General features: G+C 38.2%; 48 protein-coding genes and 3 pseudogenes (1 of these 51 running past the window's edge). 18 read left to right on the top strand and 33 right to left on the bottom strand.

What is annotated here, in order from left to right:
- On the bottom strand, positions 1-1257 hold the 5' portion of the coding sequence (gene hutU, locus CD126_RS02690) for a urocanate hydratase (protein WP_049407525.1). The gene continues 405 nt to the left of window position 1, outside the view; the window shows 1257 of its 1662 coding nt (coding positions 1-1257); the start codon lies at positions 1255-1257; its stop codon lies off the left edge, out of view.
- Between the two features lie 307 nt (positions 1258-1564).
- Between hutU and CD126_RS02685 the strand changes: the two genes are divergently transcribed.
- Positions 1565-2434, top strand: coding sequence for a LysR family transcriptional regulator (locus tag CD126_RS02685; protein WP_049407707.1), 870 nt, complete (start codon positions 1565-1567; stop codon positions 2432-2434).
- Positions 2435-2638: 204 nt separating this feature from the next.
- Here CD126_RS02685 and hutG read toward each other — a convergent pair whose 3' ends face one another.
- Positions 2639-3574: a formimidoylglutamase gene (gene hutG, locus CD126_RS02680; protein ID WP_049407523.1), complete on the bottom strand. Its 936-nt coding sequence runs from the start codon at positions 3572-3574 to the stop codon at positions 2639-2641.
- 296 nt (positions 3575-3870) lie between these two features.
- Between hutG and sdpC the strand changes: the two genes are divergently transcribed.
- On the top strand, positions 3871-5154 hold the full coding sequence (sdpC, locus tag CD126_RS02675) for a peptidoglycan release complex CPBP-like subunit SdpC (RefSeq protein WP_103369990.1): 1284 nt from the start codon (positions 3871-3873) through the stop codon (positions 5152-5154).
- Between the two features lie 68 nt (positions 5155-5222).
- Here sdpC and CD126_RS02670 read toward each other — a convergent pair whose 3' ends face one another.
- The 4 genes from CD126_RS02670 to CD126_RS12440 form a co-directional block, all read right to left on the bottom strand.
- Positions 5223-5915, bottom strand: coding sequence for a ribose 5-phosphate isomerase A (locus tag CD126_RS02670; protein WP_186312106.1), 693 nt, complete (start codon positions 5913-5915; stop codon positions 5223-5225).
- Between the two features lie 70 nt (positions 5916-5985).
- Complete coding sequence (locus tag CD126_RS02665) at positions 5986-6996, bottom strand: aldose epimerase family protein (protein ID WP_103369989.1); 1011 nt, start codon at positions 6994-6996, stop codon at positions 5986-5988.
- Positions 6997-7270: 274 nt separating this feature from the next.
- Positions 7271-7861 carry a DUF805 domain-containing protein gene (locus CD126_RS02660; RefSeq protein WP_103369988.1) on the bottom strand — a complete coding sequence of 197 codons (591 nt, stop codon included), beginning with the start codon at positions 7859-7861 and terminating at the stop codon, positions 7271-7273.
- Between the two features lie 32 nt (positions 7862-7893).
- On the bottom strand, positions 7894-8388 hold the full coding sequence (locus tag CD126_RS12440) for a DUF805 domain-containing protein (RefSeq protein WP_411912607.1): 495 nt from the start codon (positions 8386-8388) through the stop codon (positions 7894-7896).
- Positions 8389-8627: 239 nt separating this feature from the next.
- Between CD126_RS12440 and CD126_RS02650 the strand changes: the two genes are divergently transcribed.
- Together CD126_RS02650 and gltS are read left to right on the top strand one after the other, a co-directional pair.
- Positions 8628-9236, top strand: a complete 609-nt coding sequence (locus CD126_RS02650) for a DNA-3-methyladenine glycosylase (RefSeq protein WP_002471853.1) — start codon at positions 8628-8630, stop codon at positions 9234-9236.
- Positions 9237-9956: 720 nt separating this feature from the next.
- Positions 9957-11165 carry a sodium/glutamate symporter gene (gene gltS / locus CD126_RS02645; RefSeq protein WP_049406275.1) on the top strand — a complete coding sequence of 403 codons (1209 nt, stop codon included), beginning with the start codon at positions 9957-9959 and terminating at the stop codon, positions 11163-11165.
- 99 nt (positions 11166-11264) lie between these two features.
- On the opposite strand, the gene fni is transcribed toward gltS, so the two are convergent.
- Positions 11265-12305: a type 2 isopentenyl-diphosphate Delta-isomerase gene (fni, locus tag CD126_RS02640; protein WP_049406273.1), complete on the bottom strand. Its 1041-nt coding sequence runs from the start codon at positions 12303-12305 to the stop codon at positions 11265-11267.
- Between the two features lie 62 nt (positions 12306-12367).
- Positions 12368-13312 (bottom strand): magnesium/cobalt transporter CorA, encoded by a 945-nt coding sequence (gene corA, locus CD126_RS02635; protein WP_103369986.1) that lies wholly within the window; start codon positions 13310-13312, stop codon positions 12368-12370.
- Positions 13313-13585: 273 nt separating this feature from the next.
- On the opposite strand from corA, the gene CD126_RS02630 reads away from it, so the two are divergent.
- The 3 genes from CD126_RS02630 (at position 13586) to CD126_RS02620 (ending at position 15227) form a co-directional block, all read left to right on the top strand.
- Positions 13586-14056 carry a thioesterase family protein gene (locus CD126_RS02630; RefSeq protein WP_049406269.1) on the top strand — a complete coding sequence of 157 codons (471 nt, stop codon included), beginning with the start codon at positions 13586-13588 and terminating at the stop codon, positions 14054-14056.
- Between the two features lie 10 nt (positions 14057-14066).
- Positions 14067-14459, top strand: a complete 393-nt coding sequence (locus CD126_RS02625) for a hypothetical protein (protein ID WP_103369985.1) — start codon at positions 14067-14069, stop codon at positions 14457-14459.
- A gap of 132 nt (positions 14460-14591) precedes the next feature.
- On the top strand, positions 14592-15227 hold the full coding sequence (locus CD126_RS02620) for a hypothetical protein (RefSeq protein ID WP_103369984.1): 636 nt from the start codon (positions 14592-14594) through the stop codon (positions 15225-15227).
- A gap of 83 nt (positions 15228-15310) precedes the next feature.
- Here the strand turns inward: CD126_RS02620 and CD126_RS02615 are convergent, their stop codons facing one another.
- The gene (locus tag CD126_RS02615; RefSeq protein WP_049406264.1) at positions 15311-17248 is read right to left on the bottom strand and encodes a DHA2 family efflux MFS transporter permease subunit; all 1938 of its coding nucleotides are present in this window, start codon (positions 17246-17248) and stop codon (positions 15311-15313) included.
- Positions 17249-17260: 12 nt separating this feature from the next.
- Positions 17261-17908: an HlyD family secretion protein gene (locus tag CD126_RS02610; RefSeq protein WP_049406263.1), complete on the bottom strand. Its 648-nt coding sequence runs from the start codon at positions 17906-17908 to the stop codon at positions 17261-17263.
- Positions 17909-18035: 127 nt separating this feature from the next.
- Here CD126_RS02610 and CD126_RS02605 point away from each other — a divergent pair, with 127 nt between their 5' ends.
- Positions 18036-18587, top strand: a complete 552-nt coding sequence (locus tag CD126_RS02605) for a TetR/AcrR family transcriptional regulator (protein ID WP_049406262.1) — start codon at positions 18036-18038, stop codon at positions 18585-18587.
- Positions 18588-19133: 546 nt separating this feature from the next.
- Here CD126_RS02605 and CD126_RS02600 read toward each other — a convergent pair.
- The 3 genes from CD126_RS02600 to CD126_RS02590 all read right to left on the bottom strand — a co-directional run bounded on the left by CD126_RS02600 (position 19134) and on the right by CD126_RS02590 (position 22943).
- The gene (locus CD126_RS02600) at positions 19134-20066 is read right to left on the bottom strand and encodes an ABC transporter substrate-binding protein (RefSeq protein WP_049406259.1); all 933 of its coding nucleotides are present in this window, start codon (positions 20064-20066) and stop codon (positions 19134-19136) included.
- A 146-nt stretch (positions 20067-20212) separates the two neighbouring features.
- The gene (locus CD126_RS02595; RefSeq protein WP_103369983.1) at positions 20213-21412 is read right to left on the bottom strand and encodes a putative multidrug effflux MFS transporter TcaB; all 1200 of its coding nucleotides are present in this window, start codon (positions 21410-21412) and stop codon (positions 20213-20215) included.
- 139 nt (positions 21413-21551) lie between these two features.
- A complete protein-coding gene (locus CD126_RS02590; RefSeq protein WP_232620125.1) occupies positions 21552-22943 on the bottom strand; it encodes a membrane-associated protein TcaA in 1392 nt (463 codons plus the stop codon).
- A 346-nt stretch (positions 22944-23289) separates the two neighbouring features.
- Between CD126_RS02590 and CD126_RS02585 the strand changes: the two genes are divergently transcribed.
- Positions 23290-25782: an MMPL family transporter gene (locus CD126_RS02585; RefSeq protein ID WP_049406253.1), complete on the top strand. Its 2493-nt coding sequence runs from the start codon at positions 23290-23292 to the stop codon at positions 25780-25782.
- A 120-nt stretch (positions 25783-25902) separates the two neighbouring features.
- Here the strand turns inward: CD126_RS02585 and CD126_RS02580 are convergent, their stop codons facing one another.
- The 3 genes from CD126_RS02580 to CD126_RS02570 all read right to left on the bottom strand — a co-directional run bounded on the left by CD126_RS02580 (position 25903) and on the right by CD126_RS02570 (position 28640).
- Positions 25903-26265 (bottom strand): hypothetical protein, encoded by a 363-nt coding sequence (locus CD126_RS02580; protein WP_103369982.1) that lies wholly within the window; start codon positions 26263-26265, stop codon positions 25903-25905.
- Positions 26266-26547: 282 nt separating this feature from the next.
- Positions 26548-27549, bottom strand: coding sequence for a biotin synthase BioB (gene bioB, locus CD126_RS02575; protein WP_002472181.1), 1002 nt, complete (start codon positions 27547-27549; stop codon positions 26548-26550).
- 194 nt (positions 27550-27743) lie between these two features.
- Entirely contained in the window at positions 27744-28640 is an 897-nt protein-coding gene (locus CD126_RS02570; protein ID WP_240626084.1) for a YdcF family protein, read from the bottom strand.
- Positions 28641-29132: 492 nt separating this feature from the next.
- Here CD126_RS02570 and CD126_RS02565 point away from each other — a divergent pair, with 492 nt between their 5' ends.
- On the top strand, positions 29133-29588 hold the full coding sequence (locus CD126_RS02565; protein WP_049406248.1) for a MarR family transcriptional regulator TcaR: 456 nt from the start codon (positions 29133-29135) through the stop codon (positions 29586-29588).
- Positions 29589-30512: 924 nt separating this feature from the next.
- Here CD126_RS02565 and CD126_RS02560 read toward each other — a convergent pair.
- Entirely contained in the window at positions 30513-31181 is a 669-nt protein-coding gene (locus tag CD126_RS02560; RefSeq protein WP_002472132.1) for an ABC transporter ATP-binding protein, read from the bottom strand.
- Positions 31181-32239 (bottom strand): ABC transporter permease, encoded by a 1059-nt coding sequence (locus CD126_RS02555; RefSeq protein ID WP_103369980.1) that lies wholly within the window; start codon positions 32237-32239, stop codon positions 31181-31183. Before CD126_RS02555 ends, CD126_RS02560 begins: the two co-directional genes overlap by 1 nt.
- 254 nt (positions 32240-32493) lie before the next feature.
- Between CD126_RS02555 and CD126_RS02550 the strand changes: the two genes are divergently transcribed.
- Both CD126_RS02550 and CD126_RS02545 read left to right on the top strand, forming a co-directional pair.
- Positions 32494-33171, top strand: a complete 678-nt coding sequence (locus CD126_RS02550; protein WP_049406245.1) for a response regulator transcription factor — start codon at positions 32494-32496, stop codon at positions 33169-33171.
- Positions 33164-34540, top strand: a complete 1377-nt coding sequence (locus CD126_RS02545; RefSeq protein ID WP_049406242.1) for a HAMP domain-containing sensor histidine kinase — start codon at positions 33164-33166, stop codon at positions 34538-34540. Before CD126_RS02550 ends, CD126_RS02545 begins: the two co-directional genes overlap by 8 nt.
- 922 nt (positions 34541-35462) lie before the next feature.
- Here CD126_RS02545 and mqo read toward each other — a convergent pair.
- Entirely contained in the window at positions 35463-36944 is a 1482-nt protein-coding gene (gene mqo / locus CD126_RS02540; protein WP_002472133.1) for a malate dehydrogenase (quinone), read from the bottom strand.
- Between the two features lie 360 nt (positions 36945-37304).
- Between mqo and CD126_RS02535 the strand changes: the two genes are divergently transcribed.
- Together CD126_RS02535 and CD126_RS02530 are read left to right on the top strand one after the other, a co-directional pair.
- Positions 37305-38453, top strand: a complete 1149-nt coding sequence (locus tag CD126_RS02535; protein ID WP_049406240.1) for a glycosyltransferase family 4 protein — start codon at positions 37305-37307, stop codon at positions 38451-38453.
- A gap of 431 nt (positions 38454-38884) precedes the next feature.
- A complete protein-coding gene (locus tag CD126_RS02530; RefSeq protein ID WP_103369979.1) occupies positions 38885-40564 on the top strand; it encodes a CDP-glycerol glycerophosphotransferase family protein in 1680 nt (559 codons plus the stop codon).
- Positions 40565-40642: 78 nt separating this feature from the next.
- Here the strand turns inward: CD126_RS02530 and CD126_RS02525 are convergent, their stop codons facing one another.
- A complete protein-coding gene (locus CD126_RS02525; protein WP_103369978.1) occupies positions 40643-41164 on the bottom strand; it encodes a GNAT family N-acetyltransferase in 522 nt (173 codons plus the stop codon).
- A 186-nt stretch (positions 41165-41350) separates the two neighbouring features.
- Between CD126_RS02525 and tatA the strand changes: the two genes are divergently transcribed.
- Positions 41351-41581 (top strand): twin-arginine translocase TatA/TatE family subunit, encoded by a 231-nt coding sequence (gene tatA / locus CD126_RS02520; protein WP_049406235.1) that lies wholly within the window; start codon positions 41351-41353, stop codon positions 41579-41581.
- A 16-nt stretch (positions 41582-41597) separates the two neighbouring features.
- Positions 41598-42293 (top strand): annotated as a pseudogene (gene tatC / locus CD126_RS02515) (twin-arginine translocase subunit TatC); the annotation flags it as partial.
- 45 nt (positions 42294-42338) lie between these two features.
- On the opposite strand, the gene CD126_RS02510 reads toward tatC, so the two are convergent.
- The 3 genes from CD126_RS02510 to efeO are packed head-to-tail and all read right to left on the bottom strand — an operon-like array spanning position 42339 to position 46106.
- On the bottom strand, positions 42339-44054 hold the full coding sequence (locus CD126_RS02510; protein WP_049406233.1) for an FTR1 family iron permease: 1716 nt from the start codon (positions 44052-44054) through the stop codon (positions 42339-42341).
- A complete protein-coding gene (efeB, locus tag CD126_RS02505; protein WP_103369977.1) occupies positions 44035-45258 on the bottom strand; it encodes an iron uptake transporter deferrochelatase/peroxidase subunit in 1224 nt (407 codons plus the stop codon). The genes CD126_RS02510 and efeB overlap by 20 nt, the downstream gene beginning before the upstream one ends.
- The gene (gene efeO / locus CD126_RS02500; protein WP_049406231.1) at positions 45258-46106 is read right to left on the bottom strand and encodes an iron uptake system protein EfeO; all 849 of its coding nucleotides are present in this window, start codon (positions 46104-46106) and stop codon (positions 45258-45260) included. Before efeO ends, efeB begins: the two co-directional genes overlap by 1 nt.
- A 251-nt stretch (positions 46107-46357) precedes the next feature.
- On the opposite strand from efeO, the gene CD126_RS02495 reads away from it, so the two are divergent.
- Together CD126_RS02495 and glcP are read left to right on the top strand one after the other, a co-directional pair.
- Positions 46358-47347 (top strand): acrylyl-CoA reductase family protein, encoded by a 990-nt coding sequence (locus CD126_RS02495; protein ID WP_049406229.1) that lies wholly within the window; start codon positions 46358-46360, stop codon positions 47345-47347.
- Positions 47348-47778: 431 nt separating this feature from the next.
- A complete protein-coding gene (gene glcP / locus CD126_RS02485; RefSeq protein WP_049406225.1) occupies positions 47779-49143 on the top strand; it encodes a glucose transporter GlcP in 1365 nt (454 codons plus the stop codon).
- A gap of 351 nt (positions 49144-49494) precedes the next feature.
- On the opposite strand, the gene CD126_RS02480 is transcribed toward glcP, so the two are convergent.
- The 10 genes and pseudogenes from CD126_RS02480 to CD126_RS12430 form a co-directional block, all read right to left on the bottom strand.
- On the bottom strand, positions 49495-49896 hold the full coding sequence (locus CD126_RS02480) for a GNAT family N-acetyltransferase (protein ID WP_049406224.1): 402 nt from the start codon (positions 49894-49896) through the stop codon (positions 49495-49497).
- Positions 49897-49923: 27 nt separating this feature from the next.
- Entirely contained in the window at positions 49924-50955 is a 1032-nt protein-coding gene (locus tag CD126_RS02475; RefSeq protein WP_049406222.1) for an NAD(P)/FAD-dependent oxidoreductase, read from the bottom strand.
- Between the two features lie 567 nt (positions 50956-51522).
- Positions 51523-51822: a hypothetical protein gene (locus CD126_RS02470; protein WP_049406220.1), complete on the bottom strand. Its 300-nt coding sequence runs from the start codon at positions 51820-51822 to the stop codon at positions 51523-51525.
- Entirely contained in the window at positions 51822-52148 is a 327-nt protein-coding gene (locus tag CD126_RS02465; RefSeq protein ID WP_049406218.1) for a hypothetical protein, read from the bottom strand. The genes CD126_RS02470 and CD126_RS02465 overlap by 1 nt, the downstream gene beginning before the upstream one ends.
- Positions 52145-53521: a hypothetical protein gene (locus tag CD126_RS02460; protein WP_103369976.1), complete on the bottom strand. Its 1377-nt coding sequence runs from the start codon at positions 53519-53521 to the stop codon at positions 52145-52147. The genes CD126_RS02465 and CD126_RS02460 overlap by 4 nt, the downstream gene beginning before the upstream one ends.
- Positions 53521-54143 (bottom strand): annotated as a pseudogene (locus CD126_RS02455) (Csa1 family protein). Before CD126_RS02455 ends, CD126_RS02460 begins: the two are co-directional and overlap by 1 nt.
- A 201-nt stretch (positions 54144-54344) precedes the next feature.
- A complete protein-coding gene (locus CD126_RS02450) occupies positions 54345-55109 on the bottom strand; it encodes a tandem-type lipoprotein (protein WP_049406210.1) in 765 nt (254 codons plus the stop codon).
- A 315-nt stretch (positions 55110-55424) separates the two neighbouring features.
- Positions 55425-56048 carry a tandem-type lipoprotein gene (locus tag CD126_RS02445; RefSeq protein ID WP_103369974.1) on the bottom strand — a complete coding sequence of 208 codons (624 nt, stop codon included), beginning with the start codon at positions 56046-56048 and terminating at the stop codon, positions 55425-55427.
- A 148-nt stretch (positions 56049-56196) separates the two neighbouring features.
- Positions 56197-56869 (bottom strand): annotated as a pseudogene (locus tag CD126_RS12435) (tandem-type lipoprotein).
- Between the two features lie 252 nt (positions 56870-57121).
- Complete coding sequence (locus CD126_RS12430) at positions 57122-57598, bottom strand: Csa1 family protein (protein ID WP_082143025.1); 477 nt, start codon at positions 57596-57598, stop codon at positions 57122-57124.
- Between the last annotated feature and the right edge of the window lie 73 nt (positions 57599-57671).

The raw sequence follows: 57671 nt of genomic DNA, 5'->3' as shown, positions 1-57671 counted from the left end.
GCGGTTTAATGCTAAGCCCATCTTCGCACGATCGCCGTAACCTAACCATGCGATACGAGATGGTAAACCTTGATATTCGATTTTTTCAGAAGCTAAGTCTAACCAACGATTTAATTTCTCGTCTTCAGGGAATAATTTCTTCATTTCTTCGTCCGCACGTTCGATGTCTTTAGGATCACCACTTAATGCAGCGAAACGGAAAGGACCTTTACCTTCACAGAATAATGGACGAATGTATGCTGGAACGAATCCAGGGAAGTCGAACGCATTCTCTACGCCATTGTTGTAGGCAACTTGGCGGATGTTGTTACCGTAGTCGAATGCGATAGCGCCGCGTTTTTGGAATTCAAGCATGTATTCCACGTGTTTCGCCATAGAAGCTTCAGATTCTTTCACATAGCTCTTAGGATCTTCTTCACGATATTTGTTTGCTTCTTCAACACTGTAACCTTGTGGTACATAACCATTTAATGGGTCATGCGCACTAGTTTGGTCAGTGATGATATCGATGTGGAAGTCACGGTCTAAGATTTCTTTGTGTACATCTACTGCGTTACCTAATAAAGCGATAGAAAGTGGTTCGCCTTTGTCTTTCGCTTCTTGAGCCATACGTAAAGCTTCGTCTAAGCTATCTGTCTTCACGTCACAGTAGCGTGTCTTGATTCGTTTGTCGATACGAGTTTCATCCACTTCAACAGCGATGACTACCCCACCGTTCATTGTAACAGCGAGTGGTTGCGCACCGCCCATACCGCCGAGACCAGCAGTTAAAGTGATTGTACCGTTTAATTTACCATCATAGTTTTGGTTAGCAAGTTCGCCAAATGTTTCGTAAGTACCTTGTACGATACCTTGAGAGCCGATGTAAATCCAGCTACCTGCAGTCATTTGACCATACATCATTAAGCCTTTTTTATCTAATTCGTTAAAATGATCCCAGTTCGCCCATTCAGGTACGAGCACTGAGTTTGAGATTAATACGCGTGGTGCTTCATCATGTGTCTTAAAGACTGCGACAGGTTTACCTGATTGAACAAGCATTGTTTCGTCTTTCTCTAAGTTTCTCAATGTTTCTTCAATCGCTTCGAATGATTCCCAGTTACGTGCTGCACGACCAATACCGCCGTATACGACTAAGTCTTCTGGTCTTTCAGCTACCTCTGGGTCTAAGTTATTGTATAACATACGTAATACTGCTTCTTGTTCCCAATCTTTACATTCGATGTCTAAACCTTTCTTTGCTTGAATCTTTCTCATGATATACACTCCTCATCTAATTGTAATTAACCCTTTGTTCCGTGAGTGAAAGCTGTCTAGTCATCACTGGACAACTCAACTCTCACTCTCCTGCTGCGTTAACTTGATGCTTAGTGACATTAACGTGTTGCGTGAAATGATAAGCGACGAGTACAAATTCATAAATTTCTAACTATTCACTTTTTCTCGTTCACTTATTTTTCAGTGCGTTACGCTTTTATTATATCGCAGTTAGATATAGACTACCAATATAAATAAACTAATCATTTATAAACATAAACTATAAATACTTTAGAGGTGCTTTATGATTAAAATTCTTCAATTAGAATATTTCATCGCAGTCGTTGATAATAATAGCTTTACTAAAGCGGCTGACTTCTTACATATTAGCCAACCTTCTCTTACTGCGACGATTAAAAAAATGGAAGAACGGCTCGGCTATGATTTATTTTACCGAACGACGAAACAAATTCAGATCACAGAAAAAGGCATTCAGTTCTATCATCACGCCATCAAACTCGTTCAGAATTACAAACAAACGATGGAGAAAATGTATGATTTGAACTTGAGTGATACACCCAAGATTAAAATTGCGTTACTAGAGTCGACGAGTCAGTGGATGTCTCAAGTACTCGCACGTCACCACGCAGAATATCAAGATCAACGCTACATGATATCTGAGGTTCACGATATGAATGAAATGACCGACAGCTTGCTCAACTTTGATCATCACGTTGCGATTTCGAATGAAGAAATTAAGCATGAACATATCGTCTCAATTCAGCTCTACAAAGAATCTTACGTCTTGCTTACACCTAAAGATGAATTCCCACGTAAGCAGTCGATATCGATTGAGAATTTGCCGCTCATCGTACCGAATAAAGGTTCACAAGTAAGAAAACATCTAGATGATTATTGTACACGTATCGGAATTCACCCGAATATCATTGTGGAATCTGACCGCTTCGAAACTGCACTGAACTACGTCCATCGTGGCATGGGCTACGCCGTTCTCCCACGCGTATACTATCAATCCTATAATGCCCGCGATTTAGATGCATTTGAGATTAAGCCTAAAATGAGCCGAGCATTATACATCAATTATTTGAAGAAACGTCAGCATTCAGATAACGTCAAATCAATTATTCGATATAGTAAAGAATATTGGGATATATAGTAGAAAGAATCTGCACCATGAAAGTTGAATAAAGGCTAAGAGCGTAGAGCGGGTGAATCATTAATACGGCATAAGATGCTATTTCTCACTTCCTCTCAGCAGTTATTAATAAGTTCACGATATTTTAATAATCGTCGCTGATAAGTTCATCTAAATGCAAAAAAGGAGCAGAAACCCTCATGATTTCTGCTCCTTTTTACTATATTATCTAATAAAGTGATGGAAGAAATTCGCCGTCAACTTCGCCGTACGATTATCCACATCATATGTTGGATTCGTTTCAGCAATACTGATTGTTGACACCTTATCGCTTGGAATGATGCGTTTGGCTAACTCTAATACGATGTGTGGATATAGTCCTAATACTGCCGCTGCACTCACACCAGGTGCAAAGGCACTATCAATAACATCCATACAAATCGTAAACATAATCACATCGTGGTCATGAATATAACGTTCAATCTTGTCCTTAACTGGAGGAGAAACTTGATGTAACAGCTCGTCTACGAAGACGTAAGAGACATCTTTCTCATCTGCGTAATCAAAGAGTCCTTGCGTATTCGCACTTTGTTGAATACCAAGCACGAAATAATCAGCATTATCATCTTGTTCAAGGATCTGTCTAAAGCTCGTACCAGACGTTGAACCAGACTCTTCTCGTGTATCGAAATGCGCATCAATGTTAATCACACCTATTGATTCATCCGGATACGCATCTCTGATTCCTAAATATTGAGCATACGCAATATCATGTCCGCCACCGAGCAAGAATGTCTGACGATGACGTTGAATAGAACGAGAAACGAGTTGCGCAAATTCTTGTTGAGTCTCTTCTAATGGTCGATCATCTTCGTGCTCAACATTACCGTAATCCGTAACTTCAGTGTCGCCAAACATCGGTAGCGAAGCGAAAGCACCTTTAATCGCATTCGGACCTTCTTTCGCACCTACACGACCTTTATTGAGTTTGACACCGTAATCTACTGCGTAACCGATCATTCCAACCCCACTGCGTTGAGATGATGGCGCATCTTCCTTTAGATTACCAAAGTTCACTGTTTGGAAATGACGGAACTGTCTCGGGTTCGTTTCACTGTCTAAACGACCTGTCCAAAGATCTTTTTGTGGTTCTTTATACATAATGCTCCCCCTTTTAATCTTTACATCTCTCATCTCAGTATACGCTTACACCATTGTATTTACAATTTCTAATTTCCCGTCTTCAAGGTGACTAAACCCTGCCACTATTTATGTAGAGAACGACCGTGATAATCGTCATTTAATCCTCTGTCCTCTAAATATTTCATTTAGGTAAAATTTTGTTAACACTATTACATTTCAATGATAAATTCGCTATTCTGTTTTATTTAAAACGCACTGTTATGTATAATTGACAATAAATGAATTTTTTTGAACACCTTATTGGAGGGTACATAATGAAACAGACACGAATATCGGGATTCCAGTGGGCAATGATGGTCTTCATCTTCTTTATTATTACAGAAGTGCTCCATATGATTCTCGGCGATTTCCAACGCGCCATCCATGTGAAGCGCTATCTATTTGATATCCGTTCCATTGCACCACTCGTGGCAGCAATCATTTGTATAATTATTTTTAAACATCGACAAATACAATTACAAAGCATGAAATTTACTTTGAGCTTTAAAGTAATCGAACGCATGATTCTCGCGTTGATACTCCCTGCACTCATCTTTATCTTATGCATGATCAGTTTCAACGTATTCGCAGATAGCTTTATCCTGCTACAGGGAGATGACTTAACTGTATCCGTCACTTCGGTATTAATCGGTCAATTGATTATGGCCTTTATCATCGAACTTGGCTTCCGTTCTTATTTACAGAACGTTTTAGAAACGAAACTCAACACGTTTTTCGCATCTATAGTGGTTGGTATTATTTACGCTATCGTTAACGTGCATTTAGAGTTTAGTTTCACCTACACGCTTTATAGCATACTCTATGCCTTTGCTTTCAGTATGTTAGTAGGTGAACTCATCAGAGCTACGAAAGGCCGTACGATTTATATCGCAACGCTATTCCACGCAGCGATGTCCTTTGGCCTCATCTTTCTATTCAACGAAGAGTTAGGCAACGTCTTCGCCATGAAAGTGATCGCGTTAGCTACTACAGTAGTGGCTGCAGGATATATTCTCTTAACGTTAATCATTCGTGGTGTGACTTACCTCTTCACACGTAAAAGTTTAGACGAAGTTGAAGCCAATAATTACATGGATCATTTAAATGAAGACAGTGACTTAGAAACAGCTGATGATCGTAAAAAGGCGAACGGTAAGAACAAGAAAGCACCGTCTACTGCTGACGAAAAAGATAAGACAACTTCAGTTGATGACCAAGCTAAGACTGCAACCGCAGGCGCCGCAACTGCTGGTGCTGTATCAACAAAATCTAGCAAAGATCAAAACAATAAAGACGCATCAGCTCAAGAACAGTCAAAAGAAACAAAAACACAAGAGAAAGCAGCAACGTCTGAATCGCACAACTCAGATGATGCCGCTACTTCAACTGATTCAGATGCACTCGAACGTGCACAAGCTTCAGTGGAACACAGTGAAGATACGATTCAACGTTCAACTGATAAAGATAGAACTAATCAAGATAAGACTGACAGTACAATAGACACAAACGGTGAACGTACATCTTTCAACTTGAAAAACGAACACGATCATCGCCGCTAATCACACATTTGAAACATATGAAAGCACTCAACCCACGATTTCGAGTTGAGTGCTTTCTTTTCTTCTATTTATTCATCTTTATACTGTATCTTCACACCATCTTGTGTACCGACAATGGCCTCTTCTGCCGTATCTAAGAAGTAGCCTGTTTCTAACACACCAATCAAATGGATAAGATACTCATGCATTTCATAAGGGTTAATCTTGTCATAAAGCACTAAGTCGAGAATGTAATTCCCATTATCTGTAATAAATGGCACATCATCTGCCATTCGACGAATTGCTTTGACATTCTTATCTTTCTCAATTCTTTTCGCTATCAAGAGCCAGTTAAATTTGTCCACCTCAACGGGCAGCTTAAACGTCTGTCCTAAGTAATCGACTGTCTTTGATTCATCCGCTACGACGATGAATTTATGCGCCATAGAATCGATCACTTTCTCTCTAAATAAAGCGCCCCCGCCACCTTTAATCAGATTGAGATGACCATCGATTTCGTCAGCGCCATCAATCGCGACATCGACATGGTCGACATCATTTACATCCACGATCTTCAAACCGCGTTCTTTCGCGATATAAGCCGTCTTATTCGACGTACAAACGCCTATGAGATCTAAACCTTCACGCTCAACTTTGTCCGCAATCTTAGGCACGAGTAACTCTATCGTTGACCCAGAGCCAATGCCCAATACCATATTGTCGTGAATGTGATTCAAAGCATCGTCAAATGTGCTCAATTTCAGTTGTTTCGAATCCATTATGCTTCCCCTTTACCATGCGTTATTTTACCTTTATTGTACATGAGAATGTGCGAAAGTCCTAGACGAAACCTTACTTTTTTGTAATACGATATGACGTTTTTGAGTAAAATGGTTGCTCTGCTTCTAAAATACTTTTAGCTTCCTCACCAAAAATATTAATATCGTTAGGTAAACATTGCGTTTCTAAGGTGAAACCTGAATGCGGCTTATAGATATTGAAACTACTGTGCCAATCTTTACTGTCATTTAAAGTATAAATTACAATATTCGGCATATCTGTTTCTACTTCTAAAGAAAAGTTATTATTCTCTACTGTCATCCGACCTTCTTCTGGAGCAAAGGGATGATCTAAACCACCGAACTGATTAATCTGATCACAAATATTCGCGCCACCGCAATTAAAGATGTCATCTAGTTGAATGCGTGACGTATGAAATTCTTTCGTCAAATCAATGGGTTGCGTAGATTGAACTAAACGTTCTTTATTTAACGGATACATGTTCAATTTATCACTCACAAGATAATGGTTATCAATCACGTTATTATCTCGATTCAAATTGAAATAGACATGGTTTATAGGATTAAATAATGTACGTTCAGTCGAAGTTGCTTTGTACTCTACTGACCATCGATGTTCCATATCATACGTATGGATGACTTGAATATCCATGTCTCCTGGATACCCATCTTCTTCACTGCGTAGTTGCGTCGTAAAAACAATCTTTACGCGGTTAGCTTCCTCTTGAATGTCATAGTCGAAGAAGCGTGTATCCAAGCCGTTCGTACCACCATGTAAATGATGTGCTCCATCATTCTGCTCGAGTTGGTAAGTCGTATCGTTCAGTTGAAACTGACCATTCTCAATACGTCCACCATAGCGACCTACAGTAGCACCAAATTTGAATGGATTCTCTCGATAGAATTCGTCCGCTTCGACGACATTTCCTAGCACGATATTGTTGTCATCGTATTTCCATGACACAATACGCGCACCGTAATTCGTAAAGACAATCTTCGTTTCCTCGTTGTTGATCTTGATCAAATCTAAGCCATCACGTTGGTGTTCAATTTCAGCAAACATAACCTTACTTCCTTTCAATCAAACTCTTCAAACATCTTCTGAAACTTCTCTTTATCTTCAGTATTTAATTGTCAGATTTATTTTACTTACCTTTAACTATATTGTAACAATTTAGTCAAATTTAATTCTAGGCGAACATGCAAATTTTAGTATGCAATTTTTCTATATATCGAACTTATAAAGCGCTTTCTTATCATATACAACAATCCTGAAACCCTAGACTCTCCATTTTTTTAAAATAATCATGGAAAATCTAACATTTCAGGATTGCTAACTAGAAGATACTTAATTTCGAGTCGTCTCCATATTGTGCGGATGGATACTTCGTGCTTTCACCGTATTTATTACGTCCCTTTTTACTATCTAAACAAGCAATAACAATCGTGTAGACACCCATAGCAAGACTAATAACAGACACAATCATTAGAACTATAATGTAGTCTAAAGTTAAATCTGGTCCAGAAAGATTTCCATATACTTGTATAAAAATACTCAAAACTACACTAATAATGAAAATTATGATTGGAAGTACTGTACCGCGTCCTGCATCATGGAATCGTCGTACTAATAAACTTAAATAAGGCACCAAAGTTGCTAGAAAATAGATGAGACCATAAATCCCTGCTATAAATAAAATAATCAATCCAATGGCCATCGGTGCAAGATCCGGGTCGTCTGGATCTGAGATAGCTCCGACGATCATAAACATATAGCCAATTGCCATTAAAACTATTGCGGGAAGCGAAAAGATGAAATTCCATAACATCATCCACCAATATTCACTACGTCTTGCACGTCCTTTAAAGTTAGCATAATTCTTCCAAAAGTTTTTAAATGCTTGGCCAAATCCCACAGTTTTGTTCATATTACCATCTCCTTTTCTGATTATGATTTTTATTAAATTAATCTTATTTTATCCTCATCTTCATATTGAGATGAAGGATACTTCGGACTATCACCGTATTTGTTGCATCCTTTCTTACTATCTAGTGAAATGATGACTATGAAGTATATATTAATACATAATATTATAAACGATCCGATAGAAATATAAGGATTCACCTTCCACACATTTGAAATATTTAATATTATAATGAGCCCTTGTGAAGATATGTAAATTAGCAAGTATAAACTATATAAGATAATAGGGATTATAGTTCGTAATCCTGTATCATGACAACGTCTAATAGTTAGACTGGCTGTGGGTATAAACGTAATGACACTAATAAATATACTGTAATAAAGGATTATATTTAAAAAATATTTTGTGGTTTCTAAAGGATCCAAACTCCAAGTAAGCAAACTTACTATTAATGCGCAAAAAAACGTTACTAACCAAAATATACTAATGATAAATACAGGTGCTATAAAAATAAATTTCCATAGTACCATCCACCAGAATTCACTACGTCTCGCTTGACCCTTAAAATTAAAAGCGTTCTTCCAGTATAGATAGAATGCTTCGCCAAAAGTAGTAGAAGGTGTCATATAACTCAACTCCTCATGATGTTTTTCTCTACAAATCATTAAATTGACTTCTAGCGCAACATTATATTATCATTAACCAACAAACTTTTTAACCATTAATTTAAAATTTTTAAAATAAATACGTTTAAAGAGAGGTTCGTAATATGGACTTTATAAACAACGAAACGATTCAAACGGCTAAAGATTTATTAGGTGTACAAGTGATTTATGAGGATGACGATCAAACTTATACGGGCTACATCGTTGAAACTGAGGCATATCTTGGCTTTCAAGACCAGGCTGCTCACGGTTTCAAAGGCAATCGTACACCTAAAGTTGAATCACTCTACAAATTAGGTGGCACCATTTACGCTCACGTCATGCACACGCATCTGCTCATTAACTTTGTGACACGTACTGAAGGCGTGCCAGAAGGTGTCTTGATTCGAGCAGTCGAACCCGAACAAGGAATAGAACGCATGCGTGAAAATCGCAATAAAGACGGATATGAATTGACGAATGGTCCAGGTAAATGGACGAAAGCTTTCAATGTTCCACGTCGCTTAGATGGCTCAAGATTAAACGAAGGTCGCTTAAAGATTGATATCAAACATCGCAAGCATCCACGTGATATTGTTGAAGATGCACGCATTGGTATTCCGAATAAAGGCGAATGGACTGAGAAGCCTTTGCGCTTCACAGTTAAAGGTAATCCTTTCGTGTCTCGTATGCGCAAGTCAGACATGATGAACCCTGACGAAACTTGGATGTAAAAGAGATAAGTTGCTAGCCAAACTCGCAGTCTGGGACATAAATCAAAGTTGTTTAATTTTCAATGTTATGACTCTCGCTTGCATATGGGACCAAACTCAACTAATTCCTCTCGCTCTTAGAGCTCTAGGAATGGATTTTCGTTGTGGTCTAGCTCCATCATGCGTCTCGAGTCGACATTGAAAATTTAAAAAGATTCATTTTATAAGCGTGATTTTAATCTATCTCAAACACAATTTTCTGTTAGTGTCCCAGACTCTTTTTTATTAAAAATGATAACTCACTTCATTCTAGGAAGATAGCTCCTTCTCTCTACCTCACCCACGCCCTTCAAAGTTAAACCACCCTAATGTTATAAAGCGCTACTATGCCCCACTCACACTACTTATACGCCTTGACATAAAAATTCACATTGTAAAGATATTTTTAATATTATAACCAAAAGTAGATTTATATGATTAATATATGTATAATAGTTATTATGGGTTTTTGTAAGCCCTTACTTATCTTACATACTATGTTTCTAGTATTGAATTCCGTAGCCTTAAGGTGATTAGACATGCGATGATATACAACTCATTGACTTAACTCTAAAGTGCTACACACCGACTAGAACAAACATCTCCTAAGAAGGTGCGTTTTATCACTTACATATCTAGTATCAATATCATGCACTGTCCCTACCTTAACCTACACATTTAATATAAAGGGGGGAATGAATCATGATCGAATTAGATGCGATTACAACACTTGCGCTTGCCGCATTATTATTCTTACTCGGCGTCTTTATCGTTAATCATGTTTCAATCTTACAGCGATTGTGTATCCCGGCACCCGTTATCGGTGGACTGATTTTCGCGATCGTTGTCGCAATACTACAATCTTTAGATATCGTCACAATTAAATTAGATTCAGACTTTATCCAGAACTTCTTTATGATGGCCTTCTTCACGACGATTGGTCTTGGGGCATCATTGAAATTACTACGCTTAGGTGGCAAAGTTCTCATTCTATACTTTATCTTCTGTGGTATTATGGCACTTTGTCAGAACTTTATTAGTGTAGGTTTAGCAAAAGTCTTACATATACCAGGCTTACTCGGTTTAACTGCGGGTTCTATGTCTATGGAAGGCGGTCACGGTAACGCTCTTGCATACAGTCAAACGATTCAAGAAATGGGTATAGACAATGCCGTTACGGCTGCACTTGCCGCTGCTACACTCGGTCTCGTAGCCGGTGGACTCATCGGTGGTCCTGTCGTTAAATTCTTAATTAACCGTTATAATTTGAAACCGAAACATGCTGAAGAGACAACGAAAGACTACAGTGAAGTGGACTACAATGAGAAATTACACGCGAAAATGTCAACGACAAACGTTTTCTTCGTCCAATTCGCAGTCGTGGCAGTATGTATGGCGATTGGTTCTTATCTCGGAGATTTATTTACGAAGTATACAGGACAGAGCTTACCTGTATACGTAGGTTCAATGATTATTGCAGTCATCGTACGTAACATTTCCGAATTTGGTAATTTCGAACTCATCGATATGAAGATAGTGAACTACATCAGTGATATTTCACTCGGTCTCTTCCTATCGATTGCCTTAATGAGTATCAAGCTCACAGAGATTTATCACTTAGCGATTCCACTCATTATCATCGTTGCAGTTCAAGTCATCTTTATCATCCTCTTCTCTATCTTTGTCGTCTTTAGAGGATTAGGTAAAGATTATGATGCAGCAGTTATGATCGGTGGTATCATCGGTCACGGACTCGGTGCGACACCGAATGCGATGGCGAACTTAGACGTGATTACCAAGAAATTTGGTGCGTCTCCGAAAGCCTATCTCGTCGTTCCGATTGTCGGCGCGTTCTTGATTGACTTACTCGCTATGCCGATTATCATGGGCTTCATCAATCTCGTGCATTAATAGTTTCATAATTTCGGTAAAATGCATAAAAGGAAGGTGACAACATCTCGCCACGTTGTCACCTTCCTTTTTATAATGCTTCATTAGTCAACTCAACCACTACAGTTTCAAATCACGCTGTTCGATCCACGTTAATAAATCTGGACTCAATACTTTATCTGCATGCGCCAATGCCTCTACCGTGCGTGCATCCAACATAGTCATAATCTTCTTCATGTGTTGATGGAAAGCATTCACGTACTCAATCGCACCATCCACGCCATGTTCTTCCACTTGATTTAAAAATGGTCGAGACATCCCTACTGCTCGCGCTCCTAATGCCAAAGATTTCACGACATCAAGAGGCGAACGTACACCCCCACTTGCAAGGATATTCATCGAATTCTGATACCCTGTACTTTCAAGTAAGGATTCTACTGTAGACTGCCCCCAGTTAGATAAATAACTCATATCTTTAAGATCACGACGTTCATTCTCAATATTTACAAAGTTGGTTCCGCCACGACCACTCACGTCTACATAGCGCACACCAACTTCATACAACTGTTTCAACGTCTCTTTGCTCATGCCAAAGCCGACTTCTTTAATAATGACAGGGACATCTACCGTTTCAACGATAGCCTTAACATTCTCAATCCATGTAGAGAACGTTCGATTCCCTTCAGGCATCACGAGTTCTTGCGGCGCATTGACGTGAATTTGTAAAGCTTGCGCATCTAACATTCGCACGGATTCCACTGCTTTCTCCACTGGCACATCCGCACCCACGTTACTAAAGATGACACCTTCTGGATTCACCTCGCGAACGACTTTGAAAGACGGCGCCATATCAGGATTACGCAAAGCTGCATGTGTTGAACCTACTGCCATCGCTAAACCTGTTTCTCGCGCCACACTTGCAAGCTTCTCATTAATTTGTTTCGTCCACTCGCTTCCACCTGTCATCGCATTGATATATAAGGGGGAAGAGAGCTTGAAGTCACCGAAATGCGTAGCTAAATCGACATCTTCCACGTCGATAGATGGGATAGAATGGTGCACAAATCGAATCTTATCAAAGTCTGACACAGGCTGATCTTGTTGTGCCATCGCTATCTCCACATGCTCATTTTTACGTTGTTCTCTCTTCAAATCACTCATAATTGCCCTACTTTCCCTCTCGTTATCATAGTTTTCATTTCACACAGGCTATAGGCTTACCTCTAGAACCACTTTTTCTTTTTAAAATAAATCACAAAGCCCACTGCAATTAACAACATCACGCTTAAGACGACGAAATAACTATAATGCCACTTGAGTTCCGGCATATAAGCAAAGTTCATCCCATAAATACCGGTAATCAACGTCAATGGCAAGAATATCACAGACACAAGCGTTAAGACTTGCATCACGCTGTTCATCTTAAACGAGGTATATGACTCATAGTTCGCACGAATTTCGTCCGTCATCTCTTGAGCTAACTGTAGAATGTTGCGTTGCTTAATCAGATGGTCATTAACATGTTGAATATAGAGTTGCTTACGTTCTGTATCACCGAAATCGGCATCTCTCATTACCGTATCGACTAACTCACGCATCGAATACACAATCCGCTTCAACTTTATCATCGTCGACCGTAGTTGAAAGACCCGATCCATCAGTTTCTGATTCGACGTATCATCGACATGTGTCTCCTCAAAGTGATAGACTCTATCCTCAATGTGGTAAACAGGTTCAAAGTAGCGATCCACCATGTCATCGAGCAGATGCAATGCAACTTGCTGATTATCCAAATCTCTCTCAGAAGATTGAAGATCTTTGAGCACCTGCGTCACACTCTCTATCTCATGATGATGATAAGTAACGAGTGCTCGCCCCTTAGTAAAGACGTTTAATGCTCGCGGTGCATATGTCTCTACGTCAATACTATGTAAGACCATGTATTGATAAGTATCATAAGCCTTGAATTTCGCCCGTGGTGTCCCATTCACTGTATCATCAATTTCAAGTTTATTAAAGTTAAAATGCGATTCCAGTATGTGGTTCTCCGAAGCAGTCGGTTGAGCGAAATCATACCAGACAAATTGCTCTTCATCAGGAATATGATTGACGTCATTCGCAACTTGTAAAGACGTCCCGTCACACTGGTAATAAATGGATAGCGTCATGGTCTCACCTCGAGTCATTTCTTTCATTTTACCACGAAATTATTATAATATGTGTACTATGTAGCGTTATCTCTGTGTGTCTGAGGTTAAAGGTAAAATGGAAGTGCGTTGAAGCACGTTCTATATTCATAGACCCGATGCCTCAAATGCTTTTGGATAGCAATTGAAGACATTAATTAGATAAAACGTTACCTACATAAAAAGAATCATTACTTTGGGAATTGAAGGATGCGCTATCCTACTTACATAATAGACTCAATTGAGGTGAAACGAATGACACAACAACCTTTTACGGTACACCAAACGGTGCCACATGACTATATCGACCATAATCATCATATGCATGATGCGTATTACAATGTGATATTCAGTCAAATTATTAATGATTTCAATTACTCCCACGGGCTCTCACTTGAAGAACGCGACGATTATCAATACACGCTGTTTACCGCTGAAGAGCATACTGCTTATTTAGCTCAGCTCACAGAAGACGAACCCTTTGATGTTCAAGTTTGGATTTACAACTTTGATATGAAACGGATCCATTTCGTACTCTTGCTATATAAGGAAGATGGAACGCTTGCCGCAACGAACGAAACGATGATGATTGGTATCAATCGTCAAATCGAACGGACAGCGCCTTTTCCAGAAAGTTATTTACAACAGCTCCGCGATTACTATAATTCCCAACCGAAGATTCAATGGCCGAAACAAATTGGTCATCGACTCAACATTCCGAAATGAGGTGACATGAATGGCTGACAATAGTCTCAATCAAATACAACTCACACTTTACGACGAAATGGACGAGATAAAAGCGCAATTGGGTGAACTCAACGAGACGAAATCATGGATCGTCAATGGTCCGGCAATCGATTTGTTACGACGCACAAAGCAAATCGCAATCTTGCAAGGTCGTCGTTTAACTGTAGATAAAGTTCAGAATCAACTTCAATCGACAACAGACCTCACAACCATTCAAACATGGTTAGAAGAGACTGCCCGTGAGCATCAAACACAATTCGATCAGCTTACTCAAGAATTGAAGCAAGCTGATCCTACCTCTGACCATTATTTACAACTACTCACAGACTATTACCAAGCATATGGGCGCCAACATGTCTTCAACCAGCTCAACACGCACTAACTTTAATGATCGAGTTAGGCGCTAATTAAACACTAACCTGCTAGTAAAAATACATGCATTTCGCAATCTACTTGCGCTATAATACTAACTAAGTCAACATCAACTATCTAGTCACTAAGAAAGGAGCCGAGTATGAATAATCGTCAGGCTTATCATCAGAACTTCGACCGCACCCTCTCGCATGAAGAGCTTCATAGAGGGCGTCGTTACGGAAAGAAACGCAGATCATGGGTGAGTTTAATCATACATATCATCGTGCTCATCTTAACCGCTATCGCAGGATATAGCATGTGGAAAGAACCTATTTTTAAAGTTAAATTACTTAATCAACTCGTAAATTTCCACCAATTCTCAACCTTTTCCGATAAACTTGAAGAATTGAAAAAGTTACCTATTAATGTTGGAGATATCGATAAGATTCAACATCAGTTAGATCAACTCGTCATTGCCTTTGAAGTGTTCTTTGGCATATGCATACTCAGTCTCATCTTGACATTCTTTACGATTCTGTTTAATCGTACTGTCTTAAAGATTGTCAATTTCATCGTTGTGTTGATTCTAATGCTCATGACATTTGGCTTTGCTTACTTAATCGATCATGTCGCGAAGAAAGCCGCAACTGAGATGAGTTCTGCATATCTTAGCTTCAAACCCGACGATATTCTGACACAAGCGGACGCGATTCACAATAACTTTATCTTGCTCGGATGCAGTTTAGCCTTACTATTTATCAGCTTGTTCTTTAGAAATCGTCGTCCACGTCATTAATAGACTTTGACTATTAAAAATATCCCTTCTTCACTTCACTGAATTATTTCAGTGTTGGAAGAAGGGATTTTCTCATTCTATCATTAATTTTCTTTAGAAATATAATGGTCTTTACCTTTAAGGAAGAAACTGAGGATAAAGGCAATCAGACTGATAATTGTAGCGATGATAAAGGCACTATCTACACCTTGAATAGAGGCGAGCTGCTTAACAAATTGAAGAATTTGTTGTGTCGCCATGTGTTCATCGCCTAATTGTTGCGCCATCTCTTGCAATCTATCTTTAATAAACGGATTCGTTTTATCTAAATCCTGACTCGCTGAAGCCACATGTTGAGTCGTTTGCGTCGACATCACTGTGACAAGCAAGGCTGTACCAATAGAACCTGCAAGTTGACGTAACGTATTGGATAACGCGTTGCCGTGTGGGATTAAACGAGCTGGTAACGCATTGATACTTGCTGTCATGATCGGCATCATGATGAAACTCATACCAAATGAACGGATGATATAGATCAACATAATGCTCGCGTAGCTCGTATTCATGTCGAGTTTAGCTAACTCCCATGTCGCATATGTCATGATTCCTGTACCTACAATGGCTAACGGTTTGATACCAATTGTGTCGAGTAATTTACCTGCTACAGGTCCCATGACACCCATGATAAGGGCCCCTGGTAACAGTAATAGACCTGATTGTACTGGCGTGAAATCTCTAAGGTCTTGCAAGTAAAGTGGTAACAGTAGCATACCACCGAAGAGACTCATCATCACGATCATGTTAATGACTGTAGGAAGTGTGAAACCAGAGAATTTCAAGACTTCCATGTTTAACATTGGCACGCGCATTGTAACCTCTCTGATAATGAATGCGATGATAAAGATGACACCAATAATTAGTGAAATCACAACTTGCGGTGAACTCCATGTATTGTTACCCGCTTCACTAAAGCCGTAAAGCAATGCACCGAAGCCAATAGTACTGAAGACGATACCTGGAATATCGGCTTTCGGATTGGTGGTTTGTTGGTAAACTCTGAACCAAACATAAGAAATGGCTAAAGAGATGATACCAACGATAAACATACCGTAGAACATCACGTTCCAGTGGTAATGCTCAACAATATAACCTGATAATGTTGGACCGATGCCTGGTGCTAAGATCATCGCGATACCTAGAACACCCATAGCCGCCCCACGTTTGTGCGGTGGGAAAATCGTCATAAAGACGTTCGTACCTAAAGGCATCAAGATACCTGCACCGATGGCTTGAAGCACACGTCCAACCATCATTACGGTGAAGGAACCAGAAATACCACAGACAAGTGAACCAAGTGTAAACAAGGTCATCGCAATTAAGAATAATTTACGGTAAGAATATTTGTTGAACAAGAATGCACTGACCGGAATCAGTATACCGTTGACCAGCATGAATCCTGTCATCAACCATTGACCTGTATTCGCTGAAATATTAAAGTCCGTATTAATCTTCGGCAAAGCAACGTTCAACAACGTTTGGTTGAGAATTGCGATAAACATACCGAAGACCATTGCGACAAGGACTTTACCTTGTGATGCACCTTTACCAAACATAAAGGCACTATCTTTTTCCTTTAACTTCTCATTAACAATTGCTTCTTCAGAATTAGGATTAATCGGTTCATGATCTTCATCTTGAGTCGAACCTGTTTGATCTGAATTCACATCAGCATAGCCATCATGGCCAGTATTCTGCGCTTCTCGTTCCGCTGAGTCATCATGCGTTTCATGACGCGTACTTTCAGATGATTCTTGATCATCCGCCACACTACGTTGCGCCTTCTCAGCACGAGATGTTTCTGATGCGTCCTCTTTAATACTAAATTTAGATTGATAAGTTTCATTCGAAGCACCAGTTGATTGCTGGGATTGTTCCAGTTGCGCCTTTTTCTTGCCATTCTTTCTCTTAATCACAGCAAAGTTAATCAGCGCAAGCAGAATGACCGTAATTACAATATATATAATAATGAAGGCCGTAGACATTCAAAGACCCCCTTAGTTTTTATGGATTTTAACTTCTGCGTTCATTCCTGGAACAATATTATTAGATGGTTTAGAATCTAATTTAATCTTAACTGGTACAACTTGCGTTACTTTCGTGTAGTTACCATCACTGTTTGATGAAGGCATCATTGAGAAGCTTGAAGCAGTAGCCTTACCTACTTGGTCGACTTTACCTTTCACTTTCGCTTTCTCACCATCGATAGAGATATCTACATCTTTACCTTCTTCAACATCTTTCACATCAGTTTCACCTACATTAGCTGTAACGTATAAATCATCTAAATTATATGCATAAGCAATTGGTGAACCCGCTTGAGCCATGCCACCTTTAGTCGCATCAGTCTTCACGATTGTGCCATCTTGCGGCATCTTGATATCCATATCATGTGATTCACCACTATCACTTTTCGCTGCGATAGATGCTACTTTATCACCTTTCTTAAGGCTATCATTCTCTTTTGCGTCAAGTGACTTAATTTCTCCAGATGCAGGCGCAGCAATCTTGATTTGCTTGCCGTCTACTTTGGCATTGTCAGTACTTACAAAGCTTGTCGCTTGATGGTAAAAGTGGAAACCAACGATACCAATAATGACAAGCACTACGATAGTAATGACATTAATCAATACCAATTTCTTCATATTACTTCCTCCTATTTGCTTTTAAAATTCACCTTATATATTATAGATAGGTGTATCCCAAAAAAACACCGACATCTTAAACAAATGTGTCGGGTAACATTAAAGTTGATAAAATATAGGTGATAAAATGAAGCAAAAGGCGAAACATAAGATTATCCACAACACTATAACTTTGCTCGAAGAATATCCTTTCGAAAGTATCACAATTAAGATGATTTGCGCCTATAGCCAAGTAAATCGTTCTACATTCTACGATTACTTCCTAGACAAATACGATCTATTACACTCAATCCAAAACTATCATTTACAAAAATACAAACGACTCTTAAATGCACTTTACCATTCCGTAGCTGAAGGTAAATCAAACCAAGACTGCATCTTTCAGTTCTTTAAAATTGTCCTACGCTACATCAAACGCAACTTGCGATTCTTTCATGCCATCCTGATTAAATTTCCTAACCGCTCACTGTTCCAAGAATATATCGCTGCTACTCGAGAAACATACGAACTCATACTCGACAACTACAGCAACCGCATCATCAACAAAAAACATTTCGTGACCTACTCACTCGGCGGTCAAATGGGCGTCATTTACTTCTGGATACGAGAAGGTTGTCAAGAACCCTACGAACAACTCGCCCAAATCCTACTCGCAAATACTGTTAAATTGCAGCGATGAGGTAGATAGCCTTCCCGCACATGGTAAAAAGGCTTGAGAATCACTCCCAAGCCTTTAAACTATTGATCATCTATACAGATATAAAATTTGAAACATTAGTCATTTTTCAATGTTATAACTTTCGCTTGCTTATGGGACCACACTCAACTAATTCTTTTCGCTCAAAGAGCTTAAAGAATGGATTTTCGTTGTGGTCTAGCTCCATCAAGCGTCTCAAGTCTACATTGAAAAATTTACTTATAATCCCTAATATATGTATATAAATATTTAGAAAGCACTAAGATATATGGCTGACCAAAACATCTTAGTGCTTATTATTATTGTTTTAAACTTTTATTTGAGCGCTCGCGATAGCTGACTGAATTTGAGAAGGCTTTTCGCTTTCTCAAACTCTAGTCATCCTCGCGGGGGAAGCACTACGAAATCATAGATTTCTGTGCTTCTCCCCTAAGAACTCGAGCCGTTGCTCCCACCCCAATACGCAGTATTGCTAATTAGTAGAAGATATTATGTTCTTACGAACATCAATTAGTAAGAAACATCATATTACTTCTCCATCATCTTATCCTTCAGCTCATCGATCATTTGATTCGCCGACAACACACCACCAGACGTATTCCACACATCATCACTTACCTTATACACATGTCCCTTCTTAGACGCATTTAACTTCTTAAACTCAGGATCATTCAGCCAATCCTTCTCAAGCTGAGTCACCTTCTTATCACCATCCTGATAAGTGAAATAGAACAGATAGTCGCCATCCATCGCTTTAATTCGCTCTTTAGACAACCCTTTCTCAACGAAGTCATTCTTATCCTGACCTTCAGGACGCTTCACACCTAACTCCTTCAAGATCTGACCACTAAACGTCTTCTGATGATAAATTCTCACATCACCCGGCATAAAACGAACCATCGATACCGTTTGATTCTTCTTGTCACCCAATTCATCACTGACTTTCTTCACATGATCATCATAATCCTTAAGCACTTCTTTACCTTTGTCTTCTTTATTAATTGCTTTCGCATACAATTTAAAGTTGTCTTTCCAGTCACCACGTAATTCTTTAGAGAAGACCGTTGGCGCAATCTTAGATAATTTCTTATACTGCGCTTCATCTCTAAACTTATTACCGATAATTAAATCCGGTTTCAACTTCGCAATTTCTTCCATATTAATCTTAAGCTCGTCCCCTACAGGCTTAATACCATCGAACTTATCTTTCAAGTGCGGATACCAAGGGTCGCCATTAGATGAGTTGACCGCACCGACAGGTTTCACACCCATTGCGACAAGCGCTTCAGTTCCTTCATGCGTTAACACCACGATTCGTTTAGGATGTTTCGGCACTTCAGTCGTACCCATCGCATGTTTCACTTCATGCTTGTCTCCCTTTGAACTACTATCTTTACCGCCATTTCCACATGCCGAGAGCACCAGGATAAAAGCAATTAGAATAGGTATAATCTTTTTCATTCCATTCCCTCATTTCATTTAATTTCACCAATTGCGCGACAATTGATACTTATTCTCAATTATACGTAATTGATAACGGTTGTCAATTATACCTTTAATTCTATTTAATTTTTATAAAACGTGAATGGCTCCTCTTTTACGCAAAGTCAGATATTTCGACTGCGAAAGACACGTACGAATAAAAGTTGAAGTACGACTAATATCACGCCTGTAACAATAATAATGATGAGATACGGCTCACTGTGCGTCTCGCCCTTCAAACCAACTAATGGGGTTACGATGCCTCCAAAGAGATACTGAACCAGACCCAACAAACTCGACGCACTACCACGCGCACGTTTTACCTCACCCATCGCGATTGTAAATGAGAGGGTTGCCACAGCAGGCACAGGAGATACTAAGATAACGAATCCAACAATAAGTAACAGAATGTGCCAGTGTGCAATAAGGATGGTACTGACCCCAACAATACCTACAAGTTGTATGAGCGTGAGAATACGTAATAATCGTTCTTCGCTAATATAAACCACTAGTTTGCTCGTGAGTTGTGTCACTACAATTAATGTAATTCCGACAAAAGCGAACGCAAGACTAAACTGTAAAGGAGATAAACTATAGATTGCTTGCGTAATAAATGAAGAAGCTGAAATATAACTAAATAATAGTACGAACGTAAATCCTTGAATCAACATCGGAATTAAGAATCGAGGTTGTGCTAATAATTGCCCGAAACTTACAAAGATGCTTTTCAAAGCTAAAGGCTCGCGCTGTTCCACCTCAAGCGTTTCACCTACTTGCATATAACTGCCAAGTGTTAAACAAACACCGAAGACGACAAGCACCATGAAGACGACCTGCCAATGTGCAACTGTGATGATAACGCCACCTAATGCAGGTGCAATGACTGGTGCAACACCATTGACGAGCATCAACATCGACATAAATTGTGTTAGCGCTTGACCTTGATACAAATCACTCGCTATAGATCGTGATAGTACCGCACCGGCACCACCACAGAGCCCTTGGATGAAGCGCAAACCTATCATCACCCAAATATTTGGCGCAAACACGATACCTAAACTCGCTACCGTAAAGACAAGCATGCCTATCGTTAAGGGACGACGTCGACCATACGTATCTGACAACGGACCGACAAATAGGTTACCTAATGCGAGCCCCACCATAAAGAGTCCGAGTGTAAGTTGTGCACTACTCGCAGATGTATTGAAATCACGCTGAACTTCAGGCAGTCCAGGTAGAAACATATCAATCGACATAGCACCGATTGCAGTCAGTGCACCTAGAATAATGATATAAAGCACTTGGCTCCCTTTCTTAGACTGCATACGCTCATCTCCTCAAGTAAAGAATATTGTTACCATTATAGCGCTAATCTTTCGCGCTTGAAACCTTTCTACCTATATAAAAAGACCTCACTCTTAGCACTTTAACTTTGTTATTAAGCACTATTTCAGAGTGAGATCATTAATCTGAGCTTTTCACAATTTGTAAATCCTCGTCATTACTATTGCCTTCAAGTTCATAATCGACCTGACCATACGTGCCATCAGTCTTACGCTCATTTGTAGTGACGTAAAATGTATGACCTTTCTTAATGACATCTAGAATTTGAGGTTGTTCCGCATTGATTGTTGCGTCACTTTCAATTACGTGTCGTGTCGATTTGTAATTCGTAGAGTCTTTCTTTAAATACTGGGAGACCAGCCCAAAATCATTTTGGGCGGTCGCCATATTAAAAGCATTTACATAGTTAAAGAAGAAACGGGATAATTTATCTTTGAAACTACTTTCTTCTTTCTCTTTCTTCTCTACGTATTTCTCAATCGCATCATTATCGAACTTCAATGAAACTGAAGTGTGCGGCTTCATATTGTCCGTCTTCACTGTTGTTTCGTTCGTCTTAAATGTTTTCTTCTTCGCTTGACCTTCAGCCGATACTTTTACCTCTTGAGATTGAGGGAATGGACCATAAGCCTGTCCTTTCTTATAATCATAAGTTTGGTCATTGATATGAATCTTGATTGAACTTGTATTCAGTTGACTCGCACCCTCAAGTTTCGGTTCAATGTACGCTTCATTGAAATCTTCCGAGACGTTGACCGTCTCTTTATTACTATCGTCGAAACTAAATTTCAAACGGCCGTGGAATTGCCCTGTTTCTGTCTGTTTCTTCGCATCGATTTCATAATCACCAGGGATAAAACGACCGAGGGAGGTCGATTTATTTTTATCCGCTTCTACTGTCTTCTGTTGATCATTCGCTTTGAACTTGTATGTCGCATCCATCTTCGGCTTCACAATCGCTTCTTTCGATGGTGCTGTGAAGTTCATGTTATCGAAGAAGAGATAGCGACGACCATTTTTCGTAATTTGAAGTAAATCATCACCATTTTTCGAAGTGACGTGATCTTTAATTCGATTATCACTGTGATTAAGGTCGGAAATCTTTTGATTCACTTCAGATTTAAATTTCTTCATGCCGACATTCTTTTTAATATACTTTATGTAAGCGTCAGCTTGCGCTCCGTCAACTTTATTGTCTTTCGTACTGAGTATCGTCGACAACTTCTGCGTATCATTATTATCAATCGCGTTAATCAAGAGATTGCTTTGCGACTCCGGTGAATTAAAGTTACGCAGTAGAAAGAATAGGATGATTAAGAGTATGACGATAAAGCCTGCAATGCCCCACGGTACAATCTTGCGCACCTTAATATTCGCTTTCTTACGCGTTTCTCCCTTAGACTGCTGATTCATCTCATAGTTACAGTGTGGACATCGGTCGGCATCTTTCGGCACCTCTTGCCCACATTTCGGACACTGTCGCATCTCATCACCTCTATTTCTTTTCGACATATTATTTCATCATTTTAACATATAAAACATTGATTCAACACAAATGATCTATTCGTCGTGACTTGTTTTAATTATATTCTTAATAGAGTCATTTCTCATTTAATTTTATCATCTGTCTTCACTCTCGCTATTTTTAAAAGCAAGTAGCTCTCCACTTTCTATTATAATGCGATTTCGCGTGCGTGAATATACATATTTGGTCCTAGATAATGATTCAATATTACATCATGTTAGTTTAAAACGCTATTCGGTTATAGTTTAATATGTATATTTTAAAATATTAGTTGACTACTATCAACTACTGTAGTATATTTACAATGTTCATTTTAAACATAAGGAGGATATTATGAAGACGATACTGAAATTCAGATGGCTAATTTCAATTATCGTAATTATCGCAGTGGCTTGTGCGATACTCTTCGCTCCTAACCTATCCAAACTCGCAAGTGACAACGGGAACATCGTACCTCCTAAAGATACGACGTCTCAACAATACACCGAGAAACTCAAGGACGTAGGTGCGGATTCTAAAAGTATCAGTGCAGTCATTGAAATCGATAAGAAACTCGATAATGACAGCAAGAAAGACATAAAGAAATATATAGATAAGATTGAAGATACGAAAGGTGTTAAAGACACAATTTCACCTTTCCAGAATAAAGACGTAGAAGACAAACTCGTCTCTAAAGATAAGAAAGCCGTGATGATTCCAATCGACACGGACAACGATCGTAATAAAACGTTAGATGCTGCGAAAGATATCAAACACCTAGATAATAACTTCAAAGGCACATACGTGACAGGCAATGACATTATTTTCGATGACATCAATAAGAGCGTTGACGACGGCTTGAAGACGACTGAAATTGTAACGTTCGTTCTCATTCTCGTCATCTTATTCTTAGTCTTCCGCTCAGTGGTAACGCCTTTCGTGCCGCTTGTACTCATCGGATTGTCTTATGCTTTCTCACAAGGTATCTTAGCGTTGCTCGTGAAATACGCTGATTTCCCAGTTTCAATCTACATTCAACCGTTCTTGGTAGCATTACTATTCGGTATCGGAACCGATTACTGTATCCTGCTACTCAACCGGTATAAAGAGGAATTGGGTAAAGATCAATCCAACTTCGATGCAGTCTACCATACGTTTAAAAATGGCGGACGTACAATACTGATTTGTGCGATTACTGTACTCGTTGGATTTGCGGCACTGTTCTTCGTGAGATTCGAGCTCTTCCGTTCAGCTGTCGGTATCGCTGTCGGTGTGCTCTGTATGATGATCATACTCTTTACTTTATTGCCAACGATTCTCATGTTGCTCGGCGGTAAAGTATTCTGGCCAAGTAAACAAGCAAGTTCACACAAAGATAGTAAACTCTGGGGCAAACTCGGTCATTTTACATCTGGCAAACCATTCTTAGCATTAGTTATCGTACTCATCATCATGGTGCCGATCATCATCTTTGCACCTAACAAAATTACGTACGACAATACGAACGAAATTAGTGATGACTATGGTTCTATCAAAGCCATCAATATTATTAAAGATAAGTTCTCTGAAGGCCAAGCGTTCCCAGTACAAATTGCTATTAAAGACGACGATAAATTGACAACGAAGAAAGGTATCAACGATTTAGAAGCCCTTTCTCAGTCTATTGAAAAGGTTAAAGGCGTGGACAAAGTCAACACAATCACACGTCCAACTGGTGAACCGATCAAACAGCTTAAAGCAACTTATCAACTGAACGAAATGCAGAAGAAGATTGATGATGCTAATAACGGCTTAGGTGAAGTGAATGATGGACTTGGTCAAATGAACTCCCAAGTTTCACCACTGACTGATAGCCAGAAAGTTCAAGGCTTGATGATGCAAGGTAGTCAAGCACCTCAACAAGCGAATCAGAAAGTGACGCAACAAGCTGGCCAAATGTCTAAAGGACTTCAACAATCACAACAAGGTATTTCTCAAGTTCAAGACGGTCAGAAGAAACTTCAGAAACGCTTGAAAGACATGTCTAAAGACGACGGCATCAACAAGTCAGGCATGTATATTACGGATGATATGTTGAAGAATGATAAGATTAAAGACTCAATCGATCAATACAGTGATGGTAACGGTAAAGTGCTCTTACTCAACGTTGAGCTTTCCGACGATCCATTCTCTAAGAAAGCGATGAACACTGTCGACTCAATTCACCACACTGTAGACAATCAAGTGAAAGATACGTCATTCAAAGATAGTACAATTGAATACGGTGGTAAATCATCAGAGAATAACGACTTACAAACTACGATTGATAACGATATGACGAAAGCAATCGTGCTCATTACGATCTTCCTATTTATCGTGCTATTGATCTTTGAACGTTCAATCATCATGCCACTGTACATGATTGCATCTATCTTAATCACTTACTATGCTTCTATCGGTATTGCGAACCTCATCTTCGACAATATCTTAGGCATGGGTGGACTGTTACTCGTGGTGCCATTCTTCAGCTTCGTCGTTCTGATGGCACTCGGTGTCGACTACGCCATCTTCCTAGTGAACCGCTTCGGCGAGGAAGTGAAAGGTGGCAAAGATATTCACGACGCACTGCTCACTGCTATGCGTAAAATGGGTGTCGTGATCATGACAGCTTGTATCATTCTTATCGGTACCGTTGCAGCCCTCTACACATCAGGCGCAATGACATTGATGGAAATCGCAACTGTCGTTATCCTTGGACTACTCATTTACAACATCTTTATGCTACCACTCTTTATTCCAGCCGTAGCGAAATCATTCGGTAAAGGTAACTGGTGGCCATTCAAATCTCCTTTTGATAAAAGAGATTAATTCAATACAAAACGCACGCAACTTTTAAGATTGCGTGCGTTTTCTCTAGTGATAGTCAACCTTGCGGGGGTGAGACTACGAAATCAAGTCGATTTCTGTCTCACTCCCGTTTTCTTTTGGTTATTTTTCTTGTTTCTTCAATACAATTTTTTCATCACCACTGCTACCAGATTTATCTTTTAAGATAAGCTTTTTACCTTTGACTTTATAACTCATTTTCATTTCAACATTACCTTTTTTATCCTTAAAGGTCATCGTCTTTTTCTTTTTATCTATTTCCCCTTTATAATTGAGATCTTCCTCTTCTTCCTCCATCCACTCATTCAACTCATCATCTCCAGTATCATAATTAATTTGAGCAGTTTCCGCATCATCATCTGCTCTAAGTGTGAGTTCTTCGTTCTTGTATGTACCATCAACTTTGTTGCCACATGCGGCAAGCAGAATCATCAAGCCGAGACATACAACAATTAATCTTTTCATAAATACAACACCTCAAATAAGTTTATTAAACAAGCACATTCTAACTATCTATATTTCAATCAATCTATGTACCGTTGAAATATATTGTCTAATTACTTGTTTCTAAACACAATTATAGAGATGCACACAGACATTTATTGTCCACTTCGTCGTAAAAAACAAAATATTATAAAAAAGCCGATAGCAATTGAGACATGCAAGCAATACAATCCTTCATATTCACTGCATATCATCAATCTATCGGCTTCTCACTTATCTGAGGCTTTTATCAATATTCTATTATTAGACTGTTAAATTCTCTTTAACCGGCGTAGGTTCTGCATTATTCTTATCAATTTCAAATCCTAAGTCTTCAATCATCTTGAAATCCATTTGGTTCGGTTGTCCACCTGTGATCAAGTAGTCCCCTACAAAGATGGAGTTTGCAGCTTTCAACGCCAACGGTTGAAGTGAACGTAAATTAATCTCACGACCACCCGCGATACGAATTTCCTTCGTTGGATTAATCAATCTGAATAAAGATACGATACGTAGACATTTCATCGGTGTAAGCTCATCTTTATCACCAAATTTCGTGCCTTTAATCGGATGGAGGAAGTTAATCGGAATACTGTCCGCATCCATTTCTTTTAACGCGAAAGCCATATCCAAGATATCTTGGTTAGACTCGCCCATTCCGCAAATCACTCCAGAACATGGTGAAATGTTGTTCTCTTTCATAATCTCAATCGTATTGGTTCTGTCTTGATATGTATGCGTCGTCACCACATTGCCATGATAATTCTCACTCGTATTAATATTGTGGTTGTAACGATCCACACCAGCATCTTTCAATTGCTTCGCTTGCTTCTCATTCGCTAAACCAAGGCAGGCACACAGACGTAACTGAGGGTGTTTCGCTTTGATTTGTTCCACCGTCTCACTGATGTGCGTCACCTCTTTATCACTTGGGCCACGACCACTCATCACGATACAGTAAGTACCGATATTATGTTCACTCGCTACATCCGCACCGTTCATAATCTCCTCTTGCGAAATCAAGCTATAACGCGTCTTCTGCTTCATTTCACGAGACTGACCACAGTAGCCACAATCTTCAGGACAAATTCCACTTTTCGCATTGAGAATCATGTTAAGCTTAACCTTTTTCCCATAAAAATGCTTACGTAATTTATATGCTTCATTCAACAAGAGCAACGTATCGATGGATTCATCTTCGTAAATATGTAAGAATTCATCTTTCGAAATAGCTTCCCCTTGTAAGATTCTTTCAGCTAATTCCATAGAAAAAACTCCTATTCTTAATATTAGAATATACCCGTATGTAACAACTTACTACTTCTATATCATAGCGCTTTCTCTAATTAATGTAAACTTTCAATTTATAAAAGTTTACAAATAGAACGACCCTTTTACTCGTCAAGAGCGTATTAAAAAAGCGTTATTACAACTGAAATCAAGTCGTAATAACACTCGAACTAATGCGGAATAAACCACATCGCAATGATACTGCTGAAGAATAGTACCGCAAAGTAAATCGTCAATAATAAACGATATTGGTACATGATTGCGAGAAAGTCACGCACAAGCTGGATATGGAGGAAAGATAACGGCGAAGCACTGCCCACCCCTTCCATCTTAAGATTTAGTTTCTGTCCAAAGCGTAACGCTCGCATAATGTGGAAATGACTCGTGATACAAACGATATGGCTATTGAGAAAACCTAAATCTGCGAGCACTGTTTGAGAAGAAGCAATATTCTCAAATGTACTCGTCGATGCGGATTCAAGATAAATCAACTCGCGTGGTACACCTTTAGCAATAAGATACCGCTGCATCGCCAAAGCTTCAGGTATCGGCTCATCTGGCCCTTGACCTCCACTAACCAGAATCGGCGTCTGAGGCTGTCGTCTCCATAACGCTAACGTCTTGTCCAAACGTGACGCAAGCATCGGTGTCACCTGTTCAGTATAGATGCCTGCCCCAAGCACGAGAAAGATATCTGCAGGTCGAACGCTCGCATTTTTATCATGATAGGCTGAGACCATAGCCGCGAAACAACTCAACGCATACAACGCACTGAGCCCTATCGCCGACAACCATGCAAAGATCGCATTCAACCCTATGGGCATCGTGCTGATATAACGCGTCGCAACTGTGAACAGCACCGCCCATCCCACGATGCGATACAATCTCGCGTAGAACCTTAATCCCACTGCTTGATTGTTGAGCGACCGATGTTTAACATGTAACAATACCACTTGAGCCAAGAGTAAAATGATAAGGTCAAACGGCACCGTCTGAGTAATCACATGATATAGAATTACGGCAAAGCCCAGACAAACATGTAAAATATAAACATTTAACTGAATCACCTGGCTGATACCGAAATAAATAGCCAGAAATATGGTGAAACTTATCACGCATAACAAAATCGGTAGAAATATCATGGTGCACCTCACTGCCTTACGTACATTTTATTAAAAGTTGAAAACAAATCTACGTTATTAAATCTAGAAGTACCTTAATGGGTTAAAAATTTAAGTATGGAACCGCATAGTAATATCAAGAAACTTACATACACGTTTTCCCTCAACATTGAGCTGAAAAGCACTCGAAAACAACTCTTTGTATGAGTGCAATGATAGACAAATATGCGACACTTAACCGTATAGATGCAATATATCAAAACTATGCACATAAACTATAGATAGATTCTTTCAACTTATACATTTTATTGATACTATAAAAGTAATATCAACTTCTTAATTGGCTTAATTATAGCAGTTTCTTTAATATTTTGTAAGAAGGTCTCATAGAGACAACCAATAGAAGTTTAACTAATTTCGTCTTTCAGAGGTGCAACTATGGTCAAAAATTTACGTAATCACATAGATTTTATGGGTCAATTTCTCGACGATACCAACCGTTTATTAACACAATTACTTAAAGATATGAGGGCTTCTTACAACATTTCTAAAGAACAAGAAGAAGTCATAATGATACTGCACAACGAAGAAGCCTTAACCCTCTCACAAATCACCGAACGCCAAGGAGTCCATAAAGCTGCCGTTAGCCGACGTATCAAAAAACTCATTCAAGCTGGCTTAGTACGTTGGGAACAATCAGAAGAACACACCGACCAGCGTTATAAATACATTACTTTGACCGACAAAGGCAATGAATATAGCGAAAAGTCACGTAACGTCATCAGTGATATCGTCGGACAATTATTAAGCGACCTCGATGGTGAAGAAATAGATCTAGCACGCACCGTATTAGAAAAAATTGATAAACGCTTAAAACATTATTTGAATAACTGATACGAGTTTGTTTGCAATGTTTTGACTTCGCTTGCCTTCTTCATCCCTATTCTTTACAAATCAAAGTTTTTATCTTTAATTCGTAACATTTTGATATAGAATCAGACAAAGGCGCATTATCTCTTTTTTATTTGTTTGACCATTTGTAATTATAGAGATAATTGCGCCATTGTTATATTAAAGACAAAAAATTGGGCTGGGAAGTAAATCCATGTTTACTTCGTCAGTCCAATTTATTATAAAACTACAAACACTCCATCAAATCAATTTAAATTTTTCATCTACACTTCTCTACGTAATATAGCCTTAACATGGCCCACTCTCTCCCTTGAAACACTAAATTAAAAAAACAAAACAGTAGTGGATGTAGTGATTATGATGAGCAAAAATTAGAAGTATATCATTTAATTCTGCGTACCATGCAATACAAGTAAAAGGAGATGGCTGACTCTTGAGGGATCAAGGACGCAGCGAAAATCCAGTAATGATGCGCAACAAGCATCATTACTTAGTTAAGCGCGTCCCCCTAAGAAAGCATGCCATCTCCCAATACGCACTATTGCAAGTTAGTACTATACACTATATTCCTCGAAACTCTAATTTAAACCTAAAACAAAACAGTAGTGGATGTGGTGATTATGATGAACAAAATTAGAAGTATATCGCTTAATTCAACGTCCTATGCAATACAAGTAAAGGTGGGAGTAGGCGAGACTCTTGAGGGATTTAAGGACACAGCGAAAATCCAGTAATGATACGCAAAGCGTGTCATAACTTAGTTGAGCGTGGCCCCCTAAGAACGCGAGCCGTTTCTCCCACTCAATACGAAGTATTGCAAATTAGGAACAAACTCTTTATTCCTACGAACACAAAAATACCCGCAGATGATACCACCATCCACGGGCACATTTTACCAATCACACATCACTTATCACTAACCAACTGACCATCCTCAAGATAAATCACACGATCCGCATAATCAAACAAACGCTGATCATGCGTAATCATAATCCCAACCATATCCATATCATGAATATAATCACGAATCATCTCAACCACATCCGTCGCACGGCTCGCATCCAAGCTCGCAGTCGGCTCATCCGCAAGAATAATCTTCGGATGATTCATAAACGCACGCATAATCGCCACACGCTGCTTCTCACCACCAGAAAGACTATTCGGATACACTTTCAAGCGATGACTCAAACCAATCTCATCCAACAACTGACGCGCTCTCTTCTGAGCATCACCTTTAGACATGCCCGCTTCACGACCCACAGTAACCAACTGTTCCTCTACAGTGAGGTAAGGCACGAGATGAGACTCTTGGAAGATAAATCCAATCTCATGAAGTCTCACGGCACTCGCTTTAGAGCGATCAAATAGCGGTTGGTCATTGTATAAGATGTCTCCAGAAGACTGACTTAACAAGCCGCCAAGAATCGTTAGTAAAGTCGTCTTACCTGAACCTGACGCACCTGTGAGTACTACAAACTCGCCTTCCTTCACGTCAAAGTTTAAATCTTTCAATACTTGTGTTTCTGATTCACCTTGGCCGAAGTGTTTTTTTAAATGTTCAATTTGTAAACTCATTAATCTCCGCCTCCTATTGCTTCGATTGGATCAACTTTAAATAATTTGATAAATGACAGGATTGCTCCGATAAGTCCTACGATGATAAAGATGACTACAACTAAGATAATATTTGATGTTGCTAGGTGGAATGGCATGCTTACTGGCATGAAGAATGATAAGCCTAATACGAGTAAGAGCGCGATGACCACACCAATGATTGTAGTAATTAGAATTTGACTGACTAATGACATTAATAAATGTTTTGTCTTGATACCAATAGCTTTGAGAATACCAATTTGAGAGATCTTCTGAATTGTCATGACATAGAAGAATGCACTAAGCACAATCGCTGTGATGACAAATAAACTTACGATCATCATCGTTAATGGTGCTTGTTCAGCTTGGTAACTTGGTATTTCCCCGGTAATATCATCTTTACTATAGTTATTTACATCGTCGATTTGTTTCAAGTCATGTTTCTGTTTGCTAGATAAATCTTTGACTGGATAGAATGTTGCAGTGCCTTTCTCTGATGCGTGTTGGCTAAAGCCGTCGTTACTCATCATAACGATGGAGCTGTGTGAATACATCGTATCGTCAAGCACACCAACTACTTTGACTTTACTGCCATCCTTCAATTTCACAGTGTCACCTTTGTTAATGTCATCTGCTGTAAGTTTGTCGTTAACTGCAATTTCGTTCTTACCTGATGGATAATGTCCTTCTTTCAACTCAGGTTTCTCTTTTTTCACTGTGTTCATTAAGATAACGTCAGATTCGTCGTTACCTTGTTTCAATTTATCTGATGCGATTTTCATCGGTTTAGCTTTCGTAATATCTTCTATCTTTTGTTGTTGCTTACTGTTGAGCTGTGATGCTTCAAGTTGCGGTTGTTGCTTATCTTGCATGACATACTGTTCTGCTGACATGTTGTCGAGTAATGAGATGTTCTCTCTTCCTAGCCCTTTGGCTAATCCGCTGATAAATAAGACCATTAGGCCGAGTAATAATATGATTAACGTGATGAGGATAAATCTAAATTTATAGAACTTCATTTCTTTTAATGCGAGTTTCATCTTATCCTTCTCCTCCTATCGATTTCTTAATTTTAGTTTATGAGGTGAATGTGAACTGAAGATGAACTTAGGTAAAATTGATTCCAGTTATTTTAAAACCAAGTCGCATCTCGTTCGTAACCCCTATCGATTTCTCAACTTTAGTTTATGAGGTGAATGTGAACTGAAGATGAACTCAGGTGAAAATAATTCCATGCAAAAGTTGCTGTCTTCTTTTAAAATGAAGATAAAGACGAAAAGAAGGAGAACGTGATATGACGAAATGCCTAGTGGTAGATGACGATCCAAGAATCCTACACTATGTCGCAACCTACTTACAACGCGAAGGTCTCAAGGTCGTCTCTGAATCAAGCGGAGAGGCGGCACTAGACTATCTTGAAACAAACCAAGTAGATATCGCAATCGTCGATATCATGATGAACGGAATGGATGGCTTTGAACTCTGCGAAACGCTTAAAGCGGATTATGAAGATTTACCTGTAATCATGTTAACGGCGCGTGATGCATTAAGTGACAAAGAACGCGCTTTCCTTACAGGGACAGACGACTACGTAACGAAACCCTTTGAAGTCGAAGAACTCATGTTTCGTATACGCGCAGTATTACGACGCTATCAGAAAAATGCCGATACCGAGATTCAACTCGGCAACCTCACTTTAAATCAAGCGTATCTTGAAATTGCCGTCGACCAAAAGCGCATGAACCTTCCTAATAAAGAATTCACCCTACTCTTCTTGCTCGCATCTCAACCGAAACAAGTCTTCTCCAGAGAGTTGTTGATAGAGAAGATTTGGGGCTTTGATTACGAAGGTGATGAGCGTACCGTCGATGTTCATGTGAAGCGCTTGCGTAAACGCTTAGACAAACTCGGCGCAAATGTGATCATCAAGACGGTTCGAGGCTTAGGTTATAAGGTGGTGCAAGATGTTTAAATCATTATATAGTCGCATCGCGATTTACACGATTACTGTGATGCTTATTAGCGCATTGTTGAGCTTTCTACTGACGAACGTGTACTATCACGTCAAACTGAAGCCTTCCAATGACGCAAAGATCATGCAGACACTGAAACAAGCACGCAGCTATCAAGATACGTTAAGTGCTGAGCAGACCGACCATTATTTTAAACACCTCGGAGATATGAACTATCAAGTAATGACCGTCAACCAAAATGGTGACAAACACTATTACGGCGAAGGCTTTCGCAAAGACAATGTCAGCCAGAAAGATATTAATCATGTGTTAAGCGGTCGTGATTACCATGGTATTCGAGATTTGAGATATCATCCGTTTATCACTGGCTTTTTTGAAAACGTGACATCGAATACAGTAGGTGTGCAATTTACTACGGATAAAGAAAAACTTGCAGTATTCATGCGTCCTGACATCGGTAAGACGTTTAGTGAATTCAGAGTCTTCTTAGCGGTCTTACTCACGATACTGCTATTGATTTCTATTATCTTAGTCATTTCATCAACCTACTCTATCATCAAACCTGTGCAACAGTTGAAACAAGCGACCCAACAACTCATGCGCGGTCGTTTCGATGAACCGATTAAACAAACGAGACAAGACGAACTCGGAACTTTACAGCATCGTTTTGATAGCATGCGTTTGTCACTGAAACAGCTTGACGATATGCGCAGTCATTTCGTGCAGAATGTTTCACATGAAATCAAGACGCCACTCACGCACATTCATCAACAGCTCGGACAGTTGCAACAAGCTGAAACGAAAGAAGAGCGTGACTATCATATAGAAGAAATTCATCAAATCACTTCACAGTTGAGCAATTTAACGAAAGAACTATTGTTACTTGCTGAATTGGATAACGGCAACCATTTGACGTTTAATGATAACGTTAAGTTTAACGCGCTTATCACTGAGATTGTGCGTCATCATCAGTTTAGTGCAGATCAGAAAGACTTAGTGATCTTGACTGATTTGGAGGTTGTACAGTCTAAGGGTAATGAGCAGTTGTTGTATCAAGCGATTCAGAATTTGATGTCGAATGCGATTAAGTATTCTGAACGTGGTGGTATGATTGAGGTGACGTTGCGCCGTGATGTGGATCAGGTTGTGCTGTCGATTGAGGATGATGGGCAAGGTATTTCTGAGGAGGCTCAGGCGCGGTTGTTTGAGCGTTTTTATAAAATGAGTAGTGATGATACGAGTAATGGGCTTGGTTTGGCGATTGCGAAGACGATTGTTGAGCTGCATGGTGGTGTGATTGAGGTTGATAGTGCTGAAGGTGAAGGTACGATGTTTGTTGTGAAGTTGCCTGTGAATGATGTGAATTGAAGTTGATGAGGTATCTAGATATAAATTATTATCTTAATACTGACTTGATTTAACTTATTAGATTCTACTAATTTGCAATACTGCGTATTGGGGATGGCGACGCTTTCTTAGGGGGTCGCGCTCAACTAAGTAATGACACGCTTTGCGCATCATTACTGGATTTTCGCTGCGCCCTTAATCCCTCAAGAGTCGCGCCATCCCTTTTTACTTGTATTGCGATGTTTCGTTGATGAGCATAGTTTCATCTAATATTATTTAAAATAACTTTCAATCAACCTCATTACTCTCTCTGTTTGGTAGTCTGATTTGAATGTTATTGTTTCTTGTTAAATTAATACTACTCTATCATCAATACTTCTCTTTTTATTTTTGTGTTGAAAGAGAGTTTCGTTGAAGAAGGATATGATTTCTACTATGACTACCAATTGAATTAAAAACTGATATCTCACATAATTAGCTATTGATATATTACTGGAACGCTTCAAATTAATTTCAACACCCTTAAAAATATGATTAATGATAAAAAGTGAAATAGAGAAAATGGTAGAAAAATCCATCTTGCTTATTAAAGCAGGGTTTCCAGTTTGTAGATTAGCTAGAAACAATGTCTATTATTTTGAACTATTTATTTTACAATGTTTTCAATGTCGACTCGAGACGCTTGATGGAGCTAAACCACAACGAAAATCCATTACTAGAGCTGCGTAATGCAGATAAACTACTTTAAGAGACGCAGTAAAGATCTGAATTCATAAGGATTTCTACTCTTATGAATTCTAGCTCTTCTTGCGGGGGAAAGACCACGAAATCATAGATTTCTGTCTTTCTCCCAGCGAGAAACCACCTTCAAGAATTAATTGGTTCTCACAAACAAAGGGAAGCGCAATGGCACGACACCACTGCGCTTCCCTATTTCTATAGATTAATCAATTTTAAGATTTTTCTTCACGTCTTCATTAACTTTGTCGTAAAGCTCTTTGTTTTCGCTTAATTTTTGACCGAATGAAGGAATCATTTTCTTGATTTCTGGTTCCCATTTTGCGAAGTCATTTTTAAAGCAACGTTTAAGTAGGTCTAACATGATGTCTACGGCTGTTGATGCACCTGGTGACGCACCGAGTAATGCAGACAATGTACCGTCGTCTGAAGTCACAACTTCCGTACCGAATTGGAGGTTACCTTTGCTGTCTTCAGTATCTTTGATGACTTGTACACGTTGACCTGCGACTACAACTTCCCAATCTTCGCTCTTCGCATTTGGAACGAATTGGCGTAAGTCGTTCATACGTTCTTCGTCAGATAGCATTAATTGTGAAATTAAGTATTTCGTTAAGTTAAATTCTTTCACACCTGCGGATAACATAGTGATGATGTTATTTGGTTTCACTGATTTGAATAAGTCTAGGTTTGAACCTGTCTTCAAGAATTTAGGTGAGAAACCTGCGAACGGACCGAAGAGTAGTGAGCGTTTGCCGTCAATATAACGCGTGTCTAAGTGAGGCACTGACATTGGTGGCGCACCTACTGCAGCTTTACCGTATACTTTCGCGTTATGTTTTTTCGCAACTTCTTCTTTGTTACATACTAGGAAGATACCGCTAACTGGGAATCCACCGATATGTTTAGATTGTTTGATACCTGTGTTTTGTAATAGTTTAAGGCTCGCACCGCCTGCACCGATAAAGACGAAGTCAGATTCAATCACGTGTGTATCGTTTGTGTTCAAGTCTTTTACTTTAACTTTCCAAGTGCCGTTACGACGTTGGCTGAGGCTTTGGACTTCATGTTTAAAATGAAGGTCAACACCCTTCTTGTCACTTAAGTTACTGAATAATTTACGTGTTAACGCACCAAAGTTAACGTCTGTACCTGTCTTGTCATAAGTCATAGCCATTGGTACATGGGAAGTGCGTCCTTCCATCATAAGTGGTGCCCATTCAGCGATCTTCTCTTTATCATCTGTGATTTCCATATTGCTGAATAATGGACTTTCCTTGATTGTCTTCACACGACGTTTAAGGAAGTCGACATTGCGTACACCTTTAACGAAACTCATGTGTGGTACTGGGCGAATGAAGTTCTCAGGTGAAGAGAGTTCGCCGTTACTTACTAAGTGACTCCAAAATTGTTTAGAAATTTGGAATTGCTCGTTGATCTTAACTGCTTTCGTAATGTCGATTGAGCCATCTTTTTGTTCTTTCGTATAGTTCAACTCGCAAAGTGCTGAGTGTCCAGTCCCCGCGTTGTTCCATGCGTTTGAACTTTCTTCAGCTGGTTCGGATAAGCGTTCGAACATTTGAATTTCTTTCTCTGGAGCTAACTTTTTCAACAATGTACCTAATGTTGCGCTCATGATGCCGCCACCAATTAAGATGACGTCTGTTTTGCTATGTTTTGTAGCCATAACAAATACAGTCCCCCTTCTAAATATGTTTATAGAAACGTTGAGTTAATTGATGGCTCAAACGCGTTATTGAGCTACAACTTAACGATTTCTACAACTTGCCATTAGATGTGTAAGCACTTACATACTATGGCATAAATTTATTCATTTACACTTCTAATTATATACGTTATTGTCTCGTGAAAAAAGAGTCTAATGTAAATCTACGCAAAATATATGTTTAGCTATCTAATTTCGCCTCAGGTAAAAGACGACACGCTCGCGCTTTAACTGACTTTCATTCTCACTTATTCTATTTATTAACTATTTTGTGAACATGATATAATGGCAGTTAAGCACGAATCATTGGAGGAATAACTTGTGAAGTCGATTACGATACTCATGCATAATATTTTTGCGATGGGTGGTACGGTTAAAGCAGTGACCAACTTAGCTAATCAACTTGCTGAACGTGGTCATTCCGTACACATCATTTCCATATTTCAAGGTGCGCAACACCCGTATTTTACTATCCATCCCAACATCAAAGTCACATCACTCGTCAATTACAGATTACGTCCACAGAATATCACGTCTATTCTCTATAATCGTTTCCATAAATATTTCGGCATCGGTCAACCGCGTTGCATCTCTCAACATGAACCTGGGCGTCAACAGTTTAATCGTCATGTTGAACGTCGACTCATTAAAGCATTACAACGTGTTGATACTGATGTGCTTATTAGTACACGTGCAAGCTTTAACATTTTAACTGCACAATATGCACCTCAGTCTGTGGAGAAGATCGGCATGGAACATATGAACCTTGCAGCGTACCCTGACGCATACCAACGTGAGATGCTTGTAGCGTATCAGAATTTAGATAAATTAACTGTACTGACTTCGAAAGATCAAGTTGCTTATCAGGCAGAGCTAAACACAACGGTGTATGTCATCCCTAATATGATTGATGAACCCCGCCTTGATGTGCAACGTCAGAAGGTCATCGTTGCAGCTGGCCGTTTAGAGTATGAAAAAGGTTTCGATCTGCTCATCGAGAGTATTAATGAAGCGCAAGAGACGCTCCGAGAACACGGTTATCAAGTGCATATCTATGGTAATGGGCAAGAGAAAGATCATCTCAATGATTTGATTCACCAGTATCAACTCAATGATGTGATTCAACTTCGAGAACCAACATCCCAGTTAGCTCAAGTACTCGCCTCAAGTCAAATCACTGTCGTGCCATCACGTAATGAAGGATTTGGCATGGTGATTCTGGAAGCGATGAATCAAGGCAGTATCGTGCTAAGTTATGACGGAACAACGGGGCCGGCATCGCTGATTAACCATAAAGAGAATGGCTACCTTCTACCTTATGCCGACACACGCGCTTTAGCTAGACAACTTGAAGCAATCATACAACATCCTGAACAATGCGAATCCATCCGTGAACACGGCTTTAACACCGTCGAGAAATTTACACCAGATCAAGTCTATAAACAATTTAGCCAAATGATAGAAGATTGACAGGTGTCTAACTTTTATTTATTCAACAAATTATAAATGGAAGATTATACATTAGTATATAATTTAGCATTTAGAAAATGTTAATTACTATAGAGAGAAACTTAAGACCTTAAATGAGAATAGTGTATGAGATTAAAGAAACTTCTATTAGATTGTAATATAAAATAATTTTCAATGTGTACTCAAGACGCTTGAGGGAACACGGTCACAACGAAAATCCATTCTTTAAGCTCTTTGAGCGAAAAGAATTAGTTGAGTGTGGCCCCCTTAGCAAGCGAGAGTTTTAACATTGAAAATTAAATGTATTTTTATTGAATTATAGATTCTAATTTATGGATATCATACACCTCTTCTCCAGTAGGTCAAGCTTTAATGTCTTCCGAGAAGCGTGGTATGATGTAATAAATAACTTGTGAGTAGAGGGATAAATTATGATAAAACGTATCCAGTTAGATGATTGGTCAACTTTAGAGTCACAACTTGAAACATTGCAACAGAAATCGTACACACACTTTATCATTGAAGATTCACGTATCGAGATTGACGAGGATATGCTCGAAGCTGTGCAACTCCAACCTCAAACGATGATCGTGGATTATGCAGTCGATGGTGTGTACCTCAACGAGTCACAATGTTTCAGTACAGCACAAGGACACTTTAACGCTTGGATGAATAATAATAATCATTATCCTAACGTGATCTTTCATATCGAGACAGCCTTAGGCATCCTCAAAGATTATCATGTCGACCATTTATTCGACTTAGCTTTACTGAACTTACTCAATAGTGAGGCTGCAGTAGATAGCCATGTCGTCTTTAACTTTACTGATACCTTTACGACGAGCGCTGGCTTATGGGACATTATTCAAGAACACGATTACGAACCAACGACACAAATGTTACTTAACGTCTTGGCTTACGAACACCGTCATTCGTTACCTTATCGCAGTAAGCAAACTGAGGTGTCTGAAGATGTTCGCCCAGAGCATCAATGGTTACGACGCTTCGGGTTCAAGGCGCCCCACTTTTTATACAACATTAAACAACAACGTGCGTTGAAACAGTTTAAAAATGAAGCGTATATTTATGAAAAAGACACTTCGAAAGTGCAAGACCATATCGTTGTCCTAGGCCCTAATTACCAATTCCGTGGCAATACACGTTATTTATTCAACTATCTCGCAAAGCATAATTCGAAGACGCCCGTCTATTTCATCACGAAAGACGTTAAGGGCCCAAATTTCTTAACACCAGAAACGAAAGAAACGGTGAAGATGATTGAAAGTGCGAAAGTGGTTATTCTCGAAGATTTGATACCGAGCGATTTGCAGCCTAATGGGAAGATCATTCAACTATGGCATGGCACACCTATTCAAAGACGCTTCCTAGATCGTTACGACGCACTATCTATGAATCATCGTGAACGTGTAGTTCAATTCAACAAATGGCGGCAACAAGACTATCTCGTATGTGATACGGAGGCGAGTGAACCTTACTTTGAAACTGCATTTCCATCACAACACCTCGATTTCGTGACCTGTGGCTATCCACGTGTACGATATTTATTTGACAAAGTGACTGACAAGCCTTATTTATCCTTTATTCGCCAAGAACTTAAACTCGATTCCGACAAACCTACATTACTTTATGTCCCAAGTCGCCACACTGGCAAAGCTGATGATGCCTTGCTTCCAATCAGCGACGGCTTAGTCAATAAATATAACGTCATTTATCGTCCACATCCTGAGAGTGAAGGCCCTGATGAACTTGAACATGCTATTTCTGCACCAAACAACCTCGAAACGCAAGATTTAATACTTGTTGCTGATGTGGTGCTAACGGACTATGCTTCACTCATCTTTGACGCTTTAGCTACGGGTAAAACGGTCTGCCAATACACACCAAATCAAGATGAAATAGATAAGCATAGCGGTGTATACGATGATGTCATGCAATCACTTTCAACAGTACGTTATAGTGATGCGAAAGCATTGCATAATGATTTGATTAGTCATCAAATGACTGAGTTGAAATCCAATCCATACGTAAGTGAGACCAATCCGTCTTATGAACAAATTGGAATGTTAATTCAATCTATAATGAAACGTTAGATAATCACACGAAATATAAGTAAAAGCGGAGCTGAAATGACGTGCAATTTCAGTTCCGCTTCTCTTATCACTTATAACCTAATCCTCCAACACTTTCTCCATCACTAAATCATGGTCAACGACATCACCTGTTCGAAATTCGTGTGTACCTGTTTGTCGAAAGCCTTGACTTTGATAGAATTGCACAGCATAATCATTTTCTTCCCATACACCTAACCAGATCTTCGGTTTCTGCAATTCACGTGCCTTCTCTTCCGCAAAGCGAATAATTTCCTTACCACGGCCACCCTTTTGCGCATGTGGTAACAAATAAATACGATGAACTTCAAAGTAATCCTTGCCCATGGGTTCTGTCTGCGCTGTACCTATATTAAATTTAAAGTAACCCACGATGTCGCCATCCTCCATATAATAGTAGAACCACGACTCAGGATGCTCTAGCTCTCCAAGCAAGACCTCTTCACTCAAGCTCTCTTCGAAATAACGCTGAAAGTCTTCTTCTGTATAATACGCATCTTTAAATGTCTCTTTAAACGTGTATTGCGCCAGTTCACTTAACTGCGCTACGTCTGACTTCTTTACTGCAACAAATTCGCTCATTCTCAATCCCCTTACTTTCATAATATCCTTATTATACTCAAATTGGTGGGTCGCACAATATGAATAACGTTAATTTATTACCCACTTTGCGTAAAATTAATGACATTTCCCACATAAATATTGATAATATTTCTCAACTAGAATATAGTTAAAGAAAAAATACAAAACTGAAAAGAGGAAACTGCTATGGAAAATCTCTTCATCCTTGGCATGACAGGACCTACAAGCCTCGTCATTATTAGCATTATCGCGCTCATCATCTTTGGACCTAAGAAACTCCCTCAATTTGGCAAAGCAATTGGAGATACGTTACGTGAATTTAAATCTGCAACGAAGCACATCGATGACGAAGAAGAATCAGATTCATTAGAAACACCCAGTAGACCTTCCAAACAACAACGTAAATCATCCAAATAATTATACGTTATTCGAGCATTTCGATGAGTTGAGACGACGTTGTATCGCTATACTCACCTTCATTAGCATCGTGTTTGTAGGAAGTTACTTCACCTCACATTGGTGGTTATCATCGTTTATCCACCTCATTACACCGGGTAAGGTCTTCCTACATACCTTTAGCTACACTGAATTGATTCAACTCTATATCAAAGTCATCTTCTTTGTGAGCTTATGTATCAGTTCACCCTTTGTGTTCTATCAAATATGGCGCTTTATCGTCCCTGGACTGCGACAACACGAACGCAACTTCGTTTGGCGCTATAGTTTAGGGTCACTCATTCTATTTGTATGTGGTATCTTACTGAGTTACTTTCTCGTCTTTCCCTACATTATTCAGTGGTCCTACCGTTTAGCTGTCATGATGCATATTCAACCCGTGATAGGTATGCGACAATATTTAGTCGAACTCATCAGATGGTTACTGACCTTTGGCGTGCTGTTCCAAATACCTATCATCTTACACGGACTCGCTTACTTACAGATCTTTGATATCACTGAATATCGCCATTATCGGAAATATATTTACTTTATCAGCTTCGTCTTAGCAAGCGTCATCGCGCCACCAGATCTCATGCTTAACATCATCTTGACCTTGCCTATCGTCGTTTTATTTGAACTGAGTATGGTAATTGTACGTTGGACGCATCATAGACATACTTCACACAAATAACCAGTTATAGATGAGGAACTTTCCTTTCTATAACTGGTATATTTTTTACTGTTCTTTTTTATTAGCTAACATGAGATAGATACCAATAGCGAGAAGCAACACAACTTGGGCTCCTATTGACTCAATCGTCGGGTACCAGCCAATCCAGCTGAGCGTTGGTACCCCTGGTAAGTCATGTCTCGGAATCATGTGGAGTAATTGTAATTTTTGCACACTCATTCCTAGCATTTTAAAAGTCATTATAAACAAAATAATAGTGAGAACTTTAAAAATATAATGTAACGGAATCAATTTCACGATATAGCGATACAACAGGCCGAAAATCACGAGTATGACGACCGCATAAACAATCCCTGACACAAACTGCCACGCGGTAATATTGCCTATCATACCGAGGTAGAACACAATCACTTCGACACCTTCACGCAGCACAGTAATCAAGCCAATCACACCGAGTAAGATGAGATTATTGCGCTGCATGGCATTCTTATAAATCTGTTCAACCATCGCATTCCAACGTGCCGCACTCGATCGGCGATGCATCCACAGACCGACGATAAACATCAGAATTACAGCAATGATACCCAGTCCCGCTTCCATACTTTCTCTCAACACACCTGTCTCGCCTAAGAGGTGGATGAACAGGAGCGCAATACCTAAACTCAATAAGCCACCTAGAATCGCACCACTAATGATACTTGTTGTACCGCGACGATCCTTCATCTCACGTGTCATCGTTGTAAGCGTCATAATGATAAGTAGGACTTCCAAACCTTCACGTAAAAAGATTAGCATCACATCAAGCGACGTATAATGTTGAACTTGAATCGTATCTGCGATGCCTTTATTTAACTCGATAAGCCCTTGTTTCACATCATCTTTCGCCTTCTCACTCAGAATACCTTGATAATATGGAATTTGATTCTCAATTTGTGTATACAAACCTATATTTTTAGTTTGAATCTCACCTTCAACATAAGGCCAAATCTTCACAAACTGCGTGAGGGCCGCATCTGCTTTGTCGAGTTGATCATTATCAATTGCACGTATCGCTTCATCGAGTTGTTCATTTAACTGACTCGGTTGATATTTCCCTTTATCTTTCGAGGAAGTCGTTTGGTCTGCGCTATTGATAGACGATTGGAACGTATTCCAAGCACGCTCAACCTTTGAAATATTTAGTGGTTCTTTCTCAATCGCTACTCGCATCTGCATGAGGCCGACTTCAATCTCGCCATACTTACCAACATCTTTATTACGAATGACAGATTCATGATTCTTCCACACAGAATTCACTTCACTGTTCAGCGATTTCAATTTCTCTTGATCTTTATTCTTGATTGCAGTGGTAAAATCCTTATCTTTGCCTTTAATAGCAGCTTTGAGCTGTTTAATTTCGCCGCTATCATCTTTTTTATTTACTTGTTGTTCGTAGTCAATTAACGCTTTCGTCAAATCACTGTATTGCGTTGTTGTCTTTTTAGATGAAGATGAGACGTTAACACCCTCTAACGCTTTCTGCACTTCTTGGCCCTTTTTAGAATCATTCACTTTTAAAGCATCGATTTGCTTTTTAACATGCTTCAAATCCTCTTGCTTCGTCTTCTTCGATATGTGACTCTCATCTAAATGTTGTTTCGCATCTGTGATCGTCGCATAAACGTCACTAAAGGAAGTCTCTTCAGCCATACGCGCTTGTCCTACACAAAAGGACATAATGAGTAGTGAGATTAGGAGTACTTTAATTAAACAACGTCTCACCGAGATAACCTCCCTTACGCACGCCTGGTAACATCAAGAATAGCCCTGAACCACGATGTGTAATGTATTCATTTAACTTATCTACATTGCCAAGTTTGTTCTGAATGTCTATAAATTGTTGAGGATCTTTCTGAAAGCTAATAAACAGTAAGCCTGTATCATAGTTCCCAGTATCATCACTCGTTCCGCGCATATAATTGTAAGCACGACGTAGAATATGCGTGCGCGCTTCTTTCGCTAAACGCGCATGTGCATCAGCTGGAATCGTAGGTTGTCCAGTACTGTCTTTCGCATCCAAATCAAGTTCATCAAATTCATCTTTCTTGCCAAGTGGAGCACCAGAGTGACGATGTCGACCAAAGGTAGCTTCTTGCTCCTCAAGTGCCGTACGATCCCACGTTTCGATATGAATTTGGATTTTACGCAACACACAATATGTCGCATGTTTCGCCCAACCTTCATCAATAAACACGTAATCTTTATAGTCTTTCGTCGAACGCGGATTCTCTGTCCCATCTTTAAAAGCCATAATATTACGCGGCGTCTCTTTCGGCTTTCCGGACACGAAACCCGTTTCAGACCGACGTACTTTTACCGTATCTAAAAATGGTCGAATCAAGTTGTGAATCGCATGGAAAGCGACTTGCGGGTCATCTGCACATGCTTGAATCATAATATCTCCGCCTGTATACGCCTTCTGTAACTGATCACGAGAAAAATGGGGTAAGTCTTTCCAATTCTTCGGTTTCTTGTGGTCCAGCTTTAACTTAGACATAAAACTACTACTCACGCCAAAGGTCAAAGTTAAGCGGCTCGCATCAATACCGACCGCTTCTCCTGTATCAATCGGAGGTAACAAGGTATTGTCGGAATTTTTACCAACCACATCCCCTTGCATCATCGCTTCAGAATACGTCGTCCACTGCTTAAACATCTTCTTTACTGCACTCAAATCTTTCGTCTTTAAATCAAGTACAGCCAAATTTAAATTCTTCTGATGTGGTGTCGTGATTCCTGGCTGAACTTTGCCATGAAACTGGTAAGATTGATGCGGTTCGTCTTCAGGCGTATCGAACGCCGACTTAAACGACCATACTCCGCCTACACCACTTGCGCCAATCGCCACACCTGCACTGCCAATACCTAACATTTTGAGAAAAGACCGACGTGAGTATGTCGGTCTTGTGTCGTTATTATGTTCCATTATTGATTAACCTTAGCCATTTGACTCAATGGTTCACCAAGTTCGTTAACCGCATCCGCAAATTCTTTACGTTGCGCTTTCGAAACTTCTTCATATGACTTGTAGCCATCGTCAGTCTTGAATTTATCGAGTAAACCATTCACTTTCGCAAATTTCTTCTCTAATTTGTCGCTTAACTTTTTATCTTTCTTCTCTAATGCAGGTTTAAACAGTTCATAAATCTTTTGTGCACCTTCAATATTGGCTTTGAAGTCGTACAAGTCTGTGTGAGAATAAATTTCTTCTTCACCTGATACTTTAGAAGTCGAAACCTCGTTCAAGAGATCAACAGAACCTTGAAGCATTAACTTCGGCGTAATGTCTAACGTATCTGCTTTCGCATGAAGTTCTTTCGCATCTTTCAATAATTGATCGGCATCTTTCTTCGTTGTATCTGTAATTGCTTTGCGTTCGTAAAGGTCACGTTCAATCTTATGGTAACCTGTCCATTCGTCCGCTTTCTTCTCTTCTTCCATATCCGCTAAACGCGCATCAATCTTAGGATCTAAATCGCCAAACGCTTCAGCTACAGGTTCAGATCGTTCATAGTACATACGCACTTTCGGATACAGTTCCTTCGCTTTGTCCATATCGTCTGCTTTCACAGCTTTAACGAAATCTTCAGTCCCTTTCAAGAATTTATCCAATTCTTCACTCGTGTATGACTTGTAATCTTTCGTTGCTTGTTTCAACTCAGACTTCACATCACTGTCTTTCGAGCTATCTTTGTTGTCTTTGTGACCATCATTCGACCCACACGCACCAAGTAGTAACGCTGAAGAGAGTAATACTGCTGAAAGTTTTTTCATGTTGCCACCTCATAACATAAATTTTAGTTGCTAATTGCTAACATTTTATCATTTGATAATCATTTTCAATTAATTATAAAATGCTTTCTCATCCCCGTCAACATCGTATTTATAACTTTCGTAAAATTGACTTATTTTAACTGTAAAATGGTCAAAAGTCGTCCCTAAAACGATACGCAAACTAATTGAGTCCACTGAGTCGAAGTGGTACATTGGCGTTATACATTACTATAGGTAAAGGAGTGCCAGAAATGTCCGAAACATTTAAAGCTTATGTCGTGAATCAACAAGATGGCGAATTCTCTAAAGGCTTTCAAGACTTCACTACAGACGACCTACCTGACGGCGATGTCTTGATCAAAGTGAAATATTCAGGTATCAACTACAAAGATGCCCTAGCAACGACTAAAGATAATAAGATTGTACAAAGTTATCCTATGGTGCCAGGTATCGATTTGGCTGGTGTCGTCGAACATTCCGACACTCCTGCGTTTGAAGCTGGCGACGAGGTCATTGTGACAGGTTACGATCTCGGCGTGAGTCACTATGGCGGTTTCAGTGAATATGCGCGTGTTAACGAGGAGTGGATTGTGAAGAAACCGAAAGATCTCACACTCGAAGAAGCGATGATCTATGGAACTGCTGGCTTTACAGCTGGTTTAGCAATTGAGGAGTTAGAGCACAACGGCCTCTCTGTCGAACGTGAAAGCGTACTCGTTCGTGGCGCAACAGGCGGCGTGGGCACATTGGCGATGATGATGTTAGACGCCATTGGCTATGATGTTATCGCAAGTACAGGTAAAGATGACGTAGAAGATAACCTAAAAGCATTAGGTGCCAAAGAAGTCATCCCACGTATCGAAGACTATGACAAGAAACCGCTAGCGAAGCGTCAATGGCAAGCGGCAGTAGATCCAGTCGGTGGTTCAAGTCTTGCTCAAGTACTTAAGCAACTCCACCACAATGGTAGTCTCGCCTTGATTGGGATGACAGGTGGCAATTATTTCGAAAGTAGTGTCTTCCCATTCATCTTAAGAGGCGCCAATATTATCGGTATTGATTCCGTCACTGCATCAATGAAGATGCGTACGAAGATTTGGCGTCGACTCGCTAAAGACTTAAAACCAGACCAATTACACGATATTAAGACGACGATTTCATTTGATGACCTTGAAGACTACGTAGACAAAGTACTGCAACATGACAACTCCGGTCGAATCATTATCAAATTTGATGACTAATATAGATAATTTCACATTAATCATGTTCGTCGTTCAGTTGCGATAGATGTTGTTTAGGCTGGCGTTGAGTGGGAATTGGTGCGACTCACTGCAATTCCTATTGATGTTCAAACGAGATTAGTGAGACTCTCTGCAATCTTGGCTGTGTGAAGGCTGGGGTTGCAGTTTTTTGTGGTTGGAAATAGAATGCATTGGAAGTTAGAGAGTAAGCTTAATGAATCGAACGATACATATAATAGTATTTCGAATTCGAGGACACGGAATTTTAAATTTTTGCAGCGGTTTCTCGTTAAGCAAGTTAGGAGTACTAAAGAATTCATCCAAATTATGATAAATTACCGACAAATTGCCACCGAAACGCATATAATTATTTACAGTTTTTTTATGAAAGCGTATACTTTACTTGTCTAAATTGACAGGAGGTACATAATATGGGAGTTAAAATAAATAAAAAGCTCATCTTCTTCCTAGGTGCCCTAGGAGGTTTGCTTTACGGTTATGATATGGGTGTCATCTCTGGTGCCTTACTCTTCATCAAAAATGATATTCCATACTCAAGCTGGACGGAAGGGTTTATCGTTTCAGCTATGTTAATCGGGGCGATCTTCGGTTCTGGTGTCAGTGGCCCAGTTTCTGATAGATTAGGTCGTCGCCGTGTTGTTTCAATCATTGCGATTATTTATATCGTAGGTGCGTTAATCCTTGCCTTAGCCCCTACTGTCTCAGTATTAATTATTGGGCGTTTTATCATCGGTCTTGCGGTAGGTGGTTCTACTGCTATCGTTCCAGTTTATCTTTCCGAAATGGCGCCAACAGAACATCGTGGTTCACTCAGTTCGTTAAACCAATTGATGATCACGATTGGTATCTTAGCATCTTACCTCGTTAACTACGCCTTCACACCAATTGAAGGTTGGAGATGGATGTTAGGTTTAGCGGTTGTACCATCACTCATTTTACTCATCGGAGTGGCATTCATGCCTGAAAGTCCACGTTGGTTACTCGAACACCGCAGTGAACAAGCAGCGCGTGATGTAATGCGCTTAACATTCCCAGAACACGAAATTGACAAAGAAATCGCGGACATGCGTGAAATCAGTCGTGTCTCTGAAAGTACGATGAAGGTGTTAAGCTCACCTTGGTTGCGTCCGACTATCATCATTGGCTGTATCTTTGCGTTATTCCAACAAATCATCGGTATCAATGCGATTATTTACTATGCCCCACGTATCATTAGTAAGGCGGGTCTAGACGAATCTGCATCTATCCTAGGTACAGTGGGTATCGGTACTGTAAACGTACTCATCACGATTGTTGCGATATTTATCATTGATAAGATTGACCGTAAGAAACTCCTCGTTACAGGAAACATCGGTATGGTCGCATCTCTCGTAATCATGGCAGTACTGATCTGGACGATGGGACTACACTCAGCAGCATGGATTATTATCCTTTGCTTAACAATCTTTATCTTATTCTTTGGCTTCACTTGGGGACCAGTATTATGGGTTATGCTACCAGAGCTCTTCCCTATGCGCGCACGTGGTGCAGCTACAGGTGTCGCAGCGTTAATCCTATCAATCGGTAGTTTACTCGTTGCACAATTCTTCCCTAAATTGACTGACGTACTACCTGTACAAGAAGTCTTCTTAATCTTTGCGGTCATCGGTATTTTAGCGATTATCTTTGTTGTAAAATACCTACCAGAAACGCGTGGTCGTAGCTTAGAAGAAATCGAAGCCGACTTACGTTCAAGAACTTCTGCCGCCAATGTTAAAATGGAAGAAGATAAATAATATAAGATGTGAAAAAGGCATTTGAGACGTCGGTCGTGACGTTCTCAAATGCCTTGTTTTGTGTCGGAAGTTGTAAGTTCGAATGGCTAGGAGGTACATTCGAATATAATATACATTTTGTGGCGTCTGATTATTCTTTAAATCCTCGATTTTTTTAAGCGCTGGACTCACTTATTCTGTTTAGCGTTGTGTTTTAAGTGATGGGATGAGTCGCATGAACTATATTTAATTGAGCGGTTCATACTTTAACATGTGATTGTTACCTACACAGTTGAACGTTTCACCGAAAGTAAGGAGAACGTTTTTACATAAACAATTCACTCAAATTTCCCCTGCCATTTTATCCACACACTAATACCTTTTAAACATACCAGCTGAATGTGGCTCAGTATAATCAAAGCCAAACTGACGGTAGAGCTCGTCAGCAGGATAATCGGCCATCAGACTCACATACGTGCCCGCTTCAGCGATAGTGTCGATAAAGTGCATGACCTCGCGCATAATCAACTTGCCATATCCTCTCCCCTGATACGTAGGGTGAACAACGATATCTACAACCTGCAATGCCGTGCAACCGTCGCCAATTACACGTCCTAGACCAATGAGTTGTTGCTCACTAGAAAGCGCTACGGTAAACAGCGCGTTAGGCAGCCCTTTGCGTGCAGCAGCCAATGATTTCGTACTCATACCCGCCACTTTACGCAAATCACAATACGCTTGAGGCTCAGGTGGTTCATGTTTAAGATGAATCATTGCGCTCCCTCCTCAATTTGGATTAAATTATAGATACTTCTGCATAATCACTTCGTTAGATTCTTTAAACACGTCGTTATGACTAGAAACGTAACCTTCACTATTCGCATCAGGCTCGATATATTGTTTCGCTAAATTAGCCGCATTGCCTGCATCACTAAACGCACTCGCGATAAGGTGCACCTTTGCATCATGCGCAACGATATCTCCACACGCATAAATTCCTGGCACACTCGTAGACGTATTGCCAAAGCCTTTCACACGATATTCGTCATACATGTCTAACTGCGCTTGAGAGGATTGCAACAAGCTGTTCTCCATATCAAAGCCGTGACTGATAATCACTTCATCGAAATGTTCCGTACGCTTCTCACCAGTCTCTAAATTCTCTAACACGACTTGATCGATACGCGTTTGCGATTGATCACCAATCAATTCCGTAATATGTGTATTCGGCACTTTACGCACGTTTAAATCGTCCAATTTATCACGTACCGCTTCGTAACCTTTAATCTCAGACTTACGATAAATCAAAGTGACAGACTTCGCATAGCCACTTAAATCATTCGCCCAATCAAGTGCGGAATTTCCTGCACCTGAGATGAGGATATCTTTATCCTTGAACTTACGTAACGATTGCACCACGTAGTGCAAATTAGTCAGATGATAACGCTCAGCATCTTTAATTTCGAGCGGTTTCGGGTTAATAATACCATTTCCGATAGCCACAATTACCGCTTTAGACGAATAATGCGTACCATTCTCAGTAATCACTTCGAAATGACGTTCATCCAACTTCTGGATATCTACTACACGTTGGTTAAGCTGCACTTCTGGGTTAAAATACAATCCTTGTTTCACTGCATCTTGAATAATCTCATAACACGGTTTCGGAGCCACGCCGCCAATATCCCAAATAATCTTCTCAGGATAAATTTGCATCTTGCCCCCTAACTCACTTTGAACATCCACAATGCGCACATCCATACCACGTAGACCTGCATAAAAGCTCGCAAATAAGCCAGCAGGGCCTCCACCAATAATCGTTACATCTTTCATAACTTAGCCTCCCAATAACATAGACCTATTCTTAGATTCAGTTATATTATGCTAGAAATGAGAAAGGTTATCAATAAATTGGTGTTGTGTGGGGGGAGGTAGTTATAGCGGTAAAATGAATCAACGCATTCAGATTCAAGTAATGTAGAGCGGGAGAAAGATATGGGGGAGAAACGTTAGAGTTTCGTTTATGAATTTGAAGGTTGTGGCTGAGTAATTAGATTTTGCAGAGATGAAAAGTCATGAGACTTAAATTGAAGTTGAGCATTCGAATTTAAGTTTCATGGTTTGAGGGGGTTTAGAAAGAAAGGAGCCTAAGCGAAATAATGTCGCTTAAGCTCATATAGAACTTACTAGCCAAAAGCAAAATAAAGTCAAACTTGCATAATTTGATAAATAGCCACTATATGTACGTATAAATTTAGGTGACAATAAATAGAGTTTCGAACCTATTCTAGCGTAACTCATAATAGTGAACTCAATTGAATAATGCAAACCAAAATGTACAACTATACAGGATTGTTGAACGTCATCAAATTTTTTATTACTTCAGTTCACACCCCATAATTAAAGATCATCAAATTTTTTAGTTATATTTTCAATTTCTTCAATTGCACTATCTACCCAATCACCTTTAGCTGCATTATCCTTAAATTGGCTAGTGAAATTATTTTGATGACTTTTGAGTTGTGAGATAAGATCGGCTTCATCGCTTTTAAGTTCTGTTTTTAATTGTTCACATTGACCCACTGCACCATGGCCAATTTCCATAATTTGCTGCATCTGTTTCCCTTTTCGCCCTGCTTTTGTTAATTCTTCAGGATGAAATAAAAAATCGTCTACCTTTTCAAAAAAGCCTCCAGCCATTAATTTTCCCCTTCCTCTAATTCATGCTTTATTTGAGTATAAGATAATTTTAACTCATCTATATTTTCAAGAATTTGTTCTTTAGCTTTTGTACATGATGCTTTAGTCTCATCACTGAATTCTTCTAATATTCGAGTTACTCTGTTATTAGAGATTTCACTAAAGCCTTTATTAACTTTTAAATTTGTCATTCTATCATACGTCTCATCACATTCTATTGAAACTTCTCTTTCAATATCATTCAAAGTATCATATTGATGATTCAAATCTTTCAGTTTAACTTTATATTCATCCTCCAGCTCTTCTATTTGACGCTGTAAATTCATATTTTACCACCTATTTGATTTGAAAGTTGTTGATCTTTTTCTACCATACTGTTAACACTGTCTTTAACTTTATCTATATAATCTTCTAAATCCTTATTGATACTATTTAACTTACTAATTTTACGATCAATTTTTCCGTGAGGAGTATCAACAATTTTACCTTTAAAGGCCCCTCCCATATGTAACGCAGATAGCTGTTCACCATTATTTAAGTCTTTACCCTCTTCTGCGGCACTTGTTCTTGCCTGCTCCCAAGTATCATTAAAGCTCTCTTTAAAATCATGATATATTTCTTTCAAATTATTTATTTCACTATTTACAGAGGCATGAAGTCCGCTAGCTAAAGAAAAAGCTACCATGTCTTTCAGGACTTGTTTACTTGAAGATGTAAGCCCACCTGAAGTTTGTATCATATTAGCTTCTAATTTATCGATATTTTTTAAATTACTTTTTGTGGATTTTAAAGTATTTTTGTAGTTTTTAGTATTAGCATCTTTAGCACCTTTAATATTATATGTAAGTGGCTTTATAATTTTTTGACCTTTACCTCGGAGAAATCCCTCCATAGAATGACCTTTATTATTATTTACCTTAAAAATTTTTCCTGGCATAAAGGTATCTGCAAATTTTGAAATATTCGTTAAAGGATCTTTATTACTCGATATTCTAGTGATTTTTCCATCATAATTATTAAATAAAGCATATAATTTTATATCATTTATCTCTGAATTTATATTATTATCAAAATAAGTTCCGATGGAAGTAAAGGTTGATTTGAGAGAGGGTTTAGCCCCAGCATTACTAACTGCTAAAGGGGGTAAAACTTTTCTAAAACCTTTTGCATAAATTGGAGCAGTATTATAAGTAACGATATTAGGTATATCATTATTCGCACCTAACAACATCGCCCCTCTCCCTCCAAGAGAATGACCTGTAATTGTTTCGACATCATACTTTTTAGTAGCTTCTTTTACAAACTTATTTACTTTCCCATAATATTCACCATCAGGCAATTCACTTTTTTCCAATATATTATAATCTTCGGTTTCATTCATAACCTTATCTTTTCCACCGTCAGTTTCATCATTTAAATTGGTTCCAGGAATACCAATAATTGACTTTCCTGTATTTTTATCTTTAAATACAACTACGCCAACACCATGCTCCTTGTCTTCAAAAGAATCTTTGTATTCGAGATTACTAGGAAATTTATCTTGTTCTTTCAGATAGTCAATTCTATCACTTACGCTTGATACTTTACCTTCAGAATTCCAAAAGTCTTCTATTTCATAGCTTAGTGAAGCTACACTACTTGTAGTTTCTGAATCTGGCTTTAAATTCTTTCCTTTAATGAATTCGCTACTTTTGACCATTAATAACTCTCCTTTGTAGGTTGAAAATCTACTGAATCTCTGAAAAAATATTCATTTTTCTTAAATATTATTTCGATTTCTTTATCTCCTTTAGTTGAAAAACTAGGTTTATTTCTACCGGTTATATTTATAGTCGCTTTATTATAAGGTACGTTATATATTTTTTTTATTTTTTTGATTATATCATCATTATTAGTTACCTTATACGAACCTATGAATTTAGGTAAATTATAGTTATAATAATACTTCCCTTTTTTATTATGTATATCACTCTTTATATTAGAATATTGCACCATAAATTTAATTTTTTTGATTTTATTACAAACATTTTCATTAATATCTTTTTTTGTGGGTACTAGATTATTTTTTCTTAATTTCACTGGATATTTATTTATGTCATTTTTTCCACTATCACTGAATTTTTTTATATAGTAATAACCTGTAGCTTTTCTCTTATTTCTATCTATATAGAGAACAGCACCCTCACTTTTCAATATATTATTCTTTTTTTCTTTATGGAAGAGTTTAATATCCATTTTCCTTTATCTCCTTTTTCAAAATCTCTATTTTTTGTTCCTTGAATATCATAGAAATCTTCTAAATTTTTTTTGGATAGATACATAACGAGTCATATATATTCTTTTTTATTTGTTTATCGTGTTCGTATGATGTTGATTTATTACAACCACTTGTGCATAGAAGTAGAAATAAGCTAATAAAGACAATCGTTAATTTCAATTTTTTATTCATTGCTTTCTCTCCTCATAAATTTTTTAATTCATCTTATTGATATATCATTACCGACGCTTAAAATACTACGCTATTAATTATCCTCGCTTTTCTTAGTTGGTTTGTAGGTCACTGCATCTCTGAAGTAACTCTTATTTTTCTTAAATGTTATTTCAACTTCTCTATTACCAAATTTATTTTCTTTAGGTTCGCCGCTACCAGAAATATTAATTTCAGCTTTGTTATATGATACGTTGTATCTTTGCTTTAAACTCCTTACAATATTATCTTTATTTGTCAATTTATATACTGCTTGAAATTCTGGTAAATTACTATTATAAAAATAATCCCCCTTTTTGTTCTTTATATTTTTATTTATATTTGCATATTGAATGAAGAAATTAAACTTGTTTATTTTTTTCTTAACATTATCATTTGTATCTTCTTTAATTGAGATTAATTTATTGTTTTTTAATTTTATAGGATAGTGTTTCTCGTCAGTTTCGCCATGACCTTTAATATCTTCGATATAATAATAGCCTTCTGCTTGTCGTTTGTTTCGATCTAAATATAAAATAGCACCTTCACTTTTTAATATCCCTTTCTTTTTCTTTTTCACAGCTGAATGGAATATCCACATCCCTTTATCACTCTTATCAAAATCATTATTTCTATCACCTTCAATATCATAAAAGTCTTCTAAATCTTTAGTGGGGTATACTTTTAATGAATTATCGATATTTTCTTTTATCTGTTTATCATGACCGAAAGAAGTCAATTTATTACAGCCACTGATACAGATAAGAGAAAGTATGCATGCAAATATAAGAACTATTTTTAGCAGTTTTTTCACTTTCACTCGTCACCCTCTTATTTATTCAACTTATATGTATGTTTAAAAATAGAATAACCAACTAACGTTAAAATACTCTAAAAGTAAGAAAGAACTAAACGTTATTTAACACCAAGACTTATCACTATGATTTTGTTAAAAATTGGGCATATCGTATTTATTTAATTAGTGATTTACAATAATCAATTATATATTATTCACTTTCATCAGTAGGCTCAAATATCAATGTATCATAATAATTAAATTCAGTTTGTTTAAATTTTATTTTAATTCTCTTGTCTCCTATAACTTTATCTTCACTTCTGCCATCCCCTTGTATAATCATTTCTGCAGAGTTGTAAGGAATAGGATATCTTTTTTTAATTTGTTCATAATTTTATCATCTTCGTTTAATTTATATATTGCTTGAAAATCAGGTACATTAGAATTGGAATAATATTTTACTTTCTTGTCTTTCAATTCTTTATTTAAATCTGCATACTGACCAAAAAATTCAAAGTTTTTAATTTTATTCCTTATATTCTCATTTCTTACATTTTTATTAGGTATAACTTTTCCATTTATCATTTTAACTTTATACTTTTTTCTATCAGCTTTTCCATCATTAAAATATTTACGTATATGATAATACCCAGAGGCTTCTCTAGTATTCCTATTTATATGTAAGAACATACCTTCATCTACATAAGCCTTTCCTTTATTTCTAGCGAAAGATGAGTGAATCACCCACTTTCCTTTATCCCCCTTTTTAAAATCTTCACTCTTGGCACCTTCAATATCATACAAATCCTCTAAATTCTTTATTGGATAAATTTTCAATGAGTCATGTATATTATTTTTTATTTGAATATCATGTTCATAAGATGTAGATTTATCACATCCATTTATAAGAACAAGTATTGATAAACTAATAAGAATAATGGTTAAATTTAAGAATTTTTTCATCTACTTTACTCCTTTTAATCATCTAATTAAACCTTCATTTCCATGTATGTTGTTCTATTTAAATTACTTTTCACTTTGTTTTGTCGGTTGAAAATCTATAGAATCTTGAAAGTAATATTTGTTTTTCTTAAAATTAACTTTAATTTCCTTATTTATTTCCTAAACTCGAAGACTTTGGTTGACTTCTTCCAATTATCTGCATTGTTGCTTTGTCATATGGTATTTTATATTTACTTTTTAAAGATTTAATTAGAGCATCCCTATCAGACATTTTATATTCACTTACGAATTTAGGTAAATTATAATTATATGCATACTTACTTTTTTGTTTTCTATATTACTGTTAACATCTGTATATTGCACAAGAAAGTTGAATTTTTTTATTTTTTCACGTGTGTTTATATTTACGTTCTTACCGCTTGGTATTAGGTTGTTTTCTTTCATTTCAATCGGGTAATTTTTTCATTTTTTTTACCATTATCTTTAAACTTATTTATATAATAATATCCTCTAGATGTTCTTTTATTTCTATCTATATAAAGTACTGCTCCCTCACTCTTTAATTCACCATTCTTTTTAGTATTAATGGAGGAGTCTAGAATCCACTTTCCTTTGTCTCCCTTTTTAAAGTCCCTATTTCTCACGCCGTCAATATCATAGAATTCTTCTAAATTCTTTGTAGGATAAATACTTAATGATCTATGGATATTTTTATCAATTTCACTATCGGGTTTACTAGAATCATTTCTACCACAGCTACCTATAAAAAGTGGTGAGATGATACATAAACCTAAAACAATTGTCTTATTTATCTGAATCAAAGCCTCTCCTCCTTTTAATTCTTTATCAATTAGTATTTTTTCAATAGGTTCACCTACACGCTTTATATAAATATCAATAGACTCAATCTAACTATTTATTATTTTTTATTAATATTTTTCGTTTCTTTTTCGTTTGGATATCAATTTTTAAGATTGAGTTTAGTGCTCTTTAAATCATAGTTATCGAAACTATAGCACTTGATTTTTCAGAACTCTTATTTATACCGTCTTCTTTAATTCTTTCCTTTTTTACTATTCACTTTCATCCTTTTTATTAGGTTTATATATTAAATCGTTAGTTATATAGTAATTATTATTAAATGATATTTGAATGCTTTTATCACTAAATCTTTTTGTGCTAGGTTCTTGAGAGCCTTTAATTAATAAATCAGCTTGGTTATAATTTAAATTATATTGTTTTTTAATAGCTTTTAGTATTTTGTCATGCTCATTTAGATTGTATCTTCCCTTAAAATTGCTTACATTAGGATTGTAAAAATATTTCCCTCTCTTTTTCTCAATATTTTTATTTATATCAGTGTATTGAATTAAAAACTGAAATTGTTCTATTTTATTTTTAGCTTGTTTGCTAATATTATTATTAATTGGATGTATTTTGTTACTCTTAAAAATGACTGGATATCTTTTTTCAGTATCTTTACCTTTTTCTTTATAATCTGATATATAATAGTAACCTTTTGACTCTTTTTTATTTGATGAATTGTCAATTTAAGCGCAACACTTCTAAATTTAAAATTTCATATGGAGTGTCCCAATTAAGACACTTTCTAGGTCTATGATT

Origin of the sequence: Staphylococcus pettenkoferi (assembly GCF_002902685.1) — a bacterium.
Taxonomy (GTDB): domain Bacteria; phylum Bacillota; class Bacilli; order Staphylococcales; family Staphylococcaceae; genus Staphylococcus; species Staphylococcus pettenkoferi.
The sequence above is the reverse complement of the archived record's forward strand: the minus strand, read 5'-3'. Positions and strand labels throughout refer to the sequence as shown.

What these genes read in the sequence shown, in the direction of transcription:
- CD126_RS02475 (WP_049406222.1), bottom strand. Translation starts at nt 50,955, where the DNA reads ATGAAAGATGTAACGATTATTGGTGGAGGCCCTGCTGGCTTATTTGCG.
- CD126_RS02530 (WP_103369979.1), top strand. Translation starts at nt 38,885, where the DNA reads ATGATAAAACGTATCCAGTTAGATGATTGGTCAACTTTAGAGTCACAA.
- efeO (WP_049406231.1), bottom strand. Translation starts at nt 46,106, where the DNA reads ATGAAAAAACTTTCAGCAGTATTACTCTCTTCAGCGTTACTACTTGGT.
- fni (WP_049406273.1), bottom strand. Translation starts at nt 12,305, where the DNA reads ATGAGTGATTTGAAGAGAGAACAACGTAAAAATGAGCATGTGGAGATA.
- CD126_RS02660 (WP_103369988.1), bottom strand. Translation starts at nt 7,861, where the DNA reads ATGAACAAAACTGTGGGATTTGGCCAAGCATTTAAAAACTTTTGGAAG.
- efeB (WP_103369977.1), bottom strand. Translation starts at nt 45,258, where the DNA reads ATGGAACATAATAACGACACAAGACCGACATACTCACGTCGGTCTTTT.
- CD126_RS02590 (WP_232620125.1), bottom strand. Translation starts at nt 22,943, where the DNA reads ATGTCGAAAAGAAATAGAGGTGATGAGATGCGACAGTGTCCGAAATGT.
- CD126_RS02550 (WP_049406245.1), top strand. Translation starts at nt 32,494, where the DNA reads ATGACGAAATGCCTAGTGGTAGATGACGATCCAAGAATCCTACACTAT.
- CD126_RS02560 (WP_002472132.1), bottom strand. Translation starts at nt 31,181, where the DNA reads ATGAGTTTACAAATTGAACATTTAAAAAAACACTTCGGCCAAGGTGAA.
- CD126_RS02600 (WP_049406259.1), bottom strand. Translation starts at nt 20,066, where the DNA reads ATGAAAAAGATTATACCTATTCTAATTGCTTTTATCCTGGTGCTCTCG.
- sdpC (WP_103369990.1), top strand. Translation starts at nt 3,871, where the DNA reads ATGAAACAGACACGAATATCGGGATTCCAGTGGGCAATGATGGTCTTC.
- CD126_RS02580 (WP_103369982.1), bottom strand. Translation starts at nt 26,265, where the DNA reads ATGAAAAGATTAATTGTTGTATGTCTCGGCTTGATGATTCTGCTTGCC.
- CD126_RS02545 (WP_049406242.1), top strand. Translation starts at nt 33,164, where the DNA reads ATGTTTAAATCATTATATAGTCGCATCGCGATTTACACGATTACTGTG.
- CD126_RS02470 (WP_049406220.1), bottom strand. Translation starts at nt 51,822, where the DNA reads ATGGCTGGAGGCTTTTTTGAAAAGGTAGACGATTTTTTATTTCATCCT.
- CD126_RS02665 (WP_103369989.1), bottom strand. Translation starts at nt 6,996, where the DNA reads ATGTTTGCTGAAATTGAACACCAACGTGATGGCTTAGATTTGATCAAG.
- CD126_RS12440 (WP_411912607.1), bottom strand. Translation starts at nt 8,388, where the DNA reads ATGGTACTATGGAAATTTATTTTTATAGCACCTGTATTTATCATTAGT.
- CD126_RS02630 (WP_049406269.1), top strand. Translation starts at nt 13,586, where the DNA reads ATGACACAACAACCTTTTACGGTACACCAAACGGTGCCACATGACTAT.
- CD126_RS02465 (WP_049406218.1), bottom strand. Translation starts at nt 52,148, where the DNA reads ATGAATTTACAGCGTCAAATAGAAGAGCTGGAGGATGAATATAAAGTT.
- hutG (WP_049407523.1), bottom strand. Translation starts at nt 3,574, where the DNA reads ATGTATAAAGAACCACAAAAAGATCTTTGGACAGGTCGTTTAGACAGT.
- CD126_RS02565 (WP_049406248.1), top strand. Translation starts at nt 29,133, where the DNA reads ATGGTCAAAAATTTACGTAATCACATAGATTTTATGGGTCAATTTCTC.
- CD126_RS02595 (WP_103369983.1), bottom strand. Translation starts at nt 21,412, where the DNA reads ATGCAGTCTAAGAAAGGGAGCCAAGTGCTTTATATCATTATTCTAGGT.
- CD126_RS02610 (WP_049406263.1), bottom strand. Translation starts at nt 17,908, where the DNA reads ATGAAGAAATTGGTATTGATTAATGTCATTACTATCGTAGTGCTTGTC.
- gltS (WP_049406275.1), top strand. Translation starts at nt 9,957, where the DNA reads ATGATCGAATTAGATGCGATTACAACACTTGCGCTTGCCGCATTATTA.
- CD126_RS02605 (WP_049406262.1), top strand. Translation starts at nt 18,036, where the DNA reads ATGAAGCAAAAGGCGAAACATAAGATTATCCACAACACTATAACTTTG.
- corA (WP_103369986.1), bottom strand. Translation starts at nt 13,312, where the DNA reads ATGACGCTATCCATTTATTACCAGTGTGACGGGACGTCTTTACAAGTT.
- CD126_RS02525 (WP_103369978.1), bottom strand. Translation starts at nt 41,164, where the DNA reads ATGAGCGAATTTGTTGCAGTAAAGAAGTCAGACGTAGCGCAGTTAAGT.
- CD126_RS02625 (WP_103369985.1), top strand. Translation starts at nt 14,067, where the DNA reads ATGGCTGACAATAGTCTCAATCAAATACAACTCACACTTTACGACGAA.
- CD126_RS02615 (WP_049406264.1), bottom strand. Translation starts at nt 17,248, where the DNA reads ATGTCTACGGCCTTCATTATTATATATATTGTAATTACGGTCATTCTG.
- CD126_RS02620 (WP_103369984.1), top strand. Translation starts at nt 14,592, where the DNA reads ATGAATAATCGTCAGGCTTATCATCAGAACTTCGACCGCACCCTCTCG.
- glcP (WP_049406225.1), top strand. Translation starts at nt 47,779, where the DNA reads ATGGGAGTTAAAATAAATAAAAAGCTCATCTTCTTCCTAGGTGCCCTA.
- tatA (WP_049406235.1), top strand. Translation starts at nt 41,351, where the DNA reads ATGGAAAATCTCTTCATCCTTGGCATGACAGGACCTACAAGCCTCGTC.
- CD126_RS02445 (WP_103369974.1), bottom strand. Translation starts at nt 56,048, where the DNA reads ATGAAAAAATTCTTAAATTTAACCATTATTCTTATTAGTTTATCAATA.
- mqo (WP_002472133.1), bottom strand. Translation starts at nt 36,944, where the DNA reads ATGGCTACAAAACATAGCAAAACAGACGTCATCTTAATTGGTGGCGGC.
- CD126_RS02480 (WP_049406224.1), bottom strand. Translation starts at nt 49,896, where the DNA reads ATGATTCATCTTAAACATGAACCACCTGAGCCTCAAGCGTATTGTGAT.
- CD126_RS02650 (WP_002471853.1), top strand. Translation starts at nt 8,628, where the DNA reads ATGGACTTTATAAACAACGAAACGATTCAAACGGCTAAAGATTTATTA.
- bioB (WP_002472181.1), bottom strand. Translation starts at nt 27,549, where the DNA reads ATGGAATTAGCTGAAAGAATCTTACAAGGGGAAGCTATTTCGAAAGAT.
- CD126_RS02585 (WP_049406253.1), top strand. Translation starts at nt 23,290, where the DNA reads ATGAAGACGATACTGAAATTCAGATGGCTAATTTCAATTATCGTAATT.
- CD126_RS02460 (WP_103369976.1), bottom strand. Translation starts at nt 53,521, where the DNA reads ATGGTCAAAAGTAGCGAATTCATTAAAGGAAAGAATTTAAAGCCAGAT.
- CD126_RS02555 (WP_103369980.1), bottom strand. Translation starts at nt 32,239, where the DNA reads ATGAAACTCGCATTAAAAGAAATGAAGTTCTATAAATTTAGATTTATC.
- CD126_RS02495 (WP_049406229.1), top strand. Translation starts at nt 46,358, where the DNA reads ATGTCCGAAACATTTAAAGCTTATGTCGTGAATCAACAAGATGGCGAA.